Source organism: Flagellimonas oceanensis, assembly GCF_003992595.1.
Classification (GTDB): Bacteria; Bacteroidota; Bacteroidia; order Flavobacteriales; family Flavobacteriaceae; genus Flagellimonas; species Flagellimonas oceanensis.
This window is the reverse complement of record NZ_RZNA01000047.1, coordinates 1-57671: the sequence shown is the minus strand read 5'-3', so window position 1 is coordinate 57671 and position 57671 is coordinate 1. Positions and strand designations below refer to the sequence as shown.

General features: G+C 43.5%; 51 protein-coding genes and 2 tRNA genes (1 of these 53 running past the window's edge). 26 read left to right on the top strand and 27 right to left on the bottom strand.

Features of this window, described 5'->3' with window-relative positions; all coding sequences use genetic code 11:
- The 3 genes from EO132_RS13280 to EO132_RS13270 form a co-directional block, all read right to left on the bottom strand.
- On the bottom strand, positions 1–486 hold the 5' portion of the coding sequence (locus EO132_RS13280; RefSeq protein ID WP_127138328.1) for an inorganic diphosphatase. Its footprint begins 42 nt before the window's first position; only the first 486 of its 528 coding nucleotides appear in the window; the start codon lies at positions 484–486; its stop codon lies beyond the left edge, outside the window.
- Positions 487–562: 76 nt separating this feature from the next.
- Positions 563–3058, bottom strand: coding sequence for a DUF5686 family protein (locus tag EO132_RS13275; protein ID WP_127138327.1), 2496 nt, complete (start codon positions 3056–3058; stop codon positions 563–565).
- Positions 3059–3212: 154 nt separating this feature from the next.
- Positions 3213–4193: a pyruvate dehydrogenase complex E1 component subunit beta gene (locus EO132_RS13270; RefSeq protein ID WP_127138326.1), complete on the bottom strand. Its 981-nt coding sequence runs from the start codon at positions 4191–4193 to the stop codon at positions 3213–3215.
- 167 nt (positions 4194–4360) lie between these two features.
- On the opposite strand from EO132_RS13270, the gene EO132_RS13265 reads away from it, so the two are divergent.
- The 8 genes from EO132_RS13265 to EO132_RS13230 all read left to right on the top strand — a co-directional run bounded on the left by EO132_RS13265 (position 4361) and on the right by EO132_RS13230 (position 11180).
- Positions 4361–5107, top strand: coding sequence for an electron transfer flavoprotein subunit beta/FixA family protein (locus EO132_RS13265; RefSeq protein WP_127138325.1), 747 nt, complete (start codon positions 4361–4363; stop codon positions 5105–5107).
- A gap of 16 nt (positions 5108–5123) precedes the next feature.
- Positions 5124–6092: an electron transfer flavoprotein subunit alpha/FixB family protein gene (locus EO132_RS13260; protein WP_127138324.1), complete on the top strand. Its 969-nt coding sequence runs from the start codon at positions 5124–5126 to the stop codon at positions 6090–6092.
- Positions 6093–6181: 89 nt separating this feature from the next.
- Positions 6182–6814 (top strand): bifunctional nuclease family protein, encoded by a 633-nt coding sequence (locus EO132_RS13255; protein WP_127138323.1) that lies wholly within the window; start codon positions 6182–6184, stop codon positions 6812–6814.
- A gap of 13 nt (positions 6815–6827) precedes the next feature.
- Positions 6828–8288, top strand: a complete 1461-nt coding sequence (locus EO132_RS13250; RefSeq protein WP_127138322.1) for a NupC/NupG family nucleoside CNT transporter — start codon at positions 6828–6830, stop codon at positions 8286–8288.
- A 243-nt stretch (positions 8289–8531) separates the two neighbouring features.
- On the top strand, positions 8532–9356 hold the full coding sequence (locus EO132_RS13245) for a thymidylate synthase (protein ID WP_127138321.1): 825 nt from the start codon (positions 8532–8534) through the stop codon (positions 9354–9356).
- 23 nt (positions 9357–9379) lie between these two features.
- On the top strand, positions 9380–10036 hold the full coding sequence (locus EO132_RS13240; RefSeq protein WP_127138320.1) for an HAD family hydrolase: 657 nt from the start codon (positions 9380–9382) through the stop codon (positions 10034–10036).
- Between the two features lie 271 nt (positions 10037–10307).
- A complete protein-coding gene (locus tag EO132_RS13235) occupies positions 10308–10736 on the top strand; it encodes a Dabb family protein (protein ID WP_127138319.1) in 429 nt (142 codons plus the stop codon).
- Between the two features lie 75 nt (positions 10737–10811).
- Positions 10812–11180 (top strand): hypothetical protein, encoded by a 369-nt coding sequence (locus tag EO132_RS13230; protein ID WP_127138318.1) that lies wholly within the window; start codon positions 10812–10814, stop codon positions 11178–11180.
- Between the two features lie 65 nt (positions 11181–11245).
- Here the strand turns inward: EO132_RS13230 and EO132_RS13225 are convergent, their stop codons facing one another.
- Together EO132_RS13225 and EO132_RS13220 are read right to left on the bottom strand one after the other, a co-directional pair.
- Positions 11246–11542, bottom strand: coding sequence for an isoamylase early set domain-containing protein (locus EO132_RS13225; protein WP_127138317.1), 297 nt, complete (start codon positions 11540–11542; stop codon positions 11246–11248).
- Positions 11543–11686: 144 nt separating this feature from the next.
- The gene (locus tag EO132_RS13220) at positions 11687–12778 is read right to left on the bottom strand and encodes an aminotransferase class V-fold PLP-dependent enzyme (protein WP_127138316.1); all 1092 of its coding nucleotides are present in this window, start codon (positions 12776–12778) and stop codon (positions 11687–11689) included.
- A 54-nt stretch (positions 12779–12832) separates the two neighbouring features.
- On the opposite strand from EO132_RS13220, the gene EO132_RS13215 reads away from it, so the two are divergent.
- Positions 12833–13225 (top strand): 2TM domain-containing protein, encoded by a 393-nt coding sequence (locus EO132_RS13215; protein WP_127138315.1) that lies wholly within the window; start codon positions 12833–12835, stop codon positions 13223–13225.
- Complete coding sequence (locus tag EO132_RS13210; protein WP_127138314.1) at positions 13222–13713, top strand: dihydrofolate reductase; 492 nt, start codon at positions 13222–13224, stop codon at positions 13711–13713. The genes EO132_RS13215 and EO132_RS13210 overlap by 4 nt, the downstream gene beginning before the upstream one ends.
- Positions 13714–13754: 41 nt before the next feature.
- Here the strand turns inward: EO132_RS13210 and murI are convergent, their stop codons facing one another.
- The 8 genes from murI to EO132_RS13170 form a co-directional block, all read right to left on the bottom strand.
- Positions 13755–14534, bottom strand: coding sequence for a glutamate racemase (gene murI / locus EO132_RS13205; protein WP_127138313.1), 780 nt, complete (start codon positions 14532–14534; stop codon positions 13755–13757).
- 86 nt (positions 14535–14620) lie between these two features.
- Positions 14621–15130 carry an OmpH/Skp family outer membrane protein gene (locus tag EO132_RS13200; protein WP_127138312.1) on the bottom strand — a complete coding sequence of 170 codons (510 nt, stop codon included), beginning with the start codon at positions 15128–15130 and terminating at the stop codon, positions 14621–14623.
- Positions 15131–15179: 49 nt separating this feature from the next.
- Positions 15180–16001 carry an OmpH/Skp family outer membrane protein gene (locus EO132_RS13195; RefSeq protein ID WP_127138311.1) on the bottom strand — a complete coding sequence of 274 codons (822 nt, stop codon included), beginning with the start codon at positions 15999–16001 and terminating at the stop codon, positions 15180–15182.
- Between the two features lie 98 nt (positions 16002–16099).
- A complete protein-coding gene (gene bamA, locus EO132_RS13190; protein ID WP_127138310.1) occupies positions 16100–18763 on the bottom strand; it encodes an outer membrane protein assembly factor BamA in 2664 nt (887 codons plus the stop codon).
- Positions 18735–19475: an isoprenyl transferase gene (locus EO132_RS13185; protein WP_127138309.1), complete on the bottom strand. Its 741-nt coding sequence runs from the start codon at positions 19473–19475 to the stop codon at positions 18735–18737. Before EO132_RS13185 ends, bamA begins: the two co-directional genes overlap by 29 nt.
- 1 nt (position 19476) lies before the next feature.
- Entirely contained in the window at positions 19477–20160 is a 684-nt protein-coding gene (gene porG / locus EO132_RS13180) for a type IX secretion system protein PorG (protein ID WP_127138308.1), read from the bottom strand.
- 112 nt (positions 20161–20272) lie between these two features.
- Positions 20273–21154, bottom strand: coding sequence for an NAD kinase (locus EO132_RS13175; protein ID WP_127138307.1), 882 nt, complete (start codon positions 21152–21154; stop codon positions 20273–20275).
- 1 nt (position 21155) lies between these two features.
- Positions 21156–21812 (bottom strand): CBS domain-containing protein, encoded by a 657-nt coding sequence (locus EO132_RS13170; protein ID WP_127138306.1) that lies wholly within the window; start codon positions 21810–21812, stop codon positions 21156–21158.
- Positions 21813–21898: 86 nt separating this feature from the next.
- Between EO132_RS13170 and EO132_RS13165 the strand changes: the two genes are divergently transcribed.
- The 7 genes from EO132_RS13165 to clpX all read left to right on the top strand — a co-directional run bounded on the left by EO132_RS13165 (position 21899) and on the right by clpX (position 28961).
- Positions 21899–22615, top strand: a complete 717-nt coding sequence (locus tag EO132_RS13165; RefSeq protein WP_127138305.1) for a pyridoxine 5'-phosphate synthase — start codon at positions 21899–21901, stop codon at positions 22613–22615.
- Positions 22615–23385: an alpha/beta fold hydrolase gene (locus EO132_RS13160; protein WP_127138304.1), complete on the top strand. Its 771-nt coding sequence runs from the start codon at positions 22615–22617 to the stop codon at positions 23383–23385. Before EO132_RS13165 ends, EO132_RS13160 begins: the two co-directional genes overlap by 1 nt.
- Positions 23386–23522: 137 nt before the next feature.
- Positions 23523–25025, top strand: coding sequence for an SGNH/GDSL hydrolase family protein (locus tag EO132_RS13155; RefSeq protein ID WP_127138303.1), 1503 nt, complete (start codon positions 23523–23525; stop codon positions 25023–25025).
- 76 nt (positions 25026–25101) lie between these two features.
- Entirely contained in the window at positions 25102–25446 is a 345-nt protein-coding gene (locus EO132_RS13150; RefSeq protein WP_127138302.1) for a phage holin family protein, read from the top strand.
- A gap of 99 nt (positions 25447–25545) precedes the next feature.
- A complete protein-coding gene (gene tig, locus EO132_RS13145) occupies positions 25546–26868 on the top strand; it encodes a trigger factor (protein ID WP_127138301.1) in 1323 nt (440 codons plus the stop codon).
- Positions 26869–26958: 90 nt separating this feature from the next.
- Positions 26959–27639 (top strand): ATP-dependent Clp endopeptidase proteolytic subunit ClpP, encoded by a 681-nt coding sequence (clpP, locus tag EO132_RS13140; RefSeq protein WP_127138300.1) that lies wholly within the window; start codon positions 26959–26961, stop codon positions 27637–27639.
- Positions 27640–27725: 86 nt separating this feature from the next.
- Positions 27726–28961 (top strand): ATP-dependent Clp protease ATP-binding subunit ClpX, encoded by a 1236-nt coding sequence (gene clpX, locus EO132_RS13135; protein WP_127138299.1) that lies wholly within the window; start codon positions 27726–27728, stop codon positions 28959–28961.
- Here the strand turns inward: clpX and EO132_RS13130 are convergent, their stop codons facing one another.
- On the bottom strand, positions 28962–29504 hold the full coding sequence (locus EO132_RS13130) for a hypothetical protein (protein ID WP_235856462.1): 543 nt from the start codon (positions 29502–29504) through the stop codon (positions 28962–28964).
- A gap of 180 nt (positions 29505–29684) precedes the next feature.
- The gene (locus EO132_RS13125; protein ID WP_127138297.1) at positions 29685–31199 is read right to left on the bottom strand and encodes a GH3 auxin-responsive promoter family protein; all 1515 of its coding nucleotides are present in this window, start codon (positions 31197–31199) and stop codon (positions 29685–29687) included.
- Between the two features lie 98 nt (positions 31200–31297).
- Between EO132_RS13125 and EO132_RS13120 the strand changes: the two genes are divergently transcribed.
- The 3 genes from EO132_RS13120 to EO132_RS13110 are packed head-to-tail and all read left to right on the top strand — an operon-like array spanning position 31298 to position 34194.
- The gene (locus EO132_RS13120) at positions 31298–32092 is read left to right on the top strand and encodes a DUF2797 domain-containing protein (protein WP_127138296.1); all 795 of its coding nucleotides are present in this window, start codon (positions 31298–31300) and stop codon (positions 32090–32092) included.
- A 49-nt stretch (positions 32093–32141) separates the two neighbouring features.
- Positions 32142–33425, top strand: a complete 1284-nt coding sequence (locus EO132_RS13115) for an APC family permease (RefSeq protein WP_127138295.1) — start codon at positions 32142–32144, stop codon at positions 33423–33425.
- A gap of 1 nt (position 33426) precedes the next feature.
- Positions 33427–34194: a DUF6090 family protein gene (locus EO132_RS13110; protein WP_127138294.1), complete on the top strand. Its 768-nt coding sequence runs from the start codon at positions 33427–33429 to the stop codon at positions 34192–34194.
- A gap of 27 nt (positions 34195–34221) precedes the next feature.
- Here EO132_RS13110 and EO132_RS13105 read toward each other — a convergent pair whose 3' ends face one another.
- The 3 genes from EO132_RS13105 to sppA are packed head-to-tail and all read right to left on the bottom strand — an operon-like array spanning position 34222 to position 39479.
- Entirely contained in the window at positions 34222–36933 is a 2712-nt protein-coding gene (locus tag EO132_RS13105; RefSeq protein ID WP_127138293.1) for an AsmA-like C-terminal region-containing protein, read from the bottom strand.
- Positions 36934–36969: 36 nt separating this feature from the next.
- Entirely contained in the window at positions 36970–37677 is a 708-nt protein-coding gene (locus EO132_RS13100; protein ID WP_127138292.1) for a queuosine precursor transporter, read from the bottom strand.
- Between the two features lie 41 nt (positions 37678–37718).
- The gene (gene sppA / locus EO132_RS13095) at positions 37719–39479 is read right to left on the bottom strand and encodes a signal peptide peptidase SppA (RefSeq protein WP_127138291.1); all 1761 of its coding nucleotides are present in this window, start codon (positions 39477–39479) and stop codon (positions 37719–37721) included.
- A gap of 69 nt (positions 39480–39548) precedes the next feature.
- Between sppA and folK the strand changes: the two genes are divergently transcribed.
- Entirely contained in the window at positions 39549–40691 is a 1143-nt protein-coding gene (gene folK, locus EO132_RS13090; protein ID WP_127138290.1) for a 2-amino-4-hydroxy-6-hydroxymethyldihydropteridine diphosphokinase, read from the top strand.
- A gap of 114 nt (positions 40692–40805) precedes the next feature.
- Here folK and EO132_RS13085 read toward each other — a convergent pair whose 3' ends face one another.
- Positions 40806–41345 (bottom strand): RNA methyltransferase, encoded by a 540-nt coding sequence (locus EO132_RS13085; protein ID WP_127138289.1) that lies wholly within the window; start codon positions 41343–41345, stop codon positions 40806–40808.
- Between the two features lie 147 nt (positions 41346–41492).
- Between EO132_RS13085 and mutS the strand changes: the two genes are divergently transcribed.
- From mutS to EO132_RS13070, 3 genes are all read left to right on the top strand, one after another.
- A complete protein-coding gene (gene mutS / locus EO132_RS13080) occupies positions 41493–44075 on the top strand; it encodes a DNA mismatch repair protein MutS (RefSeq protein ID WP_127138605.1) in 2583 nt (860 codons plus the stop codon).
- A 76-nt stretch (positions 44076–44151) separates the two neighbouring features.
- Positions 44152–44224, top strand: a tRNA-Gly gene (locus tag EO132_RS13075).
- Between the two features lie 56 nt (positions 44225–44280).
- Positions 44281–44366: transfer RNA gene (locus tag EO132_RS13070), tRNA-Leu, on the top strand.
- A 55-nt stretch (positions 44367–44421) separates the two neighbouring features.
- On the opposite strand, the gene EO132_RS13065 is transcribed toward EO132_RS13070, so the two are convergent.
- Positions 44422–44955 carry a collagen-like protein gene (locus tag EO132_RS13065; RefSeq protein ID WP_127138288.1) on the bottom strand — a complete coding sequence of 178 codons (534 nt, stop codon included), beginning with the start codon at positions 44953–44955 and terminating at the stop codon, positions 44422–44424.
- A 254-nt stretch (positions 44956–45209) separates the two neighbouring features.
- Here EO132_RS13065 and EO132_RS13060 point away from each other — a divergent pair, with 254 nt between their 5' ends.
- Complete coding sequence (locus EO132_RS13060) at positions 45210–46109, top strand: YihY/virulence factor BrkB family protein (protein ID WP_127138287.1); 900 nt, start codon at positions 45210–45212, stop codon at positions 46107–46109.
- 81 nt (positions 46110–46190) lie between these two features.
- Here the strand turns inward: EO132_RS13060 and EO132_RS13055 are convergent, their stop codons facing one another.
- The 3 genes from EO132_RS13055 to EO132_RS13045 all read right to left on the bottom strand — a co-directional run bounded on the left by EO132_RS13055 (position 46191) and on the right by EO132_RS13045 (position 51435).
- Positions 46191–47642: a SusD/RagB family nutrient-binding outer membrane lipoprotein gene (locus EO132_RS13055; protein WP_164732344.1), complete on the bottom strand. Its 1452-nt coding sequence runs from the start codon at positions 47640–47642 to the stop codon at positions 46191–46193.
- Between the two features lie 12 nt (positions 47643–47654).
- Positions 47655–50816, bottom strand: coding sequence for a SusC/RagA family TonB-linked outer membrane protein (locus EO132_RS13050; protein WP_127138285.1), 3162 nt, complete (start codon positions 50814–50816; stop codon positions 47655–47657).
- Between the two features lie 286 nt (positions 50817–51102).
- Positions 51103–51435, bottom strand: coding sequence for a LytR/AlgR family response regulator transcription factor (locus EO132_RS13045; protein ID WP_127138284.1), 333 nt, complete (start codon positions 51433–51435; stop codon positions 51103–51105).
- Between the two features lie 600 nt (positions 51436–52035).
- On the opposite strand from EO132_RS13045, the gene EO132_RS13040 reads away from it, so the two are divergent.
- Positions 52036–52746, top strand: a complete 711-nt coding sequence (locus EO132_RS13040; protein WP_127138283.1) for a hypothetical protein — start codon at positions 52036–52038, stop codon at positions 52744–52746.
- A gap of 224 nt (positions 52747–52970) precedes the next feature.
- On the opposite strand, the gene EO132_RS13035 is transcribed toward EO132_RS13040, so the two are convergent.
- From EO132_RS13035 to EO132_RS13020, 4 genes are all read right to left on the bottom strand, one after another.
- The gene (locus EO132_RS13035) at positions 52971–54284 is read right to left on the bottom strand and encodes a serine hydrolase domain-containing protein (protein ID WP_127138282.1); all 1314 of its coding nucleotides are present in this window, start codon (positions 54282–54284) and stop codon (positions 52971–52973) included.
- A gap of 61 nt (positions 54285–54345) precedes the next feature.
- Positions 54346–55146, bottom strand: a complete 801-nt coding sequence (locus EO132_RS13030; RefSeq protein ID WP_235856479.1) for a helix-turn-helix transcriptional regulator — start codon at positions 55144–55146, stop codon at positions 54346–54348.
- Positions 55147–55214: 68 nt separating this feature from the next.
- Positions 55215–55925, bottom strand: a complete 711-nt coding sequence (locus EO132_RS13025; RefSeq protein ID WP_127138280.1) for a gluconate 2-dehydrogenase subunit 3 family protein — start codon at positions 55923–55925, stop codon at positions 55215–55217.
- Between the two features lie 4 nt (positions 55926–55929).
- A complete protein-coding gene (locus tag EO132_RS13020; RefSeq protein WP_127136694.1) occupies positions 55930–57654 on the bottom strand; it encodes a GMC oxidoreductase in 1725 nt (574 codons plus the stop codon).
- Between the last annotated feature and the right edge of the window lie 17 nt (positions 57655–57671).

Sequence of the window (57671 nt, the reverse complement as noted above, 5' to 3'; positions counted from 1 at the left end):
GTAACGTTGTACACATTCCTGATAGATTTTAACGGCTTCGTTGACATCTCCCCAACCACCGGTATCTACTTTCTTCTCTTCCAGATCTTTGTACACTTGGAAGAAGTGTTCGATTTCTTTCAATCGGTGTGGGTTCAATTCACTAATATCATCTCTTTTGCTCCAGATAGGATCGGAAACAGGAACACAGATCACCTTTTCATCAGGACCTTTCTCATCTGTCATGTGGAAAACCCCAACTGGTTTCACTTCCACAACCACCATGGGATAAGTTGGTTCGGTACAAAGAACCAATACATCCAATGGGTCGCCATCCAAGGCCAAGGTTTCTGGAATAAATCCATAATCGCCAGGATACATCATTGAAGAAAATAAGGTTCGATCGAACCGAATCTTGTTAAGGGCAAAATCGTATTCGTACTTGTTTCGGCTACCTTTGGGAATTTCTACCAGTACATCAAAGGTAATACGTGGTTTTTTAGACATGTTAGTGATAAATTTATTATGCAAAAATAACCAGTATAACTGGAATAGCCCCCATAAATTGCCCGTTTCGTGTGAATTAAAAGCTAAATCCGAAAGTTCCGGTTATCCCAAAGGCCCTTGCATCTGGATTCTCGAGGTAATTCCCTCTAAAATTAAAGTCTATACGCAGTATTTTGAAGATGTTGCCCACACCAAATGAATATTCCCAATACACTTGGTCATCGGGTGCCATCAAAGGAATGTTCGTGGGAGCGCTCAGAGCGATGTTTTCTTCTGAAAGCTGACCCCATGCCCCTCTTACTCCGACAATTTCCCTGAGATTGAGTTTACGCATCCAAGGAATCCGGGAAAACAAACGCCCGTTGAAGTTATGTTCCAAATGCACCGTAGCATAGGTATCCGTGACGAACTCGTAGAAATCCAGATTGGGAAATGCATTGTACAACGAGAACAAGGTCTGGTTTCCAGGGATAACGCTCAACAGGCCCAAAGGCACGGCCCCAAAGGTTTTACCCAGTTCCACACTACTGGTCAAGCGACCAAAACCTCCAATCTGCCAGGGTTGTCGGTAGGAGAACTGGACTTTCTCATAGTCGAAATCACTTTCCAGGAAACCATCCACACCTTTGGTGTATTTTAAAATCAAGGTACTGTAATCATCATTGATATTGGAACGCTCCACCCCGTATCCAATGGTGCGCTTGCCGGGAGTGTAGATCAATGTGGTACTCAAGTCAAACTGTTTCACTTCCGATGCGATTCCCGTTGGCGAATTAGGGTCCACATAATCCAGACTAAAAGCATCGGGCAGGGCAGAACTCAGTGTGCGGAAAGAGCCTCCCACATTGATTCTGAAATTTTTCACGGGTTCCATCTCAAAGTTGAGTGTGGAAAGATTGATGTTCGTCAAACGGTCGTTGGACCCCACCGTCACCAAAGAAGATGAAGCGATGCTCCGCCCCATCACATCGTTGGTACTCGTCAAACTTAGCCCCAGCTGTTCGATATCCCTTCGGTTCCCCCCCGAAATGATGAGCCGGTTCTTTCTGTCCAGCAAAAACTTGCCCGAGAATCCGTGCTTGAATTTTTTGTCATCAAATCCATAGGCCATATAGCCTTCCAAGCGCCACATATCGTTCTGTCCGAAGTACGTCCGTGCCCCGGCTCGCATCCGAATCCCTTCAGCATCGTTATAGCCAAAAGTGCTGTAAATATCCCCGATATCGATGTTCCATTTATCGATTTCGATATACCCCGATCCCAAAACACTCACAATATCATAATAGGTTCGGAACTTGGGAACGGTCTTTAAGGTATCCAACAGCTTGAATATTCCCGATTCATCCTCGTTCAAGCTTTCCAAACGCGCATTTTTCCAAAAAACACTGTCTTGCGAGAACACCCTTGGGTCATAAGGGTCGGCCACAGCTTTATAAAACTCTTCTGGTCGTGGGTTATTAAAATTGTAATTGTCAAACACAGTGGTCCGCTTACCGTAGACTCCACGCGATTCTTCTTTTTTGGAGAAACTAAAGTCACTCAACATATAATCACGCTTCAAGAGAAAGACCGAATCACTGACCACCTCAAAATCCTGTTCGATATAGATATCCTTTACCCAGTTGATATTGGCACTCTTAGTGACCTGCATATTGATCTTCTTGATGGCGTAGGTGGTATCGTTTACCCAAAAATCCCCTTTAAACGTGAGTTCGTTCTTTCGCCTGGGGTAATAAATAATATTGTAGCACCATTTATCATCAATATATGTACTGTCGGACAAAACATAGTTATAGACGTCAACCCCGGTCTTGGACAATGGACTGGTAAAACTCTTATCAAAAAACTTAAGGTAGTTGTCGTAAATGTCGTAATCGGAATAGAGATCTTCCACAAAGGCGGTTATGGCCTGATTGCCACTGAATCCAGAGTTTTTATTGCCCAGTACATCCTCTTTCTCTTTATCCAGCACATTATCCCCGTACACTTTGGAAAAAGTTTCGTTCAGGAACATGGGCAAATAGGTCTTTCCCGTGATTCGGGAAGTATCCAAATCCTCGAACATGAATTCCAGCCCCTTGAAAAGTTTGCTTTTGATCAAGGCACTGTCAATGGTATTGAGGTCAAACTCGATTTTCTCATACTTATCGTATTGGTACTGCTTGAACTTGCGTACGCCGTTCTCCCTTTTTTTGGCCCAAATTTTTCGGAGAATATCAATCGCTGGATTGTTCTTTTTGGATTGCTTCCCCGTATAGATGACGACTTCCTGTAGCTGCTCAGCAGATTCCGCGAGCACGATCTCCATACCATAGTTTACCTTTTCCTCCAATGGGATTTCCAAAGTCTCATACCCGATGAAGGATACTTTGATGGCATCGTAGGTTTCATCAGACTCCATGTAAAAACGACCATTATCGTTGGTAATGGTGCCTTCGGAGGAATTAACGAAAATGATGTTCGCAAAGGCGATGGGCATACCGGTATCATCGGTAACGACACCCTCGATTTTGGTCTGTGCGGCAACACAAGTGATAAATAGGAGAAAAAAGACGGAAAGGAATCTTTTCATAGGCAGATGTAAGGGACGATTGGGAAAACACAATTGCTTCCCAATTCATATTTAGGTCAAATTTGGTTCAAAGTAGTTTCTAATCAAAAAATATTCCCTAAAAAAAGCCCCATCAACAAAGTTGACAGGGCTAATATACCTTACAAATATGATTCTATAGCTTATATAACACTTTCTTAACAGCCTTGATGACATCCTCGTGGTTGGGCAACCACTCTGCCAAAAGTACTGGTGAGTATGGAGCGGGCGTATCCGCAGTGTTCAATTTTACGATAGGTGCATCCAAGTAATCGAATGCCTTGTCCTGGACATGATAGATGATTTCGGTGGCCACATTACCAAAAGGCCATGCTTCTTCCAAAATTACCATTCTGTTGGTTTTCTTCACAGAGGTCAAGATGGCTTCATGGTCCATTGGGCGAACTGTTCTCAAATCGATGATTTCACAGCTAATCCCGTCTTTTTCCAATTCATCGGCGGCTTTGTAGGCCTCTTTGATGATTTTTCCAAAAGAAACGATGGTCACATCCGTACCCTCTCTTTTAATATCGGCAACACCCAAAGGGATTGTGTATTCTCCTTCCGGCACCTCGCCCTTGTCTCCGTACATTTGCTCTGACTCCATGAAAATCACGGGATCGTCATCACGAATCGCCGATTTCAACAAACCTTTGGCATCGGCTGGGTTCGAAGGAACCACCACCTTAAGACCTGGCGTATTGGCATACCAGCTTTCAAAAGCTTGGGAGTGTGTAGCGGCCAACTGTCCAGCAGAAGCGGTTGGGCCTCTAAATACGATGGGGCAATTGAACTGCCCTCCGGACATTTGACGGATTTTCGCGGCGTTGTTTATGATTTGGTCAATTCCCACCAAAGAGAAGTTGAACGTCATGAATTCTATAATGGGCCTATTGCCGTTCATTGCAGAACCCACACCGATACCGGCGAAACCAAGTTCTGAAATGGGGGTATCCAAAACACGCTCCGGTCCGAATTCATCCAACATGCCCTTGGAAGCCTTGTAAGCACCGTTGTATTCGGCTACCTCCTCGCCCATCAGGTAAATGTTCTCATCTCTTCGCATTTCTTCGGACATAGCCTCGGCTATCGCCTCCCTAAACTGTAATGTTTTCATTGAATCGTACTAAATATTTATAGTCTGCTTAAAAACGCAAGCAAAAATAGCAAAAACTACCCGAAATTTGCCTGACCATAATCCAAAAAAAGAACAAAATTTATTATGCATGCATAATAAATTTCGGATTTTATAATTATATTTGAAGACATAAACCTAAAGTATATATGAAGATTTTAGTTTGCATAAGCAACGTTCCGGATACTACTTCCAAAATCAATTTTACGGAAGGCGATACCCAGTTTGACACAAACGGGGTTCAATTTGTTATTAATCCCAATGATGAATTCGGATTAACCCGTGCCATGTGGTTCAAAGAGAAGCAAGGCGCCACGGTTCACGTGGTCAATGTTGGTGGTGCCCAAACCGAGCCGACCATCAGAAAAGCTTTGGCCATTGGTGCCGATGAGGCGATTCGAGTAAATGCGGAGCCAAAAGACGGTTTCTTCGTGGCCCAGCAATTGGCCGAAGTGGTCAAAAATGGGGAATACGACCTTATTATTGCAGGTAGGGAATCCATCGACTACAATGGTGGTATGGTTCCAGGAATACTCGCAACCTTATTGGACATGAATTTTGTGAACACCTGCATCAGCCTCGAGATCGATGGCGACACAGCAACAGCGGTTCGTGAAATCGATGGTGGTAAGGAAAAAATAAGCACATCGCTTCCCTTGGTCATCGGTGGACAGAAAGGTCTGGTAGAGGAAAGTGACCTTCGCATCCCCAACATGAGAGGAATCATGATGGCCCGTAAAAAAGCATTGAACGTGGTAGAACCCGTTGATGCCACACAGCCCACACAAGACCAAAAATTTGAAAAACCTGCGGCCAAGGGACCTGTTAAATTGGTCGATGCCGGCAATGTGGGAGAATTGGTCGAACTACTGCACAACGAAGCAAAAGTCATCTAAACAAGATTAAGAAATTATGTCAGTATTAGTATATACAGAATCCCTTAAGGGAAAATTCAAAAAAAATGCCTTCGAAGTGGCCTCTTACGCACATAAAGTGGCCCAGGATTTAGGCACAACCGTAACAGCGGTCTCTTTTAATGCCGAGGACGATGCCTCTTTGGGAACCTATGGGGCCTCCAAGGTTTTAAAGGTATCAGACGACTCCTTGACAACCTTTAACGCCAAGGCCTATGCAGAAGTATTGGCCGAGGCCGCTAAAGCTGAGGACGCGAAAGTAATTATATTGAGTTCCAGCGCGGACAGTAAGTTTTTGGCACCCATTCTAGCTGCCAAACTCACTGCAGGATATGTACCCAACGTAGTGGCTGCCCCAGAAAGCACCTCGCCTTTTGTGGTAAAGCGGACAGCCTTCAGTAATAAAGGGTTTGCCATGACCGAGATTTCATCGGATATCAAAATCGTAGGAGTCTCCAATAACGCTTTTGGTGTGGTGGAGAACAACGTTTCAGCTTCCGTTGAAGACTTTGGCCCATCTTTGGGCGACGATGCTTTTGCCGTTAAATCGGTGGAAGTAGATCGTGTGGTCGGAAAAGCAACAATTGCCGATGCAGATATTGTGGTATCGGGAGGTCGTGGACTCAAAGGACCGGAAAATTGGGGCATGGTTGAAGAATTGGCCGACGTATTGGGCGCAGCCACAGCTTGCTCCAAGCCAGTTTCCGACATGGGATGGCGTCCTCACAGCGAGCACGTGGGGCAAACAGGAAAGCCAGTGGCGAGTAATCTTTATATCGCTATCGGTATCTCTGGGGCCATTCAGCATTTGGCAGGTATCAATGCATCCAAAGTAAAAGTGGTCATCAACAACGACCCAGAAGCACCTTTCTTCAAGGCAGCGGATTACGGTATCGTCGGGGATGCCTTCGAGGTAGTGCCCGAACTCATCGAAAAATTAAAAGAATTTAAAGCCCAAAACGCTTAAATTTTGTTAATTTGCCCATTGCAAGGGGCTGTTCAGATAACTGGTAGAGCCACTTATTTGAACGGCCCCTTTGCTTTAGGAGGAGATATATGAGTTTAGTACGATTAAAAATAAAGGGGATATCCTACAGCCAAACGCAAAATGGCGCATACGCCCTTATTTTAAATGAAGAGGAGGGAGACCGTAAACTTCCCATTGTTATAGGCGCATTTGAAGCACAATCCATTGCCATTGCACTGGAAAAAGAGATAAAACCGCCCAGACCATTGACACACGACCTGTTCAAGAATTTTGCGGACAGGTTCAAAATCGTGGTCAAACAGGTAATCATCCATAAGTTGGTGGATGGTGTTTTCTATTCCAGCATTATTTGTGAGCGAGATAACGATGAGGAAATCATCGATGCCCGCACCAGTGATGCCATTGCACTTGCTCTGCGATTTGATGCCCCCATTTTCACATACAAAACCATTCTTGACAAGGCCGGTATTTTTCTGAAATTTTCTTCCAAAGAAAAAGAAGAAGATGAGGAGGACGATAGCATCATGGTCGATGAAATCCTGCAGGAGGAAGAAACCGTGGAAATAGAATCGGGTGCAGACACCCATGGATACCGTGAAATGTCCCTACAGGAACTCCACAAAGAATTGGACAAGGCAGTGGCCAGCGAAGACTACGAAAAGGCTGCCAAATTGAGGGATGAGATTTCCAAGCGCAAATAAACAACCAGCATACATGGCGAAAAAGACCCAAAGTTTACTGATACTTTTATTCATTTGTTCGGTCGCTTTCGGCCAAAATTCATTGCCCGGAGATTCCCTTAACGTTGCCATCGGCTCCACTATTACGGAAACCGTTTCCCAAGCTGAAACTGCAGAGATCATACCCAACCAAGGCTTTACCTTTACTACATTTTTGCGTGGTGCACTAGGCATGGCCGTACTTATTCTAATTTCCTTTTTGTTCAGTTCCAACAGAAAGGCCATCAATTGGAAAACCGTAGGAATTGGCTTGTCTTTACAGGTATTGATTGCCATCGGGGTACTCAAGGTTCCTTTTGTGCAATATATTTTTGAGCAGGTCGGAAGCATTTTCGTCAGCATCTTGGATTTCACACGGGCAGGAAGTCAGTTCCTTTTTGAAGGACTGGTAGTGGACATGGACACTTTTGGATACATCTTCGCTTTTCAAGTATTGCCTACCATCATATTTTTCTCGGCCCTGACTTCCGTGCTCTATTATTTAGGCGTGATTCAAGTCGTGGTCAAATGGATGGCATGGTTGCTTTCCAAAACCTTGGGCATATCGGGTGCAGAAAGCCTATCGGTTGCTGGTAACATCTTTTTGGGACAGACCGAAGCACCTTTGCTCATCAAAGCCTACTTGGAAAAGATGAACAAATCGGAGATCCTTTTGGTCATGATTGGCGGCATGGCCACTGTAGCTGGAGCTGTTTTGGCCGCTTACATTGGGTTTTTAGGGGGAGACGACCCCGAACTTCGTCTGGTCTTTGCCAAGCACCTTTTGGCGGCATCGGTAATGGCAGCACCTGGGGCCATCGTAATTTCAAAGATACTATATCCCCAGACCGAGAAGGTCAATACTGATGTAGAAGTATCTTCGGAAAAAATCGGGGCCAATATCTTGGATGCCATTGCCAATGGAACCACCGAAGGCCTTAAACTTGCCTTGAATGTTGGGGCCATGCTCTTGGTCTTTGTGGCCTTTATCGCCATGATCAACGGAATTTTGGGCTGGGTCGGGGACGTGACGACTTTCAATAATTGGATAGCTGCTAATTCCCCATACACCGAGTTTTCCTTGGAAGCCATTCTTGGGACCATATTCGCACCTTTGATGTGGCTTATTGGTGTTGCCAATGAGGATATTATGCTCATGGGGCAGTTACTTGGGATAAAATTGGCCGCAAGTGAATTTGTGGGCTACATTCAATTGGCGGACCTAAAGAACGTGTCCAGTGGTGTTCACTTTACCTACAATAAATCGGTCATCATGGCTACATACATGCTTTGTGGTTTTGCCAACTTCGCTTCCATCGGTATTCAAATCGGCGGTATCGGCTCTTTGGCGCCCGGTCAACGTAAAGTACTTTCCTCGTTTGGAATGAAAGCAGTTTTGGGTGGGTCGTTGGCCTCATTGCTGTCGGCTACTATTGCAGGGATGATTTTAGGGTAATCTTTCACCCTTTAACCCCCTTTCAGTTAATAAACTCTTCATAAGTCTTTTGTCTTTTTATTTCTAAAACACACTTATTGAAGTAATTTCGATGGATTGATTTTTTGTCATATCGAGCTGTTACCCTGAGCGTAGTCGAAGGGGGCATCGAGATATCACAACCTTTATCCAAAAAGATTTCTCGATACAATTTTCCACTAACGGAAAATCACTCGAAATGACATTGTTAACGGAACAGACAGCATGAAACAGTACCACGACCTTTTGAAGTATGTATTGGAACACGGGAACCAAAAAGGGGACCGCACGGGAACAGGAACCTTGAGCGTTTTTGGCTATCAAATGCGGTTCGACCTCTCCGAGGGATTCCCCATGGTAACGACCAAGAAATTACACCTTAAATCCATTGTCCATGAATTGTTATGGTTTTTAAAAGGGGACACCAATGTTGCTTATCTACAAGAGAACGGTGTACGCATCTGGAATGAATGGGCCGATGAAAACGGCGACCTGGGTCCTGTGTATGGACATCAATGGCGGAACTGGAACAGTGAAGAAATCGACCAGATCAAGGAAGTGGTGGAAACCTTGAAAAATAACCCAAATAGCCGTAGAATGCTTGTTTCCGCATGGAACCCGAGCGTGATGCCCGACACCTCCGTGTCATTTTCGGAAAATGTGGCCAACGGAAAGGCCGCTCTCCCACCCTGCCATGCCTTTTTCCAGTTTTATGTGTCGGATGGCAAACTTTCCTGCCAATTGTACCAGCGTAGTGCAGACATCTTTTTGGGCGTGCCGTTCAACATTGCCTCTTACGCTTTGTTTACCTTAATGATGGCCCAAGTCTGTGGCTACCAACCCGGGGAGTTTATACACACCTTTGGTGATGCACATATTTACAACAACCACATGGAGCAGGTGGAACTGCAATTGAGCCGTGACCCTCGCCCCTTGCCCACCATGAAATTGAACCCTGAAGTAAAGGACATTTTTGACTTTACCTTTGATGATTTTGAGCTGTTGAACTATGCCCCACATCCACATATTAAGGGTGTTGTGGCAGTTTAAAGAGTCCTTCAACTTACAATATCATGAAAAAAGGCGGAGTGATTTTTGACTTTAATGGTACGTTGTTTTGGGATTCCGAATACCAAGAAAAATCTTGGGACGAGTATCTAGCGGCATACAACATCCCCTTGACCAAAGAAGAAAAAAGGGAATACATACACGGCAGAAACGGGAAGGACACTCTCGAAATATTGTTTAAACGAGAATTGAGCGATGAAGAAGTCCACCACTATTCCGAGGAAAAGGAGGTACTGTACCGCAATGAGTGCCTTAAGCACGAAATGGTATTGGCACCTGGTGCACTGGACCTATTGGATTATTTGAAATCAAACAACATACCCATGGCCATTGCCACGGCATCAGGAAAATCCAATGTGGACTTTTTTATGGACAAATTCAATCTCTTGGATTATTTTACCGAAGACCATATTGTCCATAATGATGGTACCGTAAAAGGTAAACCACACCCTGATCTATTTGACCGGGCGATCGAAAGGCTGAATGTGGACAAAGCAGAGTCCATTATTTTTGAGGACTCGCACTCTGGAGTACAGGCAGCCCTTAATTGCAAAGTGGGACATGTGATTATTGTAAACTCGACCAACTCCGATTACTCTGGTTTCGAACTCCCAATCATAACCCATTTTAATGCATTCGATAGGGGTATTTTAAAAATTTGATTGTCTGTTTGATTAAAAACACCTGTTACCTACCCCCCCGCAACGCCGCTGCCACATTTTGAATTTCCCTTCGGGAAAAGGCGCCTTTCCTTAAATAAAAAACAACCATACATCATGCTGAACCTGTCTCAGCATCTCATCAAATTATAGCAACCCTTCTGAGACCCTGAAACAAGTTCAGGGTGACGCTAAAGGCCAGGGGAACAATAGAAACAATATTAATCTATTCAAAATCGTACATTTGACTCAAATCAATGTTAACCAATAAGCCATGAAACCAACCATCATCGGAATATTCGCCACACTATTATTCGCCAGCTGCGGCGAACAACCCAAAAAAGAAACCACCGTAAAACAGGAGGTAGCAAGCACGGAAAAATCAGAAGAAACAGCACGACCTCAACTACGCCATGTGGTATTGTTCAAATTCAAGGAGACTTCTTCCGAAGAAGATATTCAGCAAGTGGAAGAGGCTTTCAATGCCCTGCCATCAAAAATTTCCGAAATCAAGGGTTACGAATGGGGCACGAACAACAGCCCTGAAAACCTGAACAAAGGACTTACCCATTGTTTCTTTTTAACCTTTAGCAGCGAAGAAGACCGTGACACCTATCTTACCCACCCAGACCATGTTGCATTTGGGGACATTGCAGGCCCCCACATTGCGGATGTAACGGTTGTGGATTATTGGACCAAATGATTCGATCGATGCCTAAACCGTAGATAGTCAGAGCAACCATTGCATCAAGAAATCATCTAACAGAAAAGCGATGCCATGAAAAAACTGTTCTTCCTAATGCTTTTGTTGGCCGTTGGATGTTCTTCAGGCGATGATGCTGAAGTTTATATCCGATTGGAAAATGTGAGTGCCCACAACTATGAAAATATCATCGTTCGTATTTCGAACGATCCTTTAGACTATGGGAACTTGGGTACCGGTAAGGTTTCGGAATACCAAATGGTCACAAAAGCTTATCGGTATGCCTATGTTGAACTGGAAATAAATGGCAAAATGTATATTCTCCAACCTATAGATTATGTTGGAGAATCAACCCTGGGCAGCGGTTATTACACCTATCAAATAGATGCCGAGGACGGTGGTTGGGAATATGGACAGCTCAGTATTTCTTTGGTAGAGGATTGATAAACTGGCAAAGTCATGAAAAAACCGCCACCAGCTTTGGGACTAACTGATGGCGAATTGTGTTTTTAAACTTCCAATACGGCATTTTCGGTGCCAGCGTAGTCGTTCCATTGGTAACGATCCGCCTCACCATCATTGGTATAATTGCCGTCAATCAAATATCTAAACTCGTAACTGTTCTCCACAGGTAAGTCGAAGGTTCCCTTAAAGGTTCCGTTCTTCAATTTCTTCAATGTGCTCTTTTTAGGGTTCCATTTGTTGAAGTCCCCCACTACAGCAACCGTTTTGGCCTCATCTGCAGGAACTGTAAAAGTAACTTTGCAAACAGGCTTGCTTTTCAGGTATTGTTTTTTAATTGCCATGGTACCAAAAATTTTAATTTCAGTACAAAACAATACATAAAACCATTTATTTACAATAAGTTAGAATCGATTTATCAATTTGATAAAATCCACCTAACCCCAAGATCACTTTTAGTAAATAAAATCAGTGTTTTTTGCCAATTATTAGTTTGAACCCCAGCGTTTTAGAAGTGTTGCAACAACATCTATTTCCTCTTCGGTATTGTAAAAATGAAAGCTTAACCGAATACCTCCGCCCCGTGGCGAGGCCACCACATTTTCCTCGGCAAGTTTATTGAAGAGCTTATCGTCTCCCTTAACATTAAATATGGTGCTATGTTGTTTTCTTTTGGTAACAGCGGGCTGCAATAAATCGAGTTCCGAAAAAGCAGATAGCGCCTTTTTTGATAGTTTTTGGAGTTGTGCCTGTACATTGTCCACCCCTATCTCATCCAGAAATTTAACGGCGAACTCCAAGCTTCCAAAATTGAGGGAATCCAGATGACCTGGTTCCAAAAACTTACAAAAAGTGATGCTGTTACGCTTGGATGCATCGTTGTCCACAGAGCCATTTCCGATACCCCGAAGTTCAAACTGCCCCTTTACCCCTTCCTTTACCATAAAAAAACCGTTCCCATAACCGGCCAGCATCCATTTGTAGGCACTGGTTCCCAAGATATCGATTCCCGAAGCTTCAAAATCAAACGGCTCCGTACCACAATACTGGGTGCCATCGGCAAGAATCATCAGGTCGGGGAATTCCTTTTTCAAATCTTTCAGGAAGTCAAAGTCAATTCGAACCCCATCCACCCACTGCACCAGACTGAGTGCGAGTATATCAATGTCTCCTTTTTTAACCTTGGCATGGATATTTGCTTCCATGTGCTGATCGGCATCCACATAGTCCCGCTTAAAATTCCGCGTCTCAAATGGCCAGTTGACACTTGGATAGTCCTTATTAACGAGCAGTACCTTTTTATCCTTTGGCAATCCTTCCAAGAGCAGATTGAACCCCAAACTGAAATTGGGCACCAAGGCCACATTTTCCGCTTTGCAATTGAAGAACTTCCCAACGGTTTTCTTGATCTCGGGCATATGGGCGAACCCTTTGTTTTTCATCTCACTTCCGCCAACAAGGTAATCCAGGTCGTGCCCTTGGCGCCACTCCATCAGATCTTCGCTCAAAAGTCCCGCGGATGCGGTATTGGCATATATGGATTGATTGAGCACGGGGAATTTTTTTCTTAGGGTTTGCATATCGGGATTTTTGGATACAATTCAGTTATCTTTGTTGATAAAGATAGCCATTCCATGTTGTCATTTGGTAAAAAGAAGAAGTCGGAAATAGATTTGCAGCAGCACGAACTTTTGGAGAATGCCCATAAACGCATCAAACAAAAGAAAAGGCTGTTCTCCCACTTTGTGATTTTCTTGATCGGTAGTATTTTTTTGATTCTCGCCAATAAGGTCCTCAAGTACGGGGAAACCTATGATTGGTCCATTTGGATCGTACTGGGCTGGGCCTTTTTACTGATTCTCCACCTGGTCAATGTTTTTGTGACCCACAAGTTTATGGGGCAAAATTGGGAGCGTGAACAACGTGAGCGATTGGTAAAGTTGCAAAAAGAACGCATCGGCGAGATCCAAAAGGAAATAGAAACAGACTTTCCCCTTTCCAAGATCAATAAAAAAAAAGATCAATGAGAAAATTGATCATTATTGCGGCTGCGGCCGAAAACAATGCCCTTGGCAAGGACAACGACTTGGTTTGGCATCTGCCTGATGATTTCAAACGCTTTAAAAGCCTTACTTCGGGGCATAAGATCATTATGGGCAGAAAGACCTTGGAGAGCTTTCCCAAACCATTGCCCAACCGTTCTCACATTGCCATAACCCGGGACGAGGATTACACCCCTAAGTTCCCCTGCACCATTGTACACTCATTGGCGGATGCCATTGCTTTGGTGGAAAACAACGAGACGGCATTTATCATCGGTGGTGGGGAAATCTACAAACAGTCGATGGACCGGGCTACGGACATTGAATTGACCCGTGTCCATGGGAGTTTTGAAGCAGATGCCTTTTTCCCTGAAATCGATGAGGAACAGTGGGAATTGGTAAATGAGGAACATCATCCAAAGGATGATAGGCACAAATATGACTTTACGTACCTGACTTACCGAAGAAAATAGGTTTTGGATTCCCGTTTTCACGGAAAAGACAGTTCATTCCACTAGAAATCCAGATAAGATACTTTTGCGGTGGATCGATTGATCAAATCTTTGAGGACCACAACATCGGCATTGGTGCAAAAGATATGTTCTGGTTCGCCATGAAAATCCGAAAGCATGTTGTTTTGCTCCAATACGGCTTTGGTCTGTCGCGCTACGGCCTCCCCTGAATCTATAATGTTGATGTGTTCCGGAAGTATCTCTTTCAAAACAGGCATCAAGTATGGGTAATGGGTACACCCAAGCACCAGACAATCCATATTTTCATCAAGCATCGGTTGTAAGAAACCGCTCAATAGCTGTTTCATCTTTTCGGATTGAACCTTACCCGCTTCAATAAGTTCCACCAATCCCTTACCTTCTTGTTCCAATACGGTAATTCCTTCCGCATAAAGTTTAGAGGTATTGTGGAACAAACCACTGGAGAGGGTGCCCTTGGTGGCCAACACTCCGACTTTTTTTGTTTTGGTATGCAATGCGGCAGGCTTTATAGCGGGCTCGATGCCAATGAACGGTACATCGTAATGGGAACGGAGATGGTCTATGGCGTTTGTTGTGGCAGTGTTACAGGCCACCAGAACAATTTTACACCCACGACCGAGCAGATGCTCCGTGTTCTTTATACTAAGGCGTAGAATCTCTTCTTTTGATTTTTCCCCATAAGGGGCATTGGCACTATCGGCCAGATAAATGGTATGCTCATGGGGGAGCATCTTGGCCACTTCCTTCCAAATGGATGTACCCCCAACTCCCGAGTCAAAAATGCCTATTGGTTTTTGCATGATTAAAAATAGTGCCTTGAATTTTTATGGCATAAAAAAAAGCCGCTTTTAATAAAAGCGGCTTTTTGCATATTGTAAATCGCGGTTTAGAAACCAAGCTCTTGCTTTACAGCTGGCAAAAGGTCTTTTCCTTTGGCCACGATCAAGCTCAACCCTGGGCTGGCATCGATAACATAGTCATACCCTTCGGCTGCCGCCACTTTTTCGATGGCTGCTTTGGCTTTATCAGAAATTGGAGCGAACAATTCCTGCTGTTTCTTTTGCATATCCTGCATAGCCTTTTGTTGGGCGTCTTCGATGTTTTTCTGGAATCCCTGAAGCTCAATGGCTCTTTGTTCGTTTTCCTCCCTTGTTTTGGAAGTTGCTTCGTTTTCGTATTGGGTATACTTGTTTTGAAGCTCTGTCATGGAGCCTTGGATATCCGCTTGGTACGTTTCCTGTAATTTCTTCAATTCAGCTTGTGCAGCCTTCATCTCCGGCATTTCAGACAATAGTTGCTGGACATTGATATGTGCAACCTTGCTCTGTGCATTTACAAAACCCGTAGCCGCAACAAACAATACTAGGGCTACAGCAATCCTTTTTACATTTTTCATGATTCTCAACGTTACTTTTTGACTTTTAAATTTAGTGTTTCAATATAATCTATCCTATTGAATCCTTTTGTTGTTCCTGCGCTTTTTTTCGTTCTTCCAATTTGGCTTTTCTCTTGGCTTCGCGCTCTTCCAATAATTTTTTTCTTCGTTCTTCGTATGCTTTTTTACGCTCTTCGCGTTCTTTCAGCTTTTCCGACCTTCGTTCCTCTGCCGCCTTTTCCCGCTCTTCTTGGGCTTCAGCCGCTTGCTCCTGTCTTTCCTTGAGCGCGTCACTGATTTGGTCCTCTTCCTCTTTGAACTGCTCAAGACGGCTTTGCTCCTGCTGCTTTTTGTTGGATGCACTGATTTTTCTGGTGCGCCCTATCTCCCTTAAAACCAAGTCACTGATATCGTGTCTTTTTTCGGAGTACAACATTACAACATCTGCGGATTTATCAAAAATAAAATCGTATCTTTTATTGGCTCCGATTTTTTGTACTTCGTTGAACACTTGGTCTTGTATGGGCTGTATCAACACTTGTTTTTGCAGCACCAAATCCCCTTGTGGACCAAAACGGTCTTGTTGATAGTCCAACATTTCCTTTTCGAGCAACTGGATTTCCTCTTCACGCTCCAAAATAAGTTCATCGGTCAACAGCACCTTTTCGGCCATCAAATCCTTTTTCATTTGTTCGATGACGCTTTGCTTCAGCTCGATTTCCTGCTTCCATTTTTGGGCCTTGGCATTCAACTGTTCAGTAGCATCCCTGTACTCCTCCACATTTTCGAGGATATATTCCATATCCACATATCCTATGCGCACTCCCCGTTGGGAAAACCCATAAAGGGATGACATCAAAACAACTACTGATAAAAGAACTTTGGTATTCATCTTTGATTCCGCATTTTACATAGAAAATATCGTGCCAAAATTACTAATTTATTTAAAATGAACTATTTACAAATTAGCAACACACGATTTCCCATAAATTAAAACTGCTGCCCGATGATGAAGTGCGTTTGCCATCCACTTGGCCCTACAGATCCTGGACGGGCATCGCTGTCGAAGCCATAACCAAAATCAATTCCCAAGAGTCCGAATGCCGGCATAAAAATACGTAGCCCCACTCCGGCAGATCTTTTTAACTCAAACGGATTATAGTCATTAAAATTGTTGAAGGCGTTACCTGCTTCCAAAAATGTTAGTGCATATATGGAAGCTGTTGGCTTTAAAGTCAGTGGATAACGCATTTCCAATGAGAATTTATTGTAAATGGTTCCCCCTTCCTGTTCCAGTCTATTGGTCACGGCATTTACGGAGTAAGGTGTCAATGATTGGTTCTCATAACCTCGCAATTGAACCACGTCCCTGCCATCCAGGGTAAAGTTACCCAGTCCATCGCCCCCAACATAGAAGCGCTCGAAAGGCACATCGCCGATATCATGGTTGTAGGCCCCCAGGAACCCAAACTCGGCATTGGTGCGCAAAGTAAGTTTACCTATGATCGCTTGATACCAATCTCCTTTGAACTTTACCTTATAGTATTCCAACAACTTGAACCGCTCTTCCTCCAAGCTTTCCAAGTCCGCGCGAAGTCGACTGAACTCAAGCTGCTCCTCTACAGTCGTAGGTTCCCTTATTTCCCTTAGCCTGGTGTTCACTTCATCTATATCATCCTTCAACTGTGCAAAATCCTTACTACTGAAAAGCGAGTACGGTGGTGTGAATTTGGCGGTCAGTTCAAAGTTGGAACCGGAAGTTGGGAAGATCCTACTCGGTCCTTGAGAACTTCTAGAGATACCAAATGTATAACTCAAGGAATTGGAACTACCGTTACCGAAGTTGAACAGTCCACTATTGTAGTTGTCAAAATCATACAACTGATAGCTCAAGGAATGTGAAATCGTAAAGAAATCATCGGGCCATTGCACCCTTTTTGCCAAACCGGCAGTAACACCTGTAATGGCGAAACCCCTGGACTTGTCCACATCCAATCTCCCATTGCTACCATAACTGGTTCCGAACTGTTGCGTTCTAGATAGGGACAGATTGAACCTGACTGGTTTTTTACCCCCCAGCCATGGTTCGGAGAAATTCAGACTATATACCCTAAAGGTCCTACTGGCCTGCAAACGCAACGCGAATGTTTGACCATCCCCCATGGGCACGGGCTTATAGGCTTCTTTGTTAAAGATGTTCCTAAAGGAGAAGTTACTGAACGAAAGCCCCAAAGTCCCGATGAAACCACCTCCACCAAAACCTCCCTGGAGCTGAATTTGGCTGGAACCGGATTCCACAAGGCTATAATTCACGTCAACCGTCCCCTCATTCGGGTTTGGATTTTGGATGTCCGGTACGATTTGCTCGGCATCAAAATAGCCAAGTTGGCCCAATTCCCTGATTGTCCTTACAATATTGGCCTTACTGTATTTTTGGCCAGGCCTTGTCCTGATTTCCCTAAATATCACATGGTCATTGGTCTTGTCATTACCTGAGACCGTCACATGATCCAAGAAAGTTTCCTTACCTTCAATAATCCTTATTTCAAAATCGATGGTATCGTTTACAGCGGAAACCTCAACAGGGTTGATCGATGAAAACAAATACCCGTTGTTCTGATACAGGTTGGTCAAATCTTCGGCATCTGGTTTGGATGCATCCGCTATACGCTCTTTGAGCAATACACCATTATACGTATCCCCTTTTTTGATGCCCAAGTACTGGCTCAACATCCTATCGGTATATACGGTGTTACCAACAAAATCGATGTCGCCAAAATAGTATCTGTCCCCTTCCTCCACCTTGATGGTCAACTCGATGTTTTTCTCATCCAGTTTCACGAAAGTATCCGATAATATCCTGGCATCCCTGTACCCTCTTTCAGCATAGGCATCGACAAGGTTATCAAGATCTTCCTCGTAGTCGGCCTCAATGTATTTTGACTTTTTCCAGAAACGATAGAATTTTTTCTTCTTGGTGTTTTTAAGGGATTTTCTCAGTCTTTTGTTGGACAGCTTTTCGTTACCAACAAAGTTGATGTCCTTGATCTTTACTTTATCGCCCTTGTTCACATTGATCACCATGTTCTGCACATTGGTACCTGATGTGTCCGCAGCGGTGGCGATATTTACTTTGGCATTCAAGAACCCTTGTTTCTTATACTTGTTCTGAAGGTAATTCTTGGTGTTGGCTATTAAACTCTCCGTTATTTTCTTTCCTTTCTTCAGGTCAGTGTCATCGATAATATCCTCAACCTTTCTTTTCTTGACACCGTAAACAGTAACGTTGTTCAAGGTGGGGCGTTCCGTGATGCTCAGTTCCAAAAATATTTTGTCATCCTCGATGTTGGTGTAATACATTTCCACATTACTGAACAGATCAAGGTTCCACAACTTTTTGATCACGGCACTTATTTCATCGCCGGGCACCTTAATGGGCTGGCCCACACGCAAGCCCGTGTAACTCTTCACGGTTTGCTCATTGTAGCTTTGTAAGCCTGTTACTGTCAAGCCTCCCAAAATGTATTGCTTGCCTTCTTCAAAATCAGTCTCCTGGGCAATACCTTGGGTTGAAAATAAAAATAGTGGGATAATAAGGGCGGCAAGTATGGAATTTGTGATACCCTTAGTTAAGTTGTTCGCTCGTTTTTCCAAATCGTCGTTCTCTATTTTGGTAACTTAATATGGCCTCTACCAAATGGTTTTCTCTAAAGTCGGGCCAAAATACATCAATAAAATATAATTCCGCGTATGCAATCTGCCAAAGTAGAAAATTACTTATCCTGCATTCGCCACTTGTGCGGATAAGTAGGTCTACATCAGGCAAAAAGTGCGCGTAAAGATGTGTATTTATAACTGTTTCATCAATATTTTCGGGCGAAATTATGTTATTTTTAACTTTGACCGCAATCTCCTGAACCGCTGTTTTTATCTCTTCTCGTGAGCCATAGCTCAATGCCAGCGTAAGGGTCATCCCAGAATTGTTCTCTGTTTTTGACATCACTTCGGTAAGCTCTTTGTGGACCTTTTTGGGCAATGTGTCGATCTTACCAATGGCCTTTAACCTTATATCGTGCTTGTTCAAGGTCTTCAGTTCCCTTTTTAGGGCGTTGACCAAAAGCCTCATCAACGTATCGATCTCGGTTTTTGGGCGATTCCAATTTTCGGTGGAAAAGGCATAAAGGGTCAAAAAAGGAATTTGGAGTTTGGCACAGTTCTCTACAGTTTGGTTCACGGATTCCACTCCGTTCTCGTGCCCGAACATGCGTATTTTTCCACGCTGCTTGGCCCATCTGCCATTACCATCCATGATGATGGCCACGTGCTGCGGTAGTTTTTCTTTGTCTACGTCCTCTAGTGTGTGCATTTTATTGAAAACAATCCTGGCAGGGCTTACGTCCAAAGGTATACGTTAATGTTATACCTGAAAAAACGTACCAGTCGTCGCTCAATATGTTCCCGAATCGAAATTGCTCAAAATTGGAACCTTCTGGGTTACTTGCGTCCAAATTGTCCGTAAAAGTATATCTGGCCCCAATTTCGGCACCAAGAATCAAGAATTGATTTAAACGATACTTAGCCCCAACCGTCATTGGAATTGCAAAACTACCGTCTTTTTGGTTAATATCCTGCATCTGAAGGGCATCAATATAATTAAAATCATACCTAAAGTAGGTTACACCCGTGTATAAGTAAGGCGTGAAGGCGGGTCCGAGCTTATGAAGATTGTATTCAACAAAGTTGATTTCCAGTCCAGCGGAGAACTCCAAGATGGAATTATCGACCACATACCCCCTTTGTTGCCTGGACTGCATGTGCGATTTATTGTCGTCAGCGGTTACCTTACCATAGAGGGCACTGGCCCTCCACGCATAGCGTTTTCCCTTGTTCCATTTAAATATCCCACCAAAGGCAGGGCCAGAAGGCAAAATATAATTGGTCCTTCCCACATCACCTATCATATTGGCACCGCCGGCAAACACACCTATTTCGTAGGTCTGTGCACTCACCTTGATCACACAGCATAGAAAAACTGCCAAAACTATCCGCATACTATCCAAAAAGTTTCAAGAATTAAGAGTAAAGGAAGGTCTATAGATTTATATTTAAAGTTGTTCTCCCTTGTTAAACAGTTTTTCACTCCTTTTATTGTTTTTGATGGTATCAATTGCGCCTATCTTCTCCCCAAAGTAATTTGTTGCGCAAGGTTTTCAAGAAGCTTTCGGATTTATACTCGATCATTTTGATGGTAAAGTCCGCTTTTTTGATACGAATCTCTTTCCCATTTGGGATATCGGCAATCCGTGAGTCCAGGGACACCAAGTGTGTCTGTTCCCGACCAGACACCTTCAGTCTAATCTCCGTTTTATCGGAAATCACCAAAGGGCGGGCATTCAGGTTGTGCGGTGCAATGGGGGTCAGCACCAGTGATTTTGCCGAAGGGGCGATCACAGGGCCTCCGCAGCTCAGGGAATAGCCCGTTGAACCAGTGGGAGTGGAAACAATGAGACCATCGGACCAGTAAGAGGTCAAATATTCATCATCCAGCCAAGTTTCCACTGTAATCATGGAAGTGGTATCCTTGCGGCTTACCGTGATTTCATTCAAGGCGAAATTGATTCCATGGAACTCATTGAGATCGGAATTGAGCTCAACCTCCACCAAAGTCCGCTCTTCAATGGTATAATGGCCCGCTTCAAATTCGGTTACCAGTTTTCGGACATTCTCCTTTTTGAAAGTGGACAAAAATCCCAATCGGCCCGTATTGACCCCAACAATGGGAATATCATAGTCCTTTATATAGGTAACGGCACGCAGCATGGTACCATCACCTCCAAAGCTCACGAACATATCAAAGGAGGAATCCAATCCTTCGGATTGTGTAAATGTTCCCTTTACCTGTTCTTCGGTAATGGTTGCAACCAGTTTATTGAAGTTCTCTTCCACATAGACAATGGCATCAAGCTTCTTTAATTCATCCAAAAGCTCTTCTACACAAAGCTGGTCCTCTTTCTGAAAGGACTGACCGTAAATGGCTACCTTCATACTAAACGTTAAGATATTTTTCTAGATAGTCGGAACGCTGCTTCAAATCTTCCAAGAACTGATCGTCGCTGTTTCCGAACACAATGGTGTAGTTGTATCTCCTAAACGTCTGTGCGACTTCGTTCAAGCTCTGTGTTCCTACCTTCAAGGTAATTTCAACGATATCGTTTTGCGAATCCGTTATAAATGCGCCCAACAAGCGAGCATTATTGCCCTCCACAATTTGGGCAATCTCGCTGAAAGAGTAATCCTTGATTCCAATGGACACCACCAAAATGGCTCCTGGCTCCCTAAAGAACGGGGTATCTATAAAGACATCCACCACATCCTCAAGGTCATAATACCCAATGATCAAACGGTCTTCATCCAAAACAGGAAGCACGTTGGCCTCATTCCGCGAGAACATTTCCAACACATCCAACCAAGCGGTTTCCTTGGTCACAAAAAAGTCTTCCATCTCAAACCTGAAATCATCAACCTTCTTTTCAGGTTCAAAACAGGCCAAGTCGTTCTCGGAAAGCAATCCCAAATACGCTCCGTTCTCGGTAACTCCAACATGGGAAAATGTGGTCTCCTCAAAAAATGCGATCACATCTTTCAAAGTTTCCGACACTTCAAAAACCGGGACCGTGTTCGTTATTTTGTCTTGAATCTGCATATCACTTCTATTAGGTGCAAAATACTAATTTAAAATGGCAAAAGGCATGCCGAATTCTTATTTTTGACGATCTAAAAAAGAACTCCATGACAAAGTTGAGTGTCAACATAAATAAACTGGCCACATTGCGAAATTCCAGAGGCGGCAACATGCCCAACCTGATCAATTCCACCAAGGACATTGAATCTTTTGGTGCGCAGGGCATTACCGTTCACCCGAGACCGGACGAAAGACACATCCGCTATCAAGATGCACGTGACCTCAAAAAGGTGGTGACCACCGAATTCAACATTGAGGGCAACCCAGTTCCAAAATTCATCGATCTGGTGCTCGAAGTAAAGCCCACGCAGGTTACCCTAGTGCCCGATGCCGAAGATGCCATTACCTCCAACGCGGGTTGGGACACTATAAAACACAAAGATTTTTTGATTGATGTAATCAAAACCTTCAAGGAAAATGGCATCCGCACTTCCATTTTCGTGGACCCTGATGTAGAAATGGTAAAAGGAGCAGCGGAAACGGGGACCGATCGTGTGGAGCTCTACACCGAAAGTTTTGCGGATGAATTTGCCAAAGGCAACAAAGAAAGTGGCATTGCCCCGTTTGTTGAGGCAGCCAAAATGGCACACCAAGTTGGTCTTGGCCTTAATGCGGGACATGACCTTAGTCTGGACAACATCAAATTTTTCAAAGAACACGTTCCACATCTTTTAGAGGTATCCATTGGACATGCCCTGATTTGCGAGTCCCTCTACCTTGGTCTCGAAAATGTGGTAAACATGTACTTACACCGATTAAAATAATGGAGATATTACATTCTAAAATATTGGGCGAAGGACAGCCTTTCATCATCCTACATGGATTTTTGGGCATGTCCGACAACTGGAAAACCCTGGGCACCCAATATTCCGAAAACGGATTTCAGGTTCATTTGATAGACCAACGTAACCACGGAAAAAGTTTTCATTCCGAAGAGTTCAATTATGATCTATTGAGTGACGACGTCATCAACTACATGGACCACCATAATATAGATTCCGCTTATGTGATGGGACATTCCATGGGAGGGAAAACGGCCATGCAACTGGCGACTTCGCATCCAGAACGGGTCACCAAACTGATTGTGGCCGATATCGCACCGAAATATTATCCCCCGCATCACGATTTCATTTTCAACGGGCTTTCCCATTTGGATTTTGACCAAATTTCCGATAGACGTGAGGCCGATGACGAACTTGCCAAATATATAAAGGTAAAAGGGATTCGACAGTTCTTGCTCAAAAACCTCTATTGGGTGAAAAAAGAAAAGCTGGGGTTCCGCTTTAATTTTGATGTGCTCAAAGACCGTATGGAAGAAATTGGCGAGAACATATTCCCCAATGCCATCTATGATGGCCCCACCCTTTTTCTACGTGGCGACCGCTCGGAATACATACAACCCAATGACTTTGCCGAAATCAAAAGGCACTTTCCCAATGCCCAAATTGAAACCATTGATAAGGCTGGGCATTGGTTACATGCCGAAAACCCAAAACAGTTTTACGAGAAGAGTTTTAGCTTTCTGAATTCTTAAAATTTACCCCTTTTTATTATGCATGCATAATTTTTTTACCCATTTAATTGTCTGTATGACAAATTTGATATAGATTTGGTTAATTCAGATTCTTACCATAAGAATTAACATAAACTAACTATAACAGATTTTTTGATATGAAAAAGTTTTATGCCCTACTCCCCTTTCTAGGCTTATTCTTGATTGCATGCGAAGATGATACAACCCTACCTGAAACACCGGGTCCAGAACCCATGGAATATACTTCTGGAACAGCTGATTTTTCCAATTACGTAGCCATTGGAAACTCATTGACCGCCGGTTTCTCCGACAACGCCCTGTTCATTGATGGGCAAGAAGCATCATTTCCGAATATGCTCGCTTCCAATTTTGCCCTTGCGGGCGGTGGAAGTTTTGAAATCCCATTTATGGCGGACAATCTTGGAGGCATGACCCTTGGTGGAAACAAAATCGCGGACAATAGATACATACTTTCATTTTTGGGGGAAAGCCCAAGTCCCGAGGTAATTGAAGGACAGGGCACCACGGAAGTTTCACAAAAACTGACAGGGACATACAATAACATGGGTGTTCCCGGAGCTAAAAGTTACGAATTATTGGCACCTGGATACGGAAGCGTAGCTGGGGTGGCCAACGGAACCGCAAATCCATATTTTGCACGGTTTTCATCATCGGAATCCGCAACGGTAATCGGAGATGCGGCCGCTCAAAACGCAACCTTTTTCACGGTATGGGCCGGGGCCAACGATATTTTGGTATACGCTACGGGGGGTGGAACAGGAGTTGACCAAGAAGGTAACCTAGATCCAAGTTCCTACTCCAGAAACGATATTACCGACACAAATGTTTTCGCAGGTGCCCTGAACGGGATTCTTGAAGCCATGACAGCCAATGGAGCCGAAGGAGCCATCGCCAATTTGCCGAACTTGACCGACATACCTTACTTTACAACAGTACCTCACAATCCCATTCCTTTGGACGAGGCCACAGCGGCCTTTTTGAACAGTGCCGATGCATATGGGGCATACAACGCTGGCTTGGCCCAGTTACAACAATTAAATATAATAACGGAGGAAGAGTTGGCTGCCAGAACCATCACTTTTACCCCAGGAGAAGGAAATGCCGTGGTCATTATGGATGAAGATTTAACGGATTTGACAGGATTCAACCCTGCTTTGACCAATATGAGACAAGCAACTGAAGAAAATCTTTTAGTCCTTACCGCAAGAAACCACATCGGTACACTTGCTGACCCGAACAACCCAACTTCCATTAACGGGGTTGCCGTTCCTTTAGCGGACAAATGGGTACTTACAGTTGATGAGCAAGACCTAGTGGAAACGGCATTGGAATCTTACAACCAAACCATTTCCGCTTTGGCCGCTCAATATGATTTGGCCCTTGTTGATGCCAATGCGTTATTGGCCGAGCTAAACGCCAATGGGTTCCAACAAGCTGATGGAAGCATCGTGGATGCCACATTTGCCACAGGTGGAGGCTTCTCTTTGGATGGGGTTCACCCTGCACCTAGAGGATATGCCATTGTGGCCAATGCCTTTATCGAAGCCATTAATGCAAAGTACAATTCGAATTTGCCCGGCGTTAATCCTTTGGATTACACTGGACTATATATTGACTAAACAAACATTATTTTCTTTATCTTAAAGGCACCGAAATTCGGTGCCTTTTTATTTATAACATCAATAGATAGAACGTATGAAACTTATTCTAAGATTATTGTTGAACGCCCTTGCCGTTGTATTGCTCAGCTATGTATTGCCGGGGGTCGGTGTCGATTCCATGTTTACCGCTATAATCGTAGCCGTAGTGCTCAGCTTGCTCAACTTCTTGGTAAAACCCATTTTGGTCATCTTTACCTTGCCCATTACCATATTGACCCTGGGACTCTTCCTTTTGGTCATCAATGCCATAATCATTCTTTTGGCGGCCAATTTGATCGACGGCTTCCATGTGAGCAGTTTTTGGTGGGCCATTATCTTCAGTCTGTTGCTCTCTTTTTTACAAGCCATTTTGCAATCCATTTTAAAGGAAGACCAGTAGAAATCATATGGTTTGAAAGTCAACGGTTTAAAAACTTGGCAGCAAATCAAAAAAGAGTTACTTTTGCATCCCATTTTTAGAAAGCAAATTAGGTAGGAAATGAATATAACCAAAGAGCAGATTGACGATCTTAATGCAGTAGTAAAGGTTGCCATAAGCAAAGAAGACTATCAGGACAAAGTAGAGAAAATCCTTAAGGATTACAGAAAGCAGGCCAACATTCCTGGTTTCAGAAAAGGACAGGTTCCCATGGGACTTATCAAAAAGCAGTATGGCAAGGCCGTTTTGGTGGATGAAGTGAACAAATTGCTTCAAGACAATCTGAACAAATACCTTACCGAAGAAAAATTGGATGTTCTGGGAAATCCACTTCCCAAACAACAAGACGATTTCGACTGGGACAAGGACAACCTTGATTTCGAATTTGAATTGGGATTGGCACCGAGCTTCGACGTTGACCTGAAAACCAAAAAAGCCGTTACGCAATATAAGATCGTTGCCGATAAAAAAATGATCGAGGAGCAAGTGGAGCGTATTCAAAAGCAATACGGGAAATTGATTTCCAAGACCGAAGTGGGCAAAAAAGATGAAATCACTGGTTTCTTTGCCAATGAAGAAGAGGAAATCGACCACAAGACCACCCTTGAAATGGACAAGATCAAGAGCAAAAAAGCCATTGATGCACTTGTAGGCAAAAAAGTGGGCGATAGCGTTACCCTCAATTCCAAGGGACTTTTCAAAGAAGACTACCTATTACCCAGCGCCCTGGGTATTGCCAAAGACAAGGCCGAAGGGCTTAAAATCGATGTTACCTTTACCATCGAGGAAATCAACGAAAGAGAGCCAGCCGCTTTGGACCAAGAACTTTTCGATAAATTGTTCGGAGAGGGCAAAGTAACTTCAGAGAAAGAATTGAAGGATAAAATCAAAGAAGATTCAGAAAAACAGTTCGAACAACAATCCGATCAAAAATTGTTGAACGACATTACTGAAAAATTGATTGACGAGACCAAATTCGAACTTCCATCCGAGTTTTTGAAAAAGTGGATTCAGATCAGTGGAGAGAATCCATTGACCGAGGACGAGGCCAAAGAAGAGTTTGAAAAATCCGAAAAAGGACTTCGTTACCAATTGATAGAGGGCAAGATCATCCAAGAAAACGAACTTCAAGTCCAGTTTGATGAATTGAAGGAATTCGCCAAAGGATTCATCAAATCCCAAATGGCACAATACGGCCACATGGACCCAAAAGACGAAGAATTGGAAAGCGTTGCCGCAAGGGTAATGAGCAACCAAGACGAGGTAAAAAGGTTGTCCGAACAATTGATGAGCCAAAAACTTTTGGACCTTTACAAAGAAAAGGCTAACCTTAAGGTAAAGGAAGTCTCTTACGATGACTTCATCAAGGAAGCATACAGCTAAGGCTTCGCTAAAAGAAAATTAAGTATCTTTACGGTGCCGAAAAGCTAATTTTTCGGCACCTTTTTTTTAAGATAAATCGAGTCAATTCCTATGGATTACGGAAAAGAATTTAAAAAATACGCTACCCAACACCATGGTATCAACAGCATGTACTATGATAAACTCATGAGTACCATGTACCCCATGAACATGACACCTAACATTATCGAAGAGCGACAGTTGAACGCTGTTGCGATGGATGTTTTCTCTCGTTTGATGATGGACAGGATTATTTTTATGGGAACCGGGATCAATGACCAGGTGGCCAACATTGTACAGGCACAGTTGCTCTTTTTGGAAAGTGCAGATGCCTCCAAGGATATCCAGATCTACATCAACTCCCCGGGCGGAAGCGTGTATGCAGGTTTGGGCATTTACGATACCATGCAGTTCATAAAACCCGATGTGGCCACCATTTGTACGGGTATTGCCGCCTCCATGGCAGCAGTATTGCTTTGTGCGGGACACGAAGGAAAACGCAGTGGTTTGCCTCACTCCAGGGTAATGATACACCAACCGCTCTCAGGAGCACAAGGCCAGGCAAGTGATATCGAAATTGCGGCCCAAGAAGTTCTTAAGATTAAAGATGAACTTTACCAGATCATCTCCAAACATTCAGGTCAATCTTTTGATAAGGTTTACGAAGACAGTGACCGTGATTACTGGATGAAGGCACCAGAGGCCAAGGAGTACGGAATGATTGACGAAATATTAGAGAGAGATAAGTCATAACGCAAACCAATTGATTAAAAAACAACCACTTAAGGTAGAACAAATCCAATTTTTTTACGTTATTGTTGGTTGAAGATTAAAATTTTATGGCAAAAGAAAATTTGGAATGTTCTTTTTGTGGTAGAAAAAAGCCGGAAACCAATTTATTGATTGCCGGTTTGGATGCGCATATTTGCGATAGATGCATAGAACAGGCCCATAGCATTGTAGCCGAGGAGTCCAAACAGTCCAAAAACCAAGATTTGTCCTCCGAACTGGTTTTGAAAAAACCCATGGAGATTCATGATTTCTTGGACACTTTCGTAATTGGACAGGAAAGAACCAAAAAAGTAATGTCCGTAGCGGTATATAACCACTACAAAAGATTGTTGCAGCCCAAAGGCAAGGACGAGGATATAGAAATCCAAAAGAGCAACATTGTTATGGTCGGGCAAACAGGTACGGGTAAAACCCTTATCGCCAAGACCATTGCCAAAATGTTGAACGTGCCATTGGCCATTGTGGACGCCACCGTTTTGACCGAAGCAGGTTACGTGGGCGAGGATGTGGAAAGTATTCTCACCCGACTTTTACAAGCGGCCGACTACAATTTGGAAAAAGCGGAACGCGGGATTGTCTTTATTGATGAAATAGACAAGATCGCCCGTAAAAGCGATAATCCATCCATTACCCGTGATGTATCAGGAGAAGGGGTTCAGCAAGGACTATTGAAACTTTTGGAGGGAACCACTGTGAACGTACCACCAAAAGGTGGTCGTAAGCACCCCGATCAAAAATTCATCGAGGTCAACACCGAAAACATTTTGTTTGTGGCAGGTGGGGCATTTGACGGTATCGAACGTATCATCACCAAACGTTTGAACATGCAAGCGGTAGGGTACAGTGCTTCCAAAGCCGAGGAGAATCTAGATCAAGAGAATATTCTGCAATACATCATCCCAAGGGATTTGAAGGAATTCGGCCTTATCCCTGAAATCATAGGAAGGCTACCTGTGCTCACACACATGAATCCCTTGGACGCCAAGACACTTCGTGCCATTCTAACGGAACCAAAGAACGCCATCATCAAACAGTACGAAAAACTGTTTGCCATGGACGACATCAAGTTTTCCATTACCGATCAGGCATTGGATTATATTGTGGAAAAGGCGGTAGAGTACAAACTCGGTGCACGTGGGTTGCGCTCATTGTGCGAAGCCGTATTTACCGATGCCATGTTCACTTTACCGAGCAGTGATGAAACAGAGTTTAAGGTAACGAAAAGCTACGCCGAGAAGAAATTGTCCTACGAGACAGTGAAAAAACTAAAAGCAGTCTCTTAATCAGACTGCTTTTTTAGTTACTTTTTCCAATAGTTCCAGACTTACTTTGGAGATTATTTTCTCATCCGAATACAGGCTATGCCCAAAATTTGGAACAATCCTTAAATTGACTCCAATGCTTTTGGCCCATTTCAGTCCCGGTTTGGATTTATCGCACTCCCCATAGATCAGTTCCACATCTGAAGAAGGTGCCATTTGGTTTTCATTTTCGATTCCTGAAGCGGAAATAGCCGTGACGGACTTAGCAGCTAAGCCTTGCAATAATGCTTTGTAAGCAACCGTAGCCCCGGTTCCGAACGCCAAATAATGGGCCGGCTCAGCTTCTTTATGAATCAAGTTGGAGACTGCTCGTTCAATCCCTCCTTCGTTAAAGGCATTGTCGATGTTTTCTTCCGAGAATATGGATACATCGACATTTCCCAACTGTTGGCAATCGTGGAAAACAATATCGTAGTATTGCTGCAGGTAGCCAAAATAAGAAGCTATCCAAAGCCCCTTTTTCGCGCCCCATTTATCTGAAATCACTACAAGTTTTTCGGCCATGATTTTAATGGTTTTGTGTTTTTACAAAAAGATTTGATACGGGGAAGTTCCATATTCAACGAAGCAAATCCTTTTTTATTTGTTCAAAAGAAACGTTTTTACGATGAATGGCTGTAATTTACGAAAACGTTTTCGTAAACTCAGGACAAAAGGTCATTTCTTACGATAACCAACACTTTTTTAAAGGGTGTTCATACGGAGAAGTTCCTCCAAGCAATCCCTATCATTGGACAATCGAGGTATCTTGTGCTGCCCACCGAGCTTGTTTTTGGACTTGAGCCAATGGTGGAACAAATTCTCACGCGCCACATGGACTTTGGGCATCTTCAAGGTAATGTTGTTGTATCGTTTGGCCTCGTAATCCGAGTTGAGTGCCTTGAGTGCGTTGTCCAACATTTCGGTAAAATAAGCGATGTCCCCTGGCAGTTTTCTAAACTCAATGATCCATTCGTGTGCGCCTTTTTCCTTGCCCGTCATAAAAATTGGGGCAGCGGTATAATCCATGATTTCCGCCTCGGTTTTCAGGCAAACTTGTTTCAAGGCTTCTTCCGCATTTTCAATGATCAACTCTTCGCCAAACACATTGATATGATGTTTGGTGCGTCCCGTAATTTTGATTCGATACGGATTTTTGGAGGTAAATCGAATGGTGTCGCCGATCTTGTAACGCCACAAACCCGCATTGGTAGTAATGATCATGGCGTAGTTGACCCCTAACTGAACCTCCCAAAGAGGAATCGCCCGGTCCCCTTCCCCATGTGCATCAATCGGGATGAATTCATAAAAAATACCATAGTCCAACATCAACAACAGTTCATCGGAATTATTTTGATCCTGGATTCCGAAAAAACCTTCCGAGGCATTGTACGTTTCATAAAAGTTGAACTTCTTGCGGGGCAATAATTTTTTATATTGATTCTTGTAAGGGGTAAAGCTTACTCCTCCGTGGAAATATACTTCCAAGTTCTCCCAAATCTCGAACAGATGGTTCTTTCCCGTTTTCTCCAACACCTGGTTGAGCAATACCAACATCCATGATGGCACTCCGGCCAAACTGGTCACATTCTCTCGAATACTTTCCTCAATGATGGCCTCCAGTTTGGATTCCCACTCGGTCATCAAGGAGACTTTATTACTGGGCGTACTACTATATTCTGCCCAAAGGGGCATATTATCGATCAATATAGCGGAAAGGTCGCCGAAAAAGGTCCCGTTGTCCTCATACAGTTCCTTGCTCCCCCCCAACCTCAAACTTTTGCCCGTGAACAATTGGGAATTCTCATTATTGTTAAGGTAAAGGCACAACAAATCCTTACTGGATTTATAGTGGCAATCCTCCAAGGCTTCCGTACTCACGGGAATAAATTTGCTCTTGGCATTGGTGGTCCCACTACTCTTGGCAAACCATTTAATGGAGGTCGGCCAGAACAGGTTCTGCTCCCCCCTACGTGTCCGCTCAATGAGCGGGGCCACTTCCTCATAGGTCACAATGGGCACCCTGTTCCTGAACTCTTCGTACTTGGGCAGATCTTGGAAACCATATTGCTTGCCAATCATCGTATCCCTGGAAAAGTCCATAAGTTGGCGCAACACCTCATCCTGCACATCCAACGGATACTTTAAAAAAAGCTCTATTTGATGGTAGCGCTTTCTTAATAACCAAGAAGCAATGGAGTTGAATAATGGTATTGGCATTTTAGGTATATTTAACCAAAGAAAGTTAGCTTGGCGTAACTGCTAAAATAACTTTTCTAACACTCATTTTCAAATAAGATAAACACATTCAATTTAATATGCTGTACGAAGGAGTCCTGAAAAAGATGCGAACGGAAATCGGAAACCCCATCCAATACTTTTTGGTTTTTGAAAACGATTTTATCAACATGAACCAAGCACTGGACAGAGAGCTTCAAATTGATTTCATCAAGTTCCAATGCTTGAACTGTGGAGAGGACAAACCTATCTATAGACAAGGGTTTTGTAAATCCTGTTTTTTTGAAACTCCCCTTGCAGGCGATTGGATCATGAAACCCGAACTGAGCACCGCCCATTTGGACAAGGAGGACCGTGACCTTGAGTTCGAGAAAAAGATGCAGTTGCAGCCACACATTGTGTATTTGGCCAACTCCAGTAACATAAAAGTCGGGGTCACAAGAAAATCACAGGTGCCCACCCGTTGGATAGACCAAGGCGCCCACGAGGCCATCGAAATCGTGGAAGTGCCCAACCGATATTTGGCAGGCATTACCGAAGTGGCACTCAAAGAACACGTGAGCGATAAGACGAGTTGGCAAAAAATGCTCAAAAACGATATTGAAGATGTGGATTTGGTGGAATGGCGGAACAAATTAAAGGACAGTATCCCCGAAGAGGCCATGGATTATTATTTAAATGACAGGGAAGAGACCAACCTGGAATTTCCGGTGTTGCGATACCCTGACAAGGTAAAAAGCCTCAATCTGGACAAAACTCCAAGCTACAAAGGCACCCTTAAGGGAATCAAAGGACAATACCTTATTTTTGAGGACAACACGGTTTTCAACGTCAGGGGAAGTGAAGGCTATTATGTGGGAATGGATTTCAGCTGATCCCTACACTTGACCCCCTTATGACCAACCACCTCAACCGTATACAAGCATGAGCCAAAAAATCAAACTTACCGAAGCAATTTCCATTGGAATCGGAGGTATGGTGGGGGGTGGTATTTTCGCCGTTTTGGGATTGGCGGTTGACCTATCCAAAGGGGGAACGCCCCTGGCCTTTCTCTTTGCCGGCATGTTGGCCCTGATCACTTCTTACAGTTACGTGAAACTTTCCAAGCAATACGCCGATAGGGGCGGTACGGTAAAATTCATCAATCAAGGCTTTGGAAAAACCATATTCAGTGGCGGTATCAACAATTTGCTTTGGGTCAGTTACATCATCATGCTGTCGCTGTATGCTTCGGCTTTCGGTTCCTACGCCCCAAACCTGTTCTCCATAACTGGCGGCGAACTGGATTTCCACATCTACGCGAGTGCCATCATTGTTTTAGCCTCCATTATAAATTATTACAGTATTAAGGTAGTGGGGATGATAGAATCCTATGCCGTCATCATCAAACTGGTTATTCTGATTTCTTTTATCTGTGTTGGATTATACGGTTTGATGGGCAATCCCAATCTGGAGCAATTGTCTCCTGAAAACTGGGAAGCTCCCCTACAACTGTTGACCGGGGGCATGGTCATCTTTGTGGCCTATGAAGGCTTTGAACTCATAGCCAATTCTGCCCCTGACATTGAAAATCCCGAGAAGAACATCCCAAGGGCCTACTATATTTCCATCATTTTTGTGGTGCTGCTCTATATTATCATCGCAGTGGTGACCGTTGGGTCCCTTCCCTTTGATAAAATCAAAACTGCAGAGGATTATGTACTGGCCGAAGCGGCCAAACCCATGTTGGGCCAAACAGGGTTTACCGTAATCACCATTGCGGCACTCATTTCAACATTTTCAGCCATCAACGCATCCCTTTATGGCGGGAGTCGGGTAAGTTATGAGATTGCCGAAGATGACGAACTTCCCCATCAGTTCACTTATCAACTATGGAACCAACCCATTGGTCTGCTTATGACCGCAATTCTAACATTGACCTTGACCAATACCTTGGAACTCGAAAGTATCTCTACAGCTGGCAGTGTAGGCTTTTTGTTGATTTTTGCCATGGTCAACTATGTTGGATTTAAAATGTCAAAGGAAACCCGCAGTATCAAGGCCATACCCTTGCTCGGGTTTGTATTATGCTCCCTGGCCACCATTATTCTCCTGCAACAACAGTTTGGGACAAACAAAATGGGGGTCATTGTCGCCGTCTCTATTATTGGCGCTTGTTTTTTGATCGAATGGTTGTACAAAAAGCTCGAAAAAAGTAAAAACCCATAGTATGCTCAAGTTTTTTAGAAAAATCAGGAAGGAATTGATTGTGGAAAAAAAGGTCAGCAATTACCTGTTGTACGCCTTCGGGGAAATTGCTTTGGTAGTCGTTGGTATATTGATTGCCTTGGCTATAGACAACGCCAACGACAATCGCCTAAAAAGGGAAAAGGAGCAGGTTTACCTCAAAGGACTAAAGGAGGAATTTGACATTAGCAAAATAAAACTGGAAGAGCTCATCAAGATCAATCGGAGAAGTTATGAAGCAGCCCAAGAAATTGTTTTGTTGATGGGCGATGGGCATGTTGCCACAGAGGAAGGATTTTCAAATTTACTTTCGGATGCCTTTACCAATGATATTTTTTTCAACCCGAATAATTCCCTGCTCAATGAAATGATCAACTCCGGCAGTCTAAAGGATATTTCCAATGATACCTTACGGATTCGGTTAACCAATTGGATATCTACTATCGATGACATAGCCAATCAGGAAAAAATGCTCGGGGAAGAGCGGAACAATACGGTCAACGTATTCAGGGATGAAGGTTATAGCATCCATACTTTGTTGGACAATACGGGCATGTCCCAAAGGTTGGGGATTCCGACCAGCAAAAACCCCATCAGTAATCTAGGTGCATTGGAGTCTGTTGCTTTTGAAAACAATCTTCTATTGTTCATTATAACGAGCCAATCCACCGAAATAGACCATTACAATCCCCTAATGGTAAGCTTGAATTCCATTTTGGAGACTATCAATAATGAGTTGGAAAACAAATAAAGGGCGATGTAACATCGCCCTTTGTATTTAATTTACGGTATCTTTTTTCTTTTTACCGAGCAGTCCGCCCAAAATGGATTTGGCGGCATCTTTTACTCCATCCTCTTTTTTCGCCTTTGCACTGTCCGTTACGGTCGTATCCTTTTTACCACCCAGAATATTTCCAATGGCTTGCTTCACACCGTCAGATTTGGTTTTGGTGGTGTCGGATTCATCTTTTTTGAATGCATCGGACAAAAGGTCCTTGACCTTGTCCTTGCCCTGATTGACCAGTTTTTGCTTTTGCATCTCCACCAATTTAGTGGTCAAGGTCTTTACACTGGAAGTCAAATCGGTGCTTACCGAAGGGTTTGAGAAATTACCCCCAATATTGGCCGTTACCGGAACCGTTACCTCCCCTACGCTGTCATCGTTCAATTGGGCTATCAACTTGTTCACCTCGGCACCGAGATACTTGGCCGGCACATCCAAGGTAGCTTTGTACTGCAATTGTTTGTCAAAGGAGTGACTTCCATCCACATTGATGTTGATATCCTTATACCTCAAAGTGAACGGCTTTACCTTAACGGAGCCGTTGTCAAAGGTCAATGCGGTTTTAAGTCCGTCCAAATTGATCTCCTTGGTGTTCAAAAAGTTCAATTTACTGTCCAATGCAGACACCAAGGGCGCCTTTTGGGTATCTACCGTGGGCGACAGTAATTCTGCCAGTAAATTCCCTGATATGGTGGCCAGATTTGGGGTGAAATCTTCTTTTAGTTTACCTGTGATCTTAATGTCTGAATTCAGTTTTCCCTCCAGTGCACTGGCCAGGGGCGTTAGTGTTTTAAGTAAGTCCAAGCCTGCAAAGGATTCCCCAATGTTAAAATTGTTCATTCCAAGGTCAATGTCAAATGTAGCAGCCTCCTCCTTGGTGGATACCGACCCCGACATGCCCAAGGTACCTCCAAACAAATCCGAGGTAAGGTTTTTGACCGTTGCCGTCTCATCTTTGATGAGCAAGGTTCCCTTTACGTTTTTAAGGTTGAGATCATCGTAAACCACCGTATTGGCAGAGGCATCAATGGTACAATCCAAGAAGGATGGTATTTTGATGCGCTCCTCCCCTGTCGTAGTGGAGATGGTCTCTTCCACCGCTTCTTCCCCATCAGCCTCCTCGGTCTCCTCGACCATAAAATCGTTCAAGGCAAATTGGTTGGATTTGAGTGTGAAATTACCCTCGATGTTCTCATCGTTGAACATAAAGCCCAACAAATTGGTCAAAGTACCCTTCGCATCGAAGTCCGTATTTCCAGTTTTCCCTTGGAAGGAATCAAGGGTTACGGTATTAGGGTTGAAGGTAACAGCTGCCGTATTGATGGCCACTGGATTCTTCAGCTCTTCCGAAGCATATTCAAAGCCAGAAACGGATGCCTTCCCACTTGTCTTGGTATTTTGATATTGTTTTTTCTCCAATGAAGCCATATCGAAGGCAGTGGTCACATCGGCATTCAATATTCCTTTGAGATTAAAGTCTTCCGGAACGGGATAGGCCTGCGAAATATTGGCCAAATTAATTCTTCCGTCCATATGGGCATTTACCTTGGTGTTCCCCAACAACTCCTTGATTTTGGCATTCAGGTTGAATTTATCCTCATCAATAAGAAAAGAAAGCCTGTTGATGTTCACGTAGGTATCTTCCGTAATGCCTGTTACGTTGTTGATTTCGGTATCGATATACACATTGCGCACCGATTTGGGCAGATCTGGATATTTGAAGGATGCATTTTCCGAATTGATGGCAATCTTGAAAGTGGGGATATGTTCCTCATCAACCACGCCCTTGAACTCCCCGTTCACTTCAAAATTCCCGGTCGTTTCCACAGTCTCAATGTTCGAAGCATAGGCTTCAGGAATTACAGCCAAAAAGTTTTTGAAGTCGGAAGAGGGTGTTTTAAACGTGATGTCCACTTCCTGATTGTCCTCGTTCACCTTTACAAAACCATCAAATACCAAAGGTAATTGGTTGATCAAAGCTTTGTTTTCCAAAAAGGAATATTTGTTCTCGCCCAAATCGATTCCAATCAGGGCATCCAGATTGATTTTATTCCTGTTCAGATATCGCGTACTATCCATTTCAAAGGACACCAAGGCATCCGTCAATGTTTTCAGTTCTGATTTTTCCAAGGAAAGGTCACCCGTCCCGGAATGATTCATCTCGGTAATGTCCAACAGCATCCCACTGGCCATATCCTCATAAATGATCTCTGAATTGGTAATGGCATACGAATCCATGTTCAAGGTAACGTTGCCACTGGATTCTTCCGTTTCCGCGGCCGTCGAAGTGGTTTCTTCGCTTTCTTTGGCAATATCGTAGTTCGCATTGCCCTCGGCATCTACCTTGATGTGCAACTTGGCACCATCAATATTCAAGGTTTTGATGACAATAGCCTCATCCGCGGATTTGAACAATTCCTTAATGGACATGGCCAATTCGATTTCAGAAGATGCAAACAGGGTGTCTCCTTCGAAGGGAGCTTTGTTTACTAGAGAAAGCTTCGAAAGCCCAACATTCGCGTAAGGAAAACTCTTAAGGAGGCTCAAATCGGCATCCTCAAAATCCAAAGTGGCGTTGATGCTGTTATTGACTTTGGTCTTGACGATGTCTTCAATCTTACCTTGAAGAAACAGTGGGACCGCAATAATAATTGCGAGTAGGATAAGTAGGGTTATACCGGTAATTTTCAGGACTTTTTTCTTCATACTTGGGTGTTTTACAACAAATTAAAGGAGAAGTTATCAATCCAAAGAAATTTCTTCCCCTATTTTTAAGTTAAATCTTTTTCGCATGAGATTTACGAAAAGATAGAGCAATGGGGTGTCGAGCAGGGCAATCATTATTTTAAAAATAACACCACTGATCAACAATCCGTAGAATTTATCCCATGGAAGCACCCCAAAAATGCACAGGAGCCCCACCACGGTAAAGGTGTCAATGAACTGAGAGGAAAAAGTTGAAAAGTTGTTTCTGAGCCACAGCATTCTACCATTGGTAATCCGTTTCCAGAAATGATAAATGGTAATATCAATGTACTGAGCACCCAAATAGGCCAGCATCGAGGCCAAAACCCCTAGAGGGGACAATCCAAATACGGTCGTAAAAGTAGCGTCATCCACAGGCGAAGTTGGTATGGCGGAGGAATAATTGGCCAGCAAAATGATGCCCATCGAAAAAAATGAGGCGAAAATTCCAGCGGTAACCACTTGGTTCGCTTTTTTCTGACCATAAACCTCTGAGACCAGGTCAGTAATCAAAAACGTGATGGGATAGGGCAAAATACCCACTGAAAGTTCAAAAAGCGGAGCTCCAAACACGGAAACATCCCCAAAGGGACTCCAAGAGAAAAACTTTTGGAAGATAAGATTGGACACCACCAAGGAGGTAATGAACAATGCCCCTAGATACAGGTAAATGGAAAATGCTAACTTCTTGTCCTTTTGCGTCATATGGTATTAAAAAATTCCTCTGGGAACCATTGGCAACTGTCCTATTTTATTTTCAAACTGAAAGGCATTTTGGCCTGAACTCCTTCTTGTTTGGTAAATTGTTTGAATTCCTTCAAAATCTCATAGGCTTCCGTGCCTATTTCCTCTTGAATGATGGATTCCCCTATTTTGGTCTTTACCGACCCAAAGTCTTCCATTAAACGCTCAAAATCGGATTTGTACTTGGGGTATTTACGGACTCCATACGATTCCAAACCGGCCATATCGGCTGCGGCCGCTATGGCGTCGTCCAAATTCCCCAGTTCGTCCACCAGACCAAGGGCTTGTGCGTCCACACCGCTCCACACCCTACCCTGGGCTATTTGGTTTACACGTTCCACGGGCATGTTCCTTCCTTGGGACACTCGGTTCAAAAAGGTCTGGTAGGTCTCTTCGATACTTTCTTGCATTACATTGCGGAAAGTGTCGTTCATCGGCTCAAAAAAAGAATAATCCACGGAATTTTTGTTGGTACCGACCTGTTCTGCATTAACACCCATGTTTTCGGCCAATTGGTGCACGTTGGGAATGGTTCCGAACACACCGATGGAACCCGTGATCGTAGTTGGTTCAGCAAAAATCCTATCGCCCCCTACCCCAATATAGTAACCGCCCGATGCAGCAACATTTCCGAAGGAAACCACCAACGGCTTTTCTTTTTTGGCCAATTGCATTTCCCTCCAGATAATATCCGAGACCAAGGCACTGCCCCCTGGGGAGTCCACCCGAAGCACAATGGCCTTTATACTTTCGTTGTCAACAGCTTTGTGCAGAGCGTCTAGAATAAGGCCTTGCCCGATATAATCCTTTCCGCCTTCACCACCCAGAATTTCTCCCTGTGCATAGATGACCGCGATTTTATCGGAGCCTGTTCTGATACGTTCTTTATTGGCTTTTTGTATATAATCCCTAAGTCCCACATAGTCCAGCTCCTCATCCTGAGAAACACCAATTCTATCCTTGAGCAAACCTTCATATTGATCGTAATGCAAAGCTCCATCCAAAAGGCCGGATGCAACGGCATAATCAGGAGTTCTTCCTCCAAGGGTATCCGCGATGATGTTCAAATTTTGTGGGGTTATATTTCTGGACTCCGAAATATCATCCAAGATAACACTCCAAATAGAGGTGATCAATTCCTTGATCTGGGTGCGATTTTCATCGCTCATGGTGTCGGACAGAAATGGCTCTACGGCACTTTTGTACTTCCCATGGCGAATGACCTCCATTTTGATTCCAGACTTTTCCTGAAGCCCCTTATAAAAGAGCACTTCAGTGGCCAATCCCTTAAAATCCAATACCCCAACAGGGTTAATGTAAACCTCATCGGCTGCACTTGCCAGATAATAATCACGTTGGGTGTAGACATCGGCATGGGCCATCACAAATTTTCCGCTCGTTTTAAAATCGATCAATGCTTTTCGTATCTCACGGGTTTGGGCCACGCCTGCCATCAAATATCCCGTGGCAATACTGATTCCCTCGATATTGTTATCGTTTTTGGCCACTTCGATGGCATGTAAGATCTCATCCAGACCGAGTTCCTCACTTCCGAATGCAGCAAACGGATCGGTTTCATCTTTACCCGTATAATCCAAAACCGGGGATGTAAAACTGATTTCCAGTACAGAGTTCTTTTTTACAACGACACCATCATCCACGTTTCCCACAAGGGCCATAAAAATGAAGAACATGCCAACAATGATCATAAATGCCACCAAGCTCCCCAAAATCGAGGCCAATAGGTTTCTTAAAAACTTCATTCAATAAAATTTAATACGCTTCAAATATAACCATTGTAGTATTGTTTTGTTTACTTTGTTTCTTCGATTATGGTCAGAAAACAAAAGGTATATCTTTCACTGGGCAGCAATTTGGGAAATCGCCTTGCGAACCTCCAAAAAGCCATATTCCGCATTCGGGAAAAGGCTGGGAAAATACTGGATATTTCTTCGGTATATGAAAACCCTGCCGTTGGTTTTGAAGGGGATGATTTCTACAATATCGTCCTCTCACTGCTTACCCCACTTGACCCGAAGGAATTATTGGGCACCCTTTTGCAGATCGAGCAGGATTTCGGTAGGGTTCGTTTGGCATCGGGCCATAGTTCCAGAACCTTGGACATTGATATTGTTTATTACGGGTCGGAGGCCATCAGCAATGATGCTTTAGTGGTTCCCCATCCGCAGATGCAGCACCGCAATTTTGTTCTTAAACCACTGAGCGATATTGCTCCACAGTTTTATCACCCTGTACTGTTCAAGGATACCCGCAACCTACTGCAGGAATGTAGGGACAAGAACAAGTTGACCAAGACCAAGCACAAACTCTTTAAGGATAGGTCTGGATTGTTTTCCCAATTACAGCTCATTGCCATCGAGGGAAATATCGGCGCTGGAAAAACAACGCTTTCCAAAATGATCTCAGACGACTTTAATGCCAAATTGGTGCTGGAACGCTTTGCGGACAATCCGTTCCTCCCCAAGTTCTATGAGGATCAGGCCCGTTATGCATTCCCTTTGGAGATGTCCTTTTTGGCCGACAGGTACCAACAGTTCATGGACGACACCTCACAGTTTGACCTATTCAAGAACTTTATGGTAAGTGATTACGATATCTTCAAATCGTTGATTTTTGCAAAAGTGACCTTACAGAAAGAGGAGTACAATCTATACCGAAAGGTCTTTAATTTTATGTACAAAGAGGTAAGAAAACCCGAAATCTACCTTTATTTGTATCAAAATACCGAACGGTTACTGGAAAACATCAAAAAAAGGGGGCGTGATTATGAACAGAACATCGACCCTTTGTATTTGGAGAAAATCAATCGAGGGTATTTGGATTTCATCAAGGGGAATCCCAATCAAAACAGTATCATTTTGGATGTGGGAGAGCTGGATTTTGTGCAGAATCCAAAGGATTATGAATTCATTTTGGAAAAGCTGGAAGACCATATACTTTTATCAAACATTTAAGAGAATTTTTGGAAAATGTTTGGATATAACGAATGGTTTTATTTTATTAGCAGCCTCAATACGAGAAACTAACTAACTCAGACTTTACATAGGGCCCTGTTTTTCAGGGCCTCTTTATTTTTGGGCATTTTGTTTGGACCAAATATCCCACACCACTACTCCTGTACTTACCGAGATGTTCAAGGAATGCTTGGTACCGAACTGGGGAATCTCCAAAACCGTATGGCTGGCAGAGACCACTTCCTGCGAAACCCCTTTAACCTCGTTTCCGAAGATCAGGGCGGTAGTTTTTTCAGGGTTCACTTGATAGTCATTCAACATAACAGCGTTTTCAGCTTGTTCCACAGAGACTATGTGCACACCATCAGCCTTTAATTCATTGACCAATTCCAAGGTATCCTTGCGATATCCCCATTCCACACTTTCGGTAGCACCCAACGCCGTTTTACGGATATCCTTGTGGGGTGGGGTGGCCGTGATGCCACAGAGGTAGATTTTCTGAACCAGAAAAGCATCGGCCGTGCGGAATACAGAACCTATGTTGTTCAAACTGCGAACATTGTCCAAAATGATGATGATCGGCGATTTTTCGGCCTCTTTAAAACCTGTCACATCCAATCGGTCCAACTCGCTATTTTCCAGTTTTCGACTCATTTTTTAAACATTGGGGTAAAAATATCAACAAAAATTTCTGATGGCTGATGAAAACAATATATTCGTTTTCATCCCAATTTTGGGCAAAAGTAACAGAATTAAATCGCTTTGGCAGCCAAGAAAAAGAATAAGAAAGTAACCCCGTTGATGCAACAGTACAATGCCATTAAGGTAAAACACCCTGATGCATTGTTACTCTTCCGCGTAGGGGACTTTTACGAGACCTTTGGAGAAGATGCGGTAAAGGCCGCCAAAATTTTGGGCATTATCCTTACCCACAGAAACAATGGGGGCGATAAGACCGAATTGGCCGGGTTTCCACACCATTCGTTGAACACCTATTTGCCCAAATTGGTAAAAGCAGGGCAACGGGTGGCCATTTGCGACCAGCTGGAAGACCCTAAACAGACAAAAAGCATTGTAAAGCGTGGGGTAACAGAGTTGGTCACGCCAGGTGTTGCCCTGAACGATGACATTCTTTCCGCCAAGAGCAACAACTTTTTATGTGCCGTACATTTTGGGCGCAATAAATTGGGGGTTGCTTTTTTGGATATTTCCACTGGGGAATACTTGACCTCTGAAGGCTCCTCGGAACAAGTGGACAAACTGCTCCAGAATTTCTCTCCAAACGAAGTGCTGGTCTCCAAAAGCCATAAAAAGGATTTTGTGGCGTGTTTTGGCAACCAGTTCCACAGTTTCTTTTTGGAAGATTGGATTTTTCAAGAGGATTATGCCCAAGAGAGCTTGAACAATCATTTTGGGACAAAAACCCTGAAAGGATTTGGCATAGACCATCTCAACCACGGCATCATCGCTTCGGGCGCGGTGCTGCACTATCTGTCCGAGACTCAGCATATCCGTTTACAGCACATCAACAAAATACAGCGTATTGCCGAAGAGGAATATGTTTGGATGGACCGCTTTACCATCAGGAATCTTGAGCTTTACCATTCTTCGCACCAGAACGCGGTGACCTTATTGGACATTATCGATAAGACCATATCGCCCATGGGTGGTCGGTTATTGAAAAGATGGTTGGCCCTTCCTTTGAAAAATGTGGAGAAAATCCAACAGAGGCATCAGGTGGTCTCCTATTTAAAAGATGAGGATGAACAACTGAACAAGATTCAGGGACACATCAAACAAATGGGGGATTTGGAACGATTGATATCCAAATTGGCCACGGGTAAAATCAACCCAAAAGAGGTGGTTCAACTTAAAAATTCGCTGGAGGCGATTGTCCCCATCAAACAATCGGCCCAAAACAGCACCAACGATTCCCTCAAAAACATTGGAGAGCGTTTGAACGATTGTGATGCGCTCCGCTCCAAGATAAAAGAAGTGCTCAATGAGGAAGCGCCCGTGAACATTGCCAAAGGCAACACCATTGCCGAGGGCTATTCCGAAGAATTGGATGAATTACGCGGCCTCGCTTTTTCCAGCAAGGACTATCTGGACAAGATGCTGGAACGTGAAACAAAGGAAACGGGTATTACCTCGCTAAAAATCGCTTCGAACAATGTATTTGGATACTATATTGAAGTTCGAAATACGCACAAGGACAAGGTTCCCGAAAGTTGGATACGCAAACAGACCTTGGTGAATGCAGAGCGATACATCACAGAGGAATTGAAGGAATACGAATCCAAGATTCTGGGTGCAGAGGAACGGATCTATCAACTGGAACAACAACTTTTTGAGCAGTTGCTCGTCTGGATGCAGGAATACATCGCACCCGTACAGCTCAATGCACACCTGATCGCACAATTGGATTGCCTTTGTGGATTTGCACAATTGGCCAAGGAGAACAATTATGTGGAGCCAACAATAAACGATTCCACTACCATCGATATTAAAGAAGGGAGACATCCGGTTATTGAAAAGCAATTACCTATTGGCGATGCTTATGTGACCAACGATGTACTGCTGAACCGAGAGGAACAACAGATTATTATGATCACGGGACCCAATATGAGTGGTAAGTCGGCCTTGTTGAGACAGACTGCGCTTATTGTATTGTTGGCGCAGATGGGAAGTTTTGTCCCAGCAACGGAGGCCCAGTTGGGTGTTGTGGACAAAATTTTCACTCGTGTGGGTGCAAGTGATAATATTTCCATGGGCGAATCGACCTTTATGGTAGAAATGAACGAGACCGCTTCCATTTTGAACAACCTTTCGGAACGCAGTTTGGTCCTGTTGGATGAAATTGGCCGTGGTACCAGCACGTATGATGGAATCTCCATTGCCTGGGCCATTTCGGAATACCTTCACGAACACCCAGCGAAGGCAAAGACCTTGTTCGCTACGCACTACCACGAACTCAACGATATGACCAATACGTTTTCGCGGATCAAAAACTACAATGTTTCGGTAAAGGAGCTGGAAGACAATGTGCTTTTCCTTCGGAAATTGGTTCCCGGTGGCAGTGAACACAGTTTTGGAATCCATGTGGCAAAAATGGCGGGAATGCCCCAACAAGTGATTCAAAAAGCGAACAAAATCTTGAAAAAACTAGAAAAATCGCATTCCAGCGAAGAGGTAAGCGACAAGTTACAAGCTTCCCAAGATGAGATGCAGTTGAGTTTTTTCAACCTCGACGACCCGTTATTGGAAGAAATCAAGGAAGAGATTTTGCACTTGGACATTGATACACTGACACCTGTGGAGGCTTTGATGAAATTAAACGAGATCAAGCGATTGTTGGGTAAAAAGAAAAAGGCATCTTCCTAAAAAAATTCTTTTATTTTAATAGAAATATTATAAATTTGCATCCGCGCTTGGGAAAAGTGCAGAGTTCATTTAAAATGCGAAAATAGCTCAGCTGGTAGAGCATCACCTTGCCAAGGTGGAGGTCGCGGGTTCGAATCCCGTTTTTCGCTCGACTTCGACTCCGCTCAGTCACCACGGGTGGAGTTTTTTTTTAGATACAAGTCCTGCTCGAGTGGTGGAATTGGTAGACACGCCGGACTTAAAATCCTGTGGGCATTATTGCCCGTGCGGGTTCAAGTCCCGCCTCGAGTACAGAAAAACCCTGTAAACCCTTTGTTTATAGGGTTTTTTATTACTGATTTATCTTCTAATACTCCAGCCCGTAGTACTCGGCAACCTGATAGAAGTCCGAGATGTCCACTCCTGCTTGTTTTAATTCCTCCTCCACGCTCATTGCTTTGGAGGTCGCACCACTGACCCCCTCGATTACAACAAATCTAAAGTTATAACCACCTATAGTGAGCGTGTTGGTAATTACAACAGAACCAAGAGATATTCGGTATATTCTAACACTGCCAGCAGGTTGACTTCCTCCATCATAATAAAACGGCATACTATACCAGTGAGTGGCATTCTGCTGTTTCAAATACCCCAATACAACTCCATAATCCAAAATATCTTGAGAGATAGCCGGTATGTCAAAGGCTACATTGCCTGGGGAGAATGATTGATTCTCGAACAAAAAACTTTGGACATTGGCGTTGCCATCTTCCCCTGGCTCCCCTTGTATTCCCTGTTCGCCTTGTGCGCCTGCCGCACCATCCTCACCATTACTACACGCCCAAAGCAGTGCCAGACCAAACATTAAAAAAACAAATTTCGATAGTTTTAGAATTTTCATAGGGTTGAGGTTTTGATTCAATCAATAGTTTATATTATGCTGGGGAAGCTTTTATAAATTCTATTTCTGTAATAACGACAAAACCTTATTCTTTATTATTCAACTGTATTTCAAATGGTTATAATTTAATTTCACTCTAACCATGGATGGACTTCTTATTTTACCGTTTTTCCGTTAACATTTAATGCTTTTCGAGCAATTTGCAGTTCGAACAACCATTAAATTCCAAATCATATATCATCAATTCCATTTTTTTGAAAGAAAGTCACACATATTCTGAACGTTTCAAATTAAAGGATTTCCCATACCTTCTTTTGGACACCTACGCGGCATGGAGCAAAGCTAGACCTTGGCGACTGAGTGCCGTAGTGGCCTATTATGCCGTATTGTCCCTGCCCGCACTGTTGGTCATCATCATTAATGCCGTAGGGGCTATCTGGGGCGTGGATATCGTTCAGGGCAGGTTGACCAATGAATTTGCCATTGCCTTGGGTCCAAATGCAGCCCAGACCATCGAGAGCATTATACAGGACACCCAAAGCACTGATAAGAACTTGATTTCAACTATCATCGGTATTGCCACATTACTTTTTGGTGCTACGGGGGTATTTTATCAACTAAAAATATCGTTGAATGAAATATGGCGTATTGAGGGTTCGCCCGGTTTTGATTTCTGGAAACTGGTTACGGAAAGGGCCAAAAGCTTTGCCTTTATCTTGGTCATCGGTTTTTTGTTGTTGATCAGCTTTATGGTAACGGCAGCCATAGCCGCCCTGAACGACTATCTAAAAAGCTTGATTACCGAAGTCGCTGTCTATCTCGCCTACACGATAGATATCTTTTCTTCCATTGCCATCATTACCGTAATGTTTGCACTCATGTTCAAATTTCTGCCCGATGCCAAAATCAAATGGAGGGCCGTTTGGTTCGGGGCCTTTATCACCGCCGTACTGTTCGTGATCGGGAAGTTTTTATTGGGTCTGTATTTTGGGGAGGCCAATCCCGGTTCCACCTACGGAGCGGCAGGTACTATTGTTTTAGTGTTGCTATGGGTATCCTATTCTTGTCTCATCTTGTTTTTTGGAGCCCAGTTCACCTATGTATACGCAAAGGCTTACAACATTTTGTTCGTCCCTTACAGCGAATTGAAATAAATAGCTTATTCCTAATTCGCACAACATAAAAAAAAGGCCTACCAAATGGTAGACCTTTTCAGTTATTGTTTTAGGCACGGATTAGTTAACGTCCCACCATAGTTTGGTGTAATTGTTATCCGGTCCTTGGAAACCAACCATGGCATTATAATTGGCTTCATTGTTATCAGCTATCGAAGGATCATAAGCCATACGAACAGGGATTCTAGGGTCACTTGCAAAAGCAGAAGGCTCTAGATAAGGAGCATCCAATCTTCTCCATTCGGCCCATGCTTCAGGTCCGTTTAGATATAAAGCCACCCACTTTTCGTAAGCGATCTCATCTATGCCCGTATAAGGATGCGCTGCTATGTAATCTGTAATTCCAGTAGCATCCACGCCCCAGTATTCCATGGAAGCTTCGATACCATCTTCATACAAGCTTGCAGCAGTACCTCCTCCTACATTCCAACCATAGGATGCAGCTTCAGCCAAAGAGAAATATACTTGGGCAGCTGTAAATATTGGCGTAGGGTAATCGGGAGTATAAATAATCTCGCTTCTGATAAAGGAATAACTTGGCACGTTACCGTTTACTTGACCATTAGGCGCCCCTACGTAACCTGCATCGATATCACCAGGGAAATTGGTCACTGGAGACACACTATCCCTTGCTTCTTCGGCATATTCGAACAAACGTGGATCTTGATTGTCCCTTAAGTATTCAACCATTGTTCTGGAAAGGATGTAATCCTCACGAGTTCTAAAGTTGTCCATCCATGGGCTATCACTAGCATCATCCGTTCCGTAGGTATATTCGATGTTGTCACTGTTATCAGTAATCAATCTACCTGTAGCTACTGCTTCCTCGAACATGGATTGCGCAAGTCCTGGACTTACATCGGACAAACGTAGTGCCATTACCATTTTCATGTTAGCAGCAAAAGTAATCCATGTATCCATATCTCCGCCATAAAGGTAGTCACCTGTTGGTCCGGGCTCACCCATTTCAACCATAGCTACCGCTTCATCAATTTCTGTGAACAGGAAATTATAGATCGACTCTTGTGTATCAAATACAGGCTGTGGGTTATCTATTCCCATAAATGCCTCTGACCAAGGAAGAGCTCCCCATTTATCCGTCATGTAGTGCACAAAATATGCTCTGACAATCCTTGCCACGGCAATCTGGTTGGCATTGCTACCATAAGCTATGACGTCTTCCGCTGTTTCTGGATCACTGTTCAAATCGATTACTCGATTCAAATCCATTAGTGGACCCGTATACCAGCTGTCATAGGAATCATTCAAGATATTATACCTGGAAGCACCTGGATACTGACCTTGGGTAATGTGTTGCATGTACAATATCGGTGTCTCATCCACCAAAATGGTGGTCATAGAAATCATTGCATTGGTCAATAACTGCGAGCTTATCCCCGCCGTCGGTCCATTCGGGTTTACATTGGTATCCTCATAATCTATGGTTTCACACGCAGTGAACAACACCATAAGAGAGGTTATCAACCCTATTTTTATATTTAAACTTTTCATCATCATTTTTTTTTAAAACGTTAATTTTAGGTTTAAACCCATAGTTCTTGTCATCGGAAGCTGACCTGCTTCAGCCCAGTTAACACCACCTCTTTTCTCAAGCTCTGATGGGTCTACCCAATCCATGTCAGCAGATATCAGCCAAAGGTTGTTGGCGAAAAAGCTAATGTTTGCAGCAGACATACCGATTTTTTCAACAACATTTTTGTTGAAATTGTATCCCAATCGCAATGTTCTAAACTTTATATACGTGGCATCGTGCAAATTGTTCTCATAAATTGCACCTAAGTTACCAGAGTTATAAAGGTCTTGTGGGTCAACATAAGCATCCACAACTGTTCCATCACTAATCGGGTTACCAAAATCGTCGGTTCCTGTTTGAAGTACACCAACAATGTGCTCACCCCCACCTTGGCTTACAGGATCCCTTTTTGGATTACCCATATCGTTAAGCCCGGCAGTTTTAGCAGAAAGTCCAGAGTGATCGAAATATCTTTCCGTTCTTGAATAGTACTTTCCTCCTTTTTGGAAATCAAACGCCATTGCAAGGGTAAAATTCTTATAGGTCATGTTTGAAGTAACACCACCCGTGAAATCAGGTAAAACCGATCCCAAGAACTTGTTTTGTTCAACCGCATAGTAGTATACTCCGTTATTTTCGGTAAATATGGTGTTGCCATTATCATCGGTTGCCCAACCTGTTCCGTAGAGCAATCCCCATTCTGACCCAACTCTTTCCTGCAACCTCATACTACTGGAATATGTACTAAGGTCCCTAGCATCAATACCTGGATATAGCTCGTCTACTTCTCTTTTTAGGGTCGCAAAGTTCACACCCAATTCCCATTGGAAATCCTCTCCCCTAAAAACATCTCCGATTAATCCAATCTCAAATCCACTAGACGTTTGTTTACCACTGTTCACTGTAATTTCTGAAAAACCAGTAGCTCCATCCAATGGCACATCAATCGGAAGATCTTTATCGGTTCTATTAAAATACGTTAGATCCAAAGAAAGTCTGTTTCTGAAGAACTGAAGCTCCGTACCAAACTCAACCTCATCTCTGATACCTCCTGTCAACAATGAGTTTTCCTGTATATTGGAAACTGAAAGCGTTCCACTTCCTTGATATAAAGCTCCTGTATCATATACCGCTGAAGTTAGATAAGGGTCTGGAAAAAATGGTGCACTAGCATAACCTGCCCTTAGCTTTGCAAAAGTAAGTACATCGTTCTTAGGGAATAGGTTGTGTGCCAAGAAGCTAAAAGAACCTCCAAAAGTTTCGACCCTGTTGTCACTGGCTATTGCCGTTGAGGACCAGTCCAACCTATAGGACGCATCCAAGTAAACAGTACTCTTGTATCCAAATGACCCTTTAACGAACAAAGCGTCATTTTTACTCTTTTCAACATCGGTCTCCGCTGTTACCGGATCTTGAGAACCAGCTAAATTATAGAAATCCGGAATGGTCAAGTCACCGTTGGTTTCGCCTACCAATTCAAAAAACTCACGGTCAACCCTTTCAAAACCAGCAGTCAACGCAACATCAAGGTCATCTCCCAAGAATCTGTTGTTATAGTTCAACATTCCAAAAAAGTCCGTCCTTTCATTTCTTCTGAATCTTTCATAATAATAAGCAGGGTCAAGTAAACTAATGGTAGTACCTCTGTCATCCAATCTATAAGAATGGAACGTCTTCTTTGCATCAAAGCTAAAGTTCAACTTGTCATTGAATTCGTAAACAATACCCAACCTACCAAAATAAGAGTTCTTGGTTTGATGTTCTAGGTTTTCATAAGAATGGAAATAAGGTGAATCCCAATATAATGGCCGGGTATCCCTTGGACCTCTCATGTTCCATGAAACAGCCTGTCCGTTTCTCATATAGTCTTGCAAACGATTGAAATCCAATTGTCTTTGCCACCATTGGCTAAAGTTGGAAGCTAGGTTACCATATCCTTGTTGTGGTGTGTTCAACCTATCTCTGTCCTCAATATTAAGATTAGCCAAAAACTGTAGCTTTTCAGTTACATTATATGATGCGTTCAACGCTACTCTTATTGTTTGGCTATTGGAGTTGGGAACAACCCCGTCTTGATCTATGAAAGACATGTTACCCCTTATATTGTAATCTTCGCCTCCCTTAGAAAACGCAAGTGTTGTATTGGAAGTAAGTGCATCTTCGTAAAAAGTATCGACATCATTTGGAGATGAAACCCAAGGACGCAATTCCCCAAACTCGGGAGTACCAGGAATCCAGCTGTCCCAATGTCTGATCATTTGACCGTTCAATCTTGGACCCCAGCTTTCATCTGCCCAGAAATCTGGATATTGGTCTCCATCAAAAGACGCCCACTCTGCTGGGTCTGTGGATGGATCATAAGTAAAGGTATTGAATGTTTGGCTATACCCACCACCATACTCATTTTGATAATCTGGCAATGTAGTTATCGAACTGATCGACATTGAGTGGTCAATTTCAAATTTGGCCACTCCAGAAGTACCTGATTTACTAGTGATGATTACCACACCATTTGCTCCTTCAGGACCATAGATCGCTGTAGCGGAAGCACCTTTAAGTACCGAAATACTAGCAACGTTATCGGTATTGATATCACTTGAGGAATAAATTCGAATACCATCTACCACATAAAGTAGATTTTCCTGACCTCTAAGTCTAATACTGGAAGCGCCGAATGTGGAACTACTGTTACCCACAATCTGCACACCGGAAACCCTACCTGCCAAAGCATTGGCAACATCGGTCTCCCTTGCCTGCACAAGTTTTTCACCTTCTACGGATTGTTGTGAGAAACCAAGAGCTTTTTTCTCCCTCTTGATACCTTGCCCCGTTACAACCACTTCCGCAAGGGCCTGCGCACTTTCTTCCATTTGTACATTAATAGTACTGGAAGCTCCTACCACAACAGTCATGTCTTTTTGACCAATGTAGGTAAACAGTAAGGTTGCACCCTCACTGGCTTCAATCGAATAATTACCGTCAAAATCGGTCTGGGTACCTGTTGAAGAACCCTGAACCAGAATGTTTACCCCCGGCAACGGTAGGCCATCTTGATCGGTAACTGTACCTGTTATTGTCTTATCCTGAGCATGGGCAAAACCCGTCATCAAAAACAATAGCAGTGCTACCAAAGAATACATCTTTTTAATCATTGATTTTTGTTTTAGTTATGAATGAATTAGCTAGTGGCATAAAATGCCTTTTGTTTGAACCTTCAAGTAAGCCCAAAAAATGGAGGTGTATTTTTATTTGCAACGGAACATTGATAATTTGAAATAAAAAAAAGGGGGGGATTGAAGAACTAATTCAAAAAATGAAACAAGAGCTAACCGCCATTCATATTTTTTACCACCCCCCTTCACTATGAAAATTAACACAGAAAAGAGTTGCAAATATTAATTTGCAATGAAATAATGCTTATTTGAAACAAAATCGGTGTTACACCAAAAGAAGCTCTTCCAAGTCTTGGCAATAGTGGTTGGATATACTAATTTCCATATCGTTGGTCAATGTAACCGTGCTGTTCACTTTGTTTTTGGTAATCATACGTATGGAATCCACATTGACAAGGGTAGACCTGTTGGTTCTTACAAAATTGGAAGGAAGCAATTCCATGAGTTTTTTTAAGGTTATCCTCAATAAAGCTCTTCCCTTGGTCGAATAGATGTGAACATAGTACTTATCGGCCTGTATCCAATCAATATCATGGCTCTTAAAAAAATGTCTTTTGTTTCCTTCGGGAATTACAATAATGTTGTTGTTTGCGGTCATGAGGGAGGTTTGAAGTTAGTTATAAAGGTTAGGTTGTTTTTCAACAATCAGTAAACATTAAAAAACACATACAATTTAACAGTTTTTTGGCAATTTAATCATATTTGAAACACTCAAAATCAATAAAGATTAATTATTGTGATATTGATATTATCTCCCATTGTAATTCACAATTAACCCAAATAACAAACTGTATTTTAAAAAGTTTTAAATACTGCCAATAAGGAAGCGGTCCCGATAAAAGCCTATCGATTTACCATGTTATTAACAAAAAATTACGAACCGGCCACAAATAGAGTTGAAAAATAAAATCATGTTTGGATTTATTATTTATCATCCCTATAAGATTACTGCTTTTTAACACATTTGAACATCATAGGAACCTTACTCTTTTTTTATTTCCTAAAAAATATGCTTGAGGTGTCTGCTTCCATTTTCCAAAAACCAATAGTATGGTCATTAATCACCTGCTCTACAACACCAATCCGTCAACTCAAACACCCCATTCATCAATCCAAATAAGGCAAACGTCAATTCTGGGCATCTGCAACCAAAAGCATCCTTACTTTTAAGATAAACTAACTCCCAAATCTTATACTTATGAAATCAAAAATCCTATTCAAATGCATATTACTAATGCTATGCATCTCCTTTACTTCCCGTTTGGTGGAAGCCGGGGAAGATGGTATTAATGGCATAGATGGCGTGGATGGTAAAGATGGCATCAACGGTACTAACGGACAGGACGGACAAGATGGTGCCGATTGCGTTGGTTTTGATGAGCTTACCCTATACGGCTATATTAATTTAGAAATAGAGGGCATCCGATCGGACAACCAAGCCTTCCAAGATACCACTTCTTTTAAGTTTACCCCCATTGAACTGGACGGGTACAGCAAAGTGACTACTGCCGACGACATTTTATACACTTTCGAAATCCGTGGTTATTTAAGTGCTCCCGATGATGTTTACCAAAATTCCTATATATACCTAAGTCTAGTCCTTTTAAACTTTCAGGAAGAGGGTATGGAAATAAGTTTTGAAACTTTTGGCTCGAGCCAAAATCCTGTAGTGGGTGAAGACCATAAGTATTTTATCCTAAATGCAAATGCCATTAATCCAATCAATTTCGAATCAATCGTCGAAAATTTCACTTTTGATTCCTCCGACCGCAATCATGCTAAGTATTCTTATTCAATTGTTATACCCGCTGAGGATAATTCATCCGGACATGAGTTACAGGTTTCCGGCGAGGTGGATGTGCACCTGTTGGAAGAATTTAGGTTTGTTTATTCCAAGTTTAATTTTTAATAACTGTTTTTATTCAAAAAAACTTTCAACGTCATTCCGTCCCCATGGTTATCGGAATTGTTACGGAACCTCATTTCCAATTTAAGCCCACAATCTCATTACATCAAAAAAACAACATTCTCATTATCCACTACTTATGCTTCACACATAGATTCGCCATACAATTCTCAAAAAGAACAACAAATGGGAAATTGATGTTAATTCCGGAACTCAATACCTGATTATCAATCACGTTTTCCTTGTACCGTAATACCCTTCCATCCCATTAACGCATCGTAGGTTCCCGAATCATTTTTAATGAACTCGAAAGATTCGGCTGCTTTGGGGTTCTCAAAGAAAACGGTCGGAGATTCTGCTAGAAGTTCGCCAATTTTTTCGCCGTCTTGCAAAATTACCAGATGATTTTGTTCCACTTTCACTTCCAAGACCAATCCATCAAAATCGGCAAAGGTATAGGAGCCTACATATTGTTGAAGGACCTTTTCATCCAATAGAATTGCCTTTCTATTGATTTCCCTTGGAAACTCCACAGGTTCAGACTTCAATAGTTTCACCACATCCTCGATGGTATCGAAAAAGGGCATTTCATCATAATTGGCCAATAGCACAAAGTCAAAGCTGTTTTCCAAATCACTGTACACTTGGGCCCTGACCCCCTTGGACCCACCATCTTTGGCAATAATTCCATGCTCATTTTTTAAAAAAGACGCATAGGGTTCGCTTTTTACATGATCAAGAAACTTTTTTAAATCGTTTACTGTGGAGAACAGGCGTGCTGTTCTAAATTCATCGCGCTGAATATTGTCCACCTTGACCACCACACTATCTTTCAACACATGGTTTTGGGCCAAACTCCTAAGCCTATTCTCTTTGACAAAAAAATGTGCCCCGCTTGCATTCATCTTCAAGGGCACAAATATTTCGTCCACCACACATTGGGAAAAAGGTTTACCGTACATTTTGGAAACAATGTTGTACAGAATCTCATATCCCACATTGGAATACTGCACATCGGTTCCAGGTTCAAATAAAAGTCTCTCCTGTTGGGCAAGGACAACAATCTCATCAGACACTAAATCATATTCCTCTCCGTCAATATGTGATAATTCCCTTGGCAAGCCCGAACTATGTTCCAATAACATGTTCAAAGTGATTTGTTTCCCTTTCGGAAAACCTTTAAAAAACATATCCAAATTTTGACTTCCGGACAGTTTCCCTTCGCCCTCCAATTTGGCCACCAAGTAATAGGCCATCAATTTTGAAACAGAATGGATATCAAATTGCGAATGGGCCGTTACATAGGTTGAACTTTCAGGGTCTTCGTTTAAATTATAGGCTTTTTCCAAGAGTAAAGTATCTTGCTTATAGGCCAAAACCACTCCATTATATTTTTTAAGCGCCGTAAGCGATGAAAAATAAGTGTCCAACGAATCCCTTACCGATACCATTTCGGGTGAAAGTCCATTCTTTACAACAGTATCTTTATTCACACACCCATTGCACAATATCAGTATCAAAACAATCCAGCCGTATTTCATGATTTATGTTTTGTGCAAAGAAGAAACAATTCCAAATAAATTAATTGTAAAAATGGAAACCCTACTGATGACGCAATAAGAACTCGGGCAAATTATTGAAAAACTGAAGCGGATTCACTCCACAGACCTTTTTAAAATCGTTGATGAAATGAGGTTGATCAAAATAACCATAGTCGTAACTAAGGTGTGTAAGTGAAATATCGGGGTTTTTGGCTTTGTGTTTGACCAAATCCAATATCCTAACCGTTATGATGAACTTTTTAAGACTGTACATGACCTCTTTCTTAAAAACTTTGCCCAAATACTGCCTTGACCGATTAAAATGCTCGCTCAATTGGTTTACTGTGATTTTTCCTTGGCTCTCGTAAACACAACCACAGATTTCCTTGACAAATTCCATGGATGGTGTTAATTCAAATAGGTTTTTATTCATAAAATCATCTGCCAAGGAGAACTTACCTGACACTTCATCAATTGCAAAAACTTGTTGGTAAAAGGGAAGCAACTGTGAATCAAACTTTGAAATATCCACTACTCCTTCATTTTGTAATGATGAAAAAAAATGTGCATTTACCCACGGCTGAAGTTTTATCGTGAAAAAAGTAAGGGCACCTGCCCCCTCAATCCTATACGGGGGCGTCACATTATGAATAGTGAACACCTTGTTCTTTATGGCGACCTTCTTTGGGTTTTCCCCATAGTAAAATATACCTGCGGCTTCTTTAAAAAATACTAGATCATAACAGCAATCATCAATCACTGGAATCCGTCCCGTGCCTCCTTCATGGTCAAGATGGATATAATAACATTCCTTGAACAAGATGTCCAAAGGCTTCTCGGGGTTATGAAGGGATATGACCACTACTTTCAAAAAAAATTAAGGCTCAAACCTAAAAAGCTTGAGCCATAAAACCTTAAATTCCTAAGACGTTAAGTAAGTAAGTTACCGTCATCGTCCCATTCGGCGATAACGCCACGCTTACTCTGGTCCACACACTTGGCGAGCCATTCCTCGTCGTAGGACACCCCGTGCTGTTCCAGTACATCGTCCGGTACTCCGTCCCATACATTGGGCTGGTTCCCCTTGTATCCGATCTCCTCTATCCCGATCTTGCTCGTGTAGAAGCCCGTCATGGTCAGGTTCCGCACCAAGGAGAAGAAGTTCACTTCAAAAGGGCGTTCACTGCCCGGTGTCTCCGGGTCGTAGTATGCGATCCCGTCCAGTATCCCCTTTTGTTGTTCCTCGCCCGCCTTCTTGAACTCCGTGCCGTACTCCGTGTTGCTCTTGTGGTCCAGCCACATGATCCCTCCGCGGATATCCGGCTGTAGCGTCTCCACGTCCTTGGACATGAACTCGATGAAGCCCACAACGTCCGCATCCGATGCCCCTTTGTATTCCTCTGAAGGGGGCAGGATAAGGTCGCACAGTATCGTCAGTGTCTCCACTTCGTGCGGGTTCAAGAACTGTTCGTCCTGTAGCTCGTCGATCAGTTCGATCTCCTGGGGCACCCGGCCCGGGTAGGTGATCTTCGGGGCCTCCGTCAGTTCCGTACCTTCCGTCGAAGGCTTGCAGCCATGTATGGCCAGTCCGCCCGCCACCGAGCCCAGTACTATCGACTTTAAACTCTTTCTTCTGTCCATCTCCTTAAATGTTTTGCTGTTTGAGTTGTTCCACGATATATTCCGAGGCCCTCATCGAGAGCGCCAATATGGTCCATGTACAGTTCTTGTCCGCCTGTGAGGTAAACGGCCCGGCATCCACGATGAACACATTGTCCACATCGTGCAATTGCTGGTACTTGTTCGTCACAGAGGTCTTCGGGTCGTCCCCCATTCTCGTGGTGCCCACCTCGTGGATGATGTTTCCAGGGTTGTGCAGTCCGTAGTTGGTGTCCTTGCCCGGCTTTTTGCCCAAGGGCTCACCGCCCATGTTGATCAATATTTCTTCAAAAGTATCCTGCATGTGCTTGGCCTGGTTGATCTCGAACTGGCTCCATTTGTAATGGAAACGCAATACGGGAATACCGAATTCATCCACCTTGGTCGGGTCTATCTCGCAATAATTGTCCCTTCTGGCAATGGATTCCCCACGGCCGGCCATCCCCACGACAGCTCCATAGTACTTCTTGGCATCGCTGCGCAGCATGTCACCGTAGCCGCCAACCTTGGTCCCGAAGAACTTGTTGAACTCGTTCACGTTGAAGCCGAAACCGTAACTCGGCATGCCCATGCCGCCCCACACCTCGATATGGTAGCCCCTTGGGAAGTCCAACTTTGAATTGTCGCCCCACCACGGTGAGTACACGTGCATTCCCCCTACCCCATCCTCGTTGTAGGAGACCTTTCGGTTCATCAGCCCAGGGACAAAGGCCGCTCTATCGGCCCCCGTGGAATCGTGCAGGTACCTGCCCACCACATCGCTGCTGTTCCCAAGTCCGTTCGGGTGCTGCTTGCTTTTCGAGTTCAAAAGGATACGGGCCGAGCTACAGGCCGAGGCACCGAGCACCACCACTTTCCCTTTCAGTTTATATTCTTTTCTGTCTTCTTTGTTGATATAGGACACCCCCGTGGCCCTGCCCTCCTGATCGGTGGTCACTTCGCGGACCATGCAGTTCACGAAGAGGTCGATCTGTCCCCCGTTCTTCTGTGCCGGGAAGATCAGACAGGTCCCCGCCGAGAAATCGGCGTACACCTGACAGGCGCGGTTACATTGCCCGCAGTAGAAACAAACCCCACGGTCGTTGTTGATCTTCTTGGTCAACATCGACAGACGCGATGGGTACACCGGGACATTGCTCTTCCGGGCCCCCTTGATGTAGAAGAGTTCGTGCAAACGTGGTTTTGGCGGTGGCAGAAAGAAACCGTCGGGATCGTTGGGCAGCCCCTCATTGGTGCCGAACACCCCGATCATCTTGTCCACCTTGTCGTAATAGGGCTTTACATCGTCATAGCTTATCGGCCAGTTGTCCCCGTGGCCGTCCTCGTCCTTGTGCTTGAAGTCCTTCGGGCCGAAGCGCAGGGAGATCCTCCCCCAGTGGTTCGTGCGTCCCCCCAGCATCCGAGAGCGGAACCATTCAAATTGCGTCCCGTCCTTTTGGGTGTAGGGCTCCCCCTCGATGTCCCAGCCACCGTAGGCGGCATCGAAATCGCCAAAAGGGCGGAAACGGGTGCTCTTGCCCCTTCTTGGACTTTCATAGGGCCACTTCAACTGGGTCTGGTGCTCCGGTTTGGCCGGATCGAAAAATGGGCCCGCCTCGACGACCGCGACCTTCAGGCCCGCCTCCGAGAGCACCTTGGCCGACATCCCGCCACCAGCTCCCGATCCCACGATGATCGCATCGTAGACCGTGCCGTTCTCTATTATCTGCATTGTCTGTGTTTGGTTTA

Bases quoted from the DNA above. Each gene is read 5' to 3' on its own strand.
- EO132_RS13275 (WP_127138327.1), bottom strand. From the start codon at position 3,058: ATGAAAAGATTCCTTTCCGTCTTTTTTCTCCTATTTATCACTTGTGTT.
- EO132_RS13270 (WP_127138326.1), bottom strand. From the start codon at position 4,193: ATGAAAACATTACAGTTTAGGGAGGCGATAGCCGAGGCTATGTCCGAA.
- EO132_RS13265 (WP_127138325.1), top strand. From the start codon at position 4,361: ATGAAGATTTTAGTTTGCATAAGCAACGTTCCGGATACTACTTCCAAA.
- EO132_RS13260 (WP_127138324.1), top strand. From the start codon at position 5,124: ATGTCAGTATTAGTATATACAGAATCCCTTAAGGGAAAATTCAAAAAA.
- EO132_RS13255 (WP_127138323.1), top strand. From the start codon at position 6,182: ATGAGTTTAGTACGATTAAAAATAAAGGGGATATCCTACAGCCAAACG.
- EO132_RS13250 (WP_127138322.1), top strand. From the start codon at position 6,828: ATGGCGAAAAAGACCCAAAGTTTACTGATACTTTTATTCATTTGTTCG.
- EO132_RS13245 (WP_127138321.1), top strand. From the start codon at position 8,532: ATGAAACAGTACCACGACCTTTTGAAGTATGTATTGGAACACGGGAAC.
- EO132_RS13240 (WP_127138320.1), top strand. From the start codon at position 9,380: ATGAAAAAAGGCGGAGTGATTTTTGACTTTAATGGTACGTTGTTTTGG.
- EO132_RS13235 (WP_127138319.1), top strand. From the start codon at position 10,308: ATGAAACCAACCATCATCGGAATATTCGCCACACTATTATTCGCCAGC.
- EO132_RS13230 (WP_127138318.1), top strand. From the start codon at position 10,812: ATGAAAAAACTGTTCTTCCTAATGCTTTTGTTGGCCGTTGGATGTTCT.
- EO132_RS13225 (WP_127138317.1), bottom strand. From the start codon at position 11,542: ATGGCAATTAAAAAACAATACCTGAAAAGCAAGCCTGTTTGCAAAGTT.
- EO132_RS13220 (WP_127138316.1), bottom strand. From the start codon at position 12,778: ATGCAAACCCTAAGAAAAAAATTCCCCGTGCTCAATCAATCCATATAT.
- EO132_RS13215 (WP_127138315.1), top strand. From the start codon at position 12,833: ATGTTGTCATTTGGTAAAAAGAAGAAGTCGGAAATAGATTTGCAGCAG.
- EO132_RS13210 (WP_127138314.1), top strand. From the start codon at position 13,222: ATGAGAAAATTGATCATTATTGCGGCTGCGGCCGAAAACAATGCCCTT.
- murI (WP_127138313.1), bottom strand. From the start codon at position 14,534: ATGCAAAAACCAATAGGCATTTTTGACTCGGGAGTTGGGGGTACATCC.
- EO132_RS13200 (WP_127138312.1), bottom strand. From the start codon at position 15,130: ATGAAAAATGTAAAAAGGATTGCTGTAGCCCTAGTATTGTTTGTTGCG.
- EO132_RS13195 (WP_127138311.1), bottom strand. From the start codon at position 16,001: ATGAATACCAAAGTTCTTTTATCAGTAGTTGTTTTGATGTCATCCCTT.
- EO132_RS13185 (WP_127138309.1), bottom strand. From the start codon at position 19,475: ATGCACACACTAGAGGACGTAGACAAAGAAAAACTACCGCAGCACGTG.
- porG (WP_127138308.1), bottom strand. From the start codon at position 20,160: ATGCGGATAGTTTTGGCAGTTTTTCTATGCTGTGTGATCAAGGTGAGT.
- EO132_RS13175 (WP_127138307.1), bottom strand. From the start codon at position 21,154: ATGAAGGTAGCCATTTACGGTCAGTCCTTTCAGAAAGAGGACCAGCTT.
- EO132_RS13170 (WP_127138306.1), bottom strand. From the start codon at position 21,812: ATGCAGATTCAAGACAAAATAACGAACACGGTCCCGGTTTTTGAAGTG.
- EO132_RS13165 (WP_127138305.1), top strand. From the start codon at position 21,899: ATGACAAAGTTGAGTGTCAACATAAATAAACTGGCCACATTGCGAAAT.
- EO132_RS13160 (WP_127138304.1), top strand. From the start codon at position 22,615: ATGGAGATATTACATTCTAAAATATTGGGCGAAGGACAGCCTTTCATC.
- EO132_RS13155 (WP_127138303.1), top strand. From the start codon at position 23,523: ATGAAAAAGTTTTATGCCCTACTCCCCTTTCTAGGCTTATTCTTGATT.
- EO132_RS13150 (WP_127138302.1), top strand. From the start codon at position 25,102: ATGAAACTTATTCTAAGATTATTGTTGAACGCCCTTGCCGTTGTATTG.
- tig (WP_127138301.1), top strand. From the start codon at position 25,546: ATGAATATAACCAAAGAGCAGATTGACGATCTTAATGCAGTAGTAAAG.
- clpP (WP_127138300.1), top strand. From the start codon at position 26,959: ATGGATTACGGAAAAGAATTTAAAAAATACGCTACCCAACACCATGGT.
- clpX (WP_127138299.1), top strand. From the start codon at position 27,726: ATGGCAAAAGAAAATTTGGAATGTTCTTTTTGTGGTAGAAAAAAGCCG.
- EO132_RS13130 (WP_235856462.1), bottom strand. From the start codon at position 29,504: ATGGCCGAAAAACTTGTAGTGATTTCAGATAAATGGGGCGCGAAAAAG.
- EO132_RS13125 (WP_127138297.1), bottom strand. From the start codon at position 31,199: ATGCCAATACCATTATTCAACTCCATTGCTTCTTGGTTATTAAGAAAG.
- EO132_RS13120 (WP_127138296.1), top strand. From the start codon at position 31,298: ATGCTGTACGAAGGAGTCCTGAAAAAGATGCGAACGGAAATCGGAAAC.
- EO132_RS13115 (WP_127138295.1), top strand. From the start codon at position 32,142: ATGAGCCAAAAAATCAAACTTACCGAAGCAATTTCCATTGGAATCGGA.
- EO132_RS13110 (WP_127138294.1), top strand. From the start codon at position 33,427: ATGCTCAAGTTTTTTAGAAAAATCAGGAAGGAATTGATTGTGGAAAAA.
- EO132_RS13105 (WP_127138293.1), bottom strand. From the start codon at position 36,933: ATGAAGAAAAAAGTCCTGAAAATTACCGGTATAACCCTACTTATCCTA.
- EO132_RS13100 (WP_127138292.1), bottom strand. From the start codon at position 37,677: ATGACGCAAAAGGACAAGAAGTTAGCATTTTCCATTTACCTGTATCTA.
- sppA (WP_127138291.1), bottom strand. From the start codon at position 39,479: ATGAAGTTTTTAAGAAACCTATTGGCCTCGATTTTGGGGAGCTTGGTG.
- folK (WP_127138290.1), top strand. From the start codon at position 39,549: ATGGTCAGAAAACAAAAGGTATATCTTTCACTGGGCAGCAATTTGGGA.
- EO132_RS13085 (WP_127138289.1), bottom strand. From the start codon at position 41,345: ATGAGTCGAAAACTGGAAAATAGCGAGTTGGACCGATTGGATGTGACA.
- mutS (WP_127138605.1), top strand. From the start codon at position 41,493: ATGCAACAGTACAATGCCATTAAGGTAAAACACCCTGATGCATTGTTA.
- EO132_RS13065 (WP_127138288.1), bottom strand. From the start codon at position 44,955: ATGAAAATTCTAAAACTATCGAAATTTGTTTTTTTAATGTTTGGTCTG.
- EO132_RS13055 (WP_164732344.1), bottom strand. From the start codon at position 47,642: ATGAAAAGTTTAAATATAAAAATAGGGTTGATAACCTCTCTTATGGTG.
- EO132_RS13050 (WP_127138285.1), bottom strand. From the start codon at position 50,816: ATGATTAAAAAGATGTATTCTTTGGTAGCACTGCTATTGTTTTTGATG.
- EO132_RS13045 (WP_127138284.1), bottom strand. From the start codon at position 51,435: ATGACCGCAAACAACAACATTATTGTAATTCCCGAAGGAAACAAAAGA.
- EO132_RS13040 (WP_127138283.1), top strand. From the start codon at position 52,036: ATGAAATCAAAAATCCTATTCAAATGCATATTACTAATGCTATGCATC.
- EO132_RS13035 (WP_127138282.1), bottom strand. From the start codon at position 54,284: ATGAAATACGGCTGGATTGTTTTGATACTGATATTGTGCAATGGGTGT.
- EO132_RS13025 (WP_127138280.1), bottom strand. From the start codon at position 55,925: ATGGACAGAAGAAAGAGTTTAAAGTCGATAGTACTGGGCTCGGTGGCG.
- EO132_RS13020 (WP_127136694.1), bottom strand. From the start codon at position 57,654: ATGCAGATAATAGAGAACGGCACGGTCTACGATGCGATCATCGTGGGA.